The sequence below is a fragment of the Klebsiella sp. LTGPAF-6F genome (assembly GCF_001753185.1).
Lineage (GTDB): Bacteria > Pseudomonadota > Gammaproteobacteria > Enterobacterales > Enterobacteriaceae > Klebsiella > Klebsiella michiganensis.
This window is the reverse complement of the sequence record NZ_CP017450.1, coordinates 4,823,044-4,879,267: the sequence shown is the minus strand read 5'-3', so window position 1 is coordinate 4,879,267 and position 56,224 is coordinate 4,823,044. Positions and strand designations below refer to the sequence as shown.

Genomic DNA, 56,224 nt, shown 5'->3' with positions numbered 1-56,224 from the left:
GGCCGTGAAAGGAGGCCGATTTTTTGCGGAACGTGCCGCCCGGCATCAGGATGGTTTGTTCGTTATCCAGTTCGGAGAGGGCGTTGACGATATGCAGGCTGTTGGTCATCACGGTAATGTTATTGAAGCGGCTGAGCATCGGCACCATTTGCAGCACCGTACTGCCGGCGTCAAGAATGATCGAGTCGCCATCGTGAATGAAGCTGACCGCGGCTTCGGCAATCCGCTCTTTTTTATGGGTGTTGATCAGCGTTTTGTGGTCGATGGGCGGATCGGCCTCGTCTTTATTTAACACCACGCCGCCGTAAGTGCGGATAACGGTACCAGCATTCTCAAGGATCACCAGATCCTTACGGATGGTGGTGCCGGTGGTGTCGAAGTGTTGCGCCAGCTCTTCGACCGAGCATTTGCCCTGCGATTGCAGGTGCTCGAGAATGGCTGCCTGGCGCTGACGTGGTTTCATAGGCGTTGTATCCTGCGTTTAAAGTTTCGAAATGATAATTTCGCAAGATATTAACGTTCACAACGAAATTATCCATGTTTCGGATTAAGCGCTAATGATAGTGCATTCTGACAGAGCGGATCATTGGGAAAGATCACATCAGGCTGCAATTCCTTAAGATGCTTACCGGTGAGGGCGGGAATTTTTTGCGGCCTGGCGAAGACGGTGAGGCCTTTCATTAACAGCGTATCGCGAATGCGGTCGTTTTCGTCGACGGCGATGGCGACGACGGCGCGCGGCTTGAACCGCCCCGAGGAGCGGCCGACGCCGACGCGTCCCTGCTGGCACAGCCGATCGAATGCGCGATTGAACTGCCTGATCTGCCAGCCGCCAAAGGCGAGCTGGGTTATCCAGGCGATGGCGGCGATAGTGATAAGTGCGGTAACCATAAAAGTCTCCTTAAGGCGTGTGCGATATTTCCCCGGAGGCGGCGCGTTGCGCCTTACCCGGGCTACGGATCGGCGCGGGGTGCCGGTTTTGTAGCCCGGATAAGCGCAGCGCAATCCGGGACCTCTGGTTTAAAACATCACCTGCCCGCCGGTGACGTTGATGGACTGCCCGGTGCAGTATGAAGCCTGCGGACTGGCGTAAAACATCAGCACGTTAAGTACGTCCTGGTAATCGCAGCCGCGCTTCAGCGGGACTTTGTCGATGTAATACTGCTCGACCTGCTCCTCCGGGATCCCCAGCTTGGTGGCGTACTGCGGCAGCAGAGACTGGAACATCGGCGACTTCAGCAGGTTGCCGAGCATCAGGGAGTGCACGGTAATCCCGTACTCCGCGAGGTCCAGCGCCAGCGACTGCGTCAGCCCCACGCCGCCAAACTTCGCCGCGCTATAGCCGGAGTTATGCTTGCTGCCCACTTTGCCGGATTTAGAGTTGATCTGAATGATGCGTCCTTTAATGCCGTCGCGGATCATCAGGCGGGAAAACTCGCGGGCGCAGAGGAAGTAGCCCACCAGATTCACCTGCAGCGAACGGTCGAAATCTCCCAGCGCGAAGTCGCTGATAAACGCCGCTTTAGCGATCCCGGCGCTATAGACCAGCAGGTCGACGCGGGAAAATATTTCGTCTACCCCGCGGGCGAGGGCGACCACGCTGGCTTCGCTGGTGGCGTCCGCGCCGAAGCCCCACGCCGTGCCTTCGCCATGTTCTGCATTGATGGCCTGCGCGACGCGGGTCGCTTTATCGCTCTGAATATCGACCACCGCCACGCGATAGCCTTCTGCGGCAAGCCCGCGACACAGAAACTCCCCTAAGGTTTGTCCCCCACCGATGACAACAGCAACCTGATTCATAATTTTCTCCTTACAACTTAAGCAACAAATTTCAGTACGCAGCCGGCGGCGATGCCTTCCGGCACTGGCCCCGCCACGTGTACGGTTCCGGGGAATTCCGCTTCGCGGTGGCCGTCAAAGCGCAGCGTGATATGGCCCAGCTCGCGCAGGTTCTGCTCGGCGACGTCGCCGACGGCGGTGACCGGGTAGCGCAGCTCGCCGAGCTGCAGCTCAGCGCCCGGCACCAGCGCGCCGGAGAGCTCGCCGTGGTTGTGAATAAAGCAGTACTCTTCGATATCGGCCGGGGCGCCTTCGCGGAAGGTGATCAGCATCTGCTCGTCCAGCGCCATCGCCGCGCTGGCGCCGATATGCGTAATGGTGGTCTGGTAAATCACGGTCATCTTCAGGCACCTCTTATTGGTAAATAAATCCGGAAACGAACCAGGCGATCAGCACCGTTGGCGCGCCGGTCAGGAAGCGGCTCACCAGTACCGACGGTACGCCGACGCGCACGGTGTCCTGGCGCGCTTCCGCCAGCGACAGGCCAACCGGGATAAAGTCGCAGGCGGCCTGGGCGTTAATGGCGAACAGCGCGGGCAGGGCGAGATGCGGCGGAATATTGCCAAGGCCAATCTGCACGCCAATCAGCACGCCGATAACCTGGGCGATGACCGCGCCGGGGCCGAGAAACGGCGACAGCAGCGGGAAAGAGCAGATCAGCGCCAGGGTGACGAGGCCCAGCGGATGGCTGGCGAGCGGCGCCAGGCCGTGGGCAATCCAGTCGCCGATGCCGGAGGCCATGATGATGCCGATCAGCGCCGCGACGAAGGCCATAAACGGCAGAATGGTTTTCAGCACCGTATCGATGGTGTCGCGCCCGGCCTGGAACAGCACCGCCACGACCGAGCCCATCCCCATACCAACTTTGGCCAGCAGGCCGTCGCTCTGCTCGGTTATTTTCTTGCTGGTGTCATAGTCGCGGGCCGCCGGCTGGGCAGGCGCGGCCTGCGGGGCCGGGGAGGGACCCTCTTCCAGCGCGAAAATGTTCTCTTCTTTGACGCCGGAAACGTAAATGTCTTCGACGATGTACTGCGCCAGCGGACCCGATTTGCCGGTCGCGTGGATATTAATGGTCGGGATGCGGCGCTTCGGGTAGATACCGCAGCGCAGGGTGCCGCCGCAGTCGATAATCGCCACGCCGATTTCCGCTTCCGGCGGTTCGCCCTCTTTGAAGCCATCGACCGCCTGCCAGCCGGTGAGGCGGGCAATTTTATCGACGATCGCCGGGCGGGTGCCCGCGGTGATATAGACAATCTTTTTACCGGCAACGGCGTCCAGTTCGAGCGGGCCGCCCCAGCCGCCGGCGCCTTTTTCAATGCGAATACGGGTCATGATGTCGCTCCTGACAGATGCACTTTCTGCTCAAGCTGGATGGCCATTTTTTTCTCAAAAATCGACGTGGTCAGGTCGGTCACCCAGCCGCGGAAGAAGTTCGTCACCAGGCCCACCAGCAGATAGCTCACCGCCAGCGGCCCTAACGGCAGACCGAGGGTGGTTAGCCCGTTGGCGATCCCCAGATAGACGAACAGTTCGCCGGGGTTGATGTGCGGAAACAGGCCGTTCATTGAGTGGCAGCTGTAGGAGGCCGCCGCGTAGTAGCTCGGTTTGTATTTCTCGGGCATAAAGCGCCCAAGGCTCAGGGTCATCGGGTTACAGAAAACGAAGGTGCCGATGCAGGGCAGCAGCAGGTAGCGGGAGATCGGATTACCGGCGCAGCGCTGCGCCAGCTTTTCGATCCGCTGCTGACCAATAAAGTTGATCAGCGCGTTCATGATCACCAGCAGACTGATCAGCAAAGGCAGGATCCCGGTGACCATACCGGTGAACACCTCGCCTCCCTTCTGAAACAGGCCGATAAACCATTCGGCGCCGTGGGTAACGACTTCAATCATTGTTCTCTCCTTCAGCGTGTTATTTTTCTTGCTAACTGGCAGCTAATTTTAATCATTTTAAAAGGTTTAAAATTGTTATATTGATCGCAAAATGAAAGATAAATATTTTATTTTGAAAGGTTGTGGCTGGAGTGAACGAAGGATCCGGCGGGGCGAGAGGAAAAGGGTGATAAAAAAGAATTTACATTGCCGCCGCTTCCTTGTGAGCGGGCGCATGCTTTACCATAATTACCCCTTGCCGATTTGTTAAATGGATGTCCCATGTTGAAGCGTCGTTCCCTGGCTTTACTCCCCCTGTGCGTTCTCCTCGCTGCCTGCAGCAGCAAACCTCAAACTCCTGCGGAAAAGGAAATGGCGGGCGGCACGGGCGGTTTTTTACTTGAGCCACAGCATAACGTGATGGAGATGAGCGGCGATTTCGCCAATAACCCGGCGGCGGAACAGTTCATTGATAAAATGGTGAGCAAGCACGGCTTCGACCGACAGCAGCTGCATCAAATTCTCTCGCAGGCCAAACGCCTGGACTATGTGCTGCGTCTGATGGACCGTCAGGCGCCCACCGGGCTGCCGCCGTCAGGGCCAAACGGCGCCTGGCTGCGCTACAAAAAACAGTTTATTACCCCGGATAACGTGCAGAACGGCGTGGCATTCTGGAACCAGTATCAGGATGCGCTCAACCGCGCGTACCAGGTTTACGGCGTGCCGCCGGAAATTATCGTCGGGATTATTGGCGTCGAGACCCGCTGGGGCCGGGTGATGGGGAAAACCTGCATCCTCGATGCGCTGGCGACGCTGTCGTTTAACTATCCGCGCCGCGCAGAATACTTCTCCAGCGAGCTGGAAACGTTCCTGCTGATGGCGCGCAGCGAACAGGATGACCCGCTCGATCTGAAAGGCTCCTTCGCCGGCGCGATGGGCTACGGTCAGTTTATGCCCTCTTCTTACAGGCAGTACGCGGTGGACTTTAACGGCGACGGGCATATCAACCTGTGGGATCCGGTCGATGCGATCGGCAGCGTAGCGAACTACTTCAAGCAGCACGGCTGGGTGAGCGGCGATCTGGTTGCGGTACAGGCGCTGGGCCAGGCGCCTGGGCTGAACAATGGGTTCAAAACCAAATACAGCGTCTCGCAGCTGGCGGCGGCGGGACTTACCCCGACTCAGCCGCTGGGTAACCACCAGCAGGCGAGCCTGCTGCGTCTGGATATCGGCACAGGCTACCAGTACTGGTACGGTCTGCCGAACTTCTACACCATTACCCGCTATAACCACAGCACCCATTACGCGATGGCCGTCTGGCAGCTCGGTCTGGCGGTTTCTCAGGCCCGGATGCAGTAATCCCGTCTTCTGTGCTCCTCTCCGTCCGGAGAGGAGTCTGTAACATTTTGCAGCATTTCCTTTTGTTGACGCCAATTTACATTCCGCGCTTCTTTTAATATTGTTATGTTATAACGTTTTATTGAGGCGTAAACATTGACTTCTTTATTGATGACTTCAGGCATCGCCCGGCTGGCGATGGCCGGCGTGCTGCTGGCCGCCCTGTGGCTGGCAACCTGGTGGGCGGTATCGCTGCCATGATAGAGCTCGATCATCTGGTGGCTGGCTATGAAGGGCTGGCGATCGCGCCGTCCCTTAGCGGCACGATTGCAACGGGGAGTATGACGGCTATCGTCGGCCTGAACGGCTGTGGGAAATCGACGCTGTTAAAGACGCTGGCCGGATTTATCCCGCCGGTCAGCGGCCGCCTGCACTGGCGCGACGGACGGCCGGTTATCGGCTGGCTGGCGCAGCGGCATGCGCTGGAGTCGCAGTTTCCGCTTACGGTGCAGGATGTCGTCAGCCAGGGGGCCTGGCCGCAGGTATCGTTGCTGCGCGGGCTCGGGGGGGAGGTGCGCCAGCGTATCGTCGCGGCCATAGCGCGGGTGGGGCTGCTAGCGATGGCGAAAACGCCGATTGAGGCGCTCTCCGGCGGCCAGTTTCAGCGCATGCTCTTCGCGAGGGTGATGGTGCAGCGCGCGCCGCTGGTGATGCTCGACGAACCGTTTACCGGCATCGACGAAGCCACCTGCCGTGAGCTGATGGCGCTGATCCTGGAAATGCATCAGCAGGGGCAGACGATTCTGGCGGTGCTGCACGATAACCAGCGGGTCGCCGACTATTTCCCGGAAACGATGCTGCTGACGCCGCAGCGCGCCCGCTGGGGCAGTACGCCTGATGTGCTGCCCGCCTTTCACTCCGCGAGGCTGGCATGATCTGGCACACCTTCATTCAGCCCTTTATCGAGTTTGGCTTTATGCGCCGCGCGCTGGTGGTGTGCCTGGCGCTCTCCCTGAGCACGACCATGCTCGGCGTCTTCTTACTTTTACGCCGCATGAGCCTGATGGGCGATGCGCTCTCGCATGCGATTTTGCCCGGCGTGGCGGTGGGCTACCTGCTTAACGGGATGTCGCTGCTGGCGATGACCGTCGGGGGTTTTATTGCCGGCATTGCGGTGGCGCTGGTGGCGGGGTGGGTCAGCCGACGCACGCTTTTAAAAGAGGATGCCAGCTTTGCCGGATTTTATCTCGGCTCCCTGGCGCTGGGCGTCACGCTGGTCTCGCTGCGCGGCTCTAACGTCGACCTGCTGCATCTGCTGTTCGGCTCGATTCTGGCGGTAGACCGCGATTCGGCGCTGTTTGTGACCGGCGTTGCCAGCCTGACGCTGATTTGCATCGCCCTGTTTTATCGCGGCCTGGTCAGCGAAGCCTTCGACAGCGTCTGGCTTCAGGTGAATGCGCGAAGAGTGCCTGCGCTGCTGCACGGCCTGTTCCTCGCCCTGCTGGTGCTCAATCTGGTGGCCGGGTTTCAGGTGCTCGGCACGCTGATGGCGGTGGGGGTCATGATGCTGCCCGCGGTAGCGGCGCGCTGCTGGGCGCGGACGCTGCCGGGCATTCTGCTGCTGGCGGCGCTGATGGGCGGTTTTTGCGCGTGGATGGGGCTGAGCCTGTCGTGGGCGGCGAATTTGCCTGCCGGACCCGCCATTGTGCTGACCGCCAGCGGCCTCTTTTTTGTATCGGTGTTTTTTGGCTCGCGCAGCCGGCTGGTTGTCGGCTGGCGTAAATTAATGGGGTAAGGACAATGATGAAACGTACCGGGATATGGCTGGTGCTGGCGCTGGGTCTGGCATCGCACGGGGTGATGGCGAAAACGCTAAACGTGGTGAGCAGTTTTTCCGTGTTGGGCGATATGGTGCAGCAGATTGGCGGCGAACATGTGCATGTGGATACGCTAGTGGGGCCGGACGGCGATCCGCATACCTTCGAGCCCTCGCCGAAAGACAGCGCGCTGCTGAACAACGCCGATGTGGTGGTGGTCAACGGCCTGGGGCTGGAGGGCTGGCTGGACCGGCTGATTAAAGCATCCGGGTTCAAAGGCGAGCTGGTGGTGGCTTCCCGCGGAGTCAAAACCCACACGCTTGAAGAAGATGGCGCAACGGTAACCGATCCGCATGCGTGGAACAGCGCCGCGAACGGTGCGCTGTACGCGCAGAATATCCTCAACGGCCTGGTGAAAGCCGACCCGGAAGATAAGTTGGCGCTGGAGGCCTCCGGCAAGCGCTATATCAGCCAGCTTAACGAGATCGATCGCTGGGCTAAAAGCCAGTTCACCGCCATTCCACAGGCAAAGCGTAAGGTTCTGACCAGCCATGATGCTTTCGGCTATTTTGGCCGCGCCTATGGCGTGACTTTCCTCGCGCCGCAGGGGCTATCTTCGGAAAGTGAGGCCAGCGCGGCGCAGGTGGCGGCATTAATTCGACAAATTAAAGCCGACGAGGTGCATACCTGGTTTATGGAAAATCAGCTTGATCCAAGACTGGTTAAACAGATTGCCAGCGCGACGGGCGCGCAGCCGGGAGGAGAGCTCTACCCTGAAGCGCTCTCTCAACCGGGCGGCGTGGCGGACAGCTACGTGAAAATGCTGCGTCACAACGTGGAGCTGATCGCGGCGAGTATGAAATAAATAAAAACCGGCCCGCAATGGGCCGGTTATCCGCCGCTATGGTTCTGCGAGTATCTGCTTGATTTTTTTGTTCAATGTGAATCCACTGGCAATACAGCCCACGCCCAGCAGGATCTGTACGCCTTCGAACAGCGGGTTGAATGAGCGGGTGAAAATATGCAGTAGCGCGGTTAGCAGTGAAACTGTGCCGCATACAAACAGGTACAGGCGCACCTGGCGAATTTTTTTCACGTTCTGCTCTGAGGTAAGCGTTGCTTTGGCCATTCCTGGTAACCTCTCATTTAACTCTTCCTTATATGTGCGGTGAATTGTGACACCGGTGCCCCCGGGCGGCTATCCGAAAATGCGGCGTTGGCCATAGCCGATGTTTTTCGCCAGCCGACTCGTAAATTCGTTACCTCGTCCCCATATCTCCGTTGAAAGTGCTATCTTTGATGGCCTCTTTGTACAGCTTAAGTGGGGCGACGAATGACAGATTCGGAATTAATGCAGCTGAGCGAGCAGGTGGGGATGGCGCTGAAAGCGCGCGGTGCGACGGTGACCACGGCGGAGTCCTGCACCGGCGGCTGGGTCGCCAAAACCCTTACCGATATCGCCGGCAGTTCGGCATGGTTTGAGCGCGGTTTCGTCACTTACAGCAATGAAGCGAAATCGCAGATGATTGGCGTCAGCGAAGCGACGCTGCTTAGCCATGGCGCGGTGAGTGAACCGGTGGTGGTGGAGATGGCCATCGGCGCGCTGCGTGCGGCTCGCGCGGACTATGCCATTTCGGTCAGCGGCATCGCCGGGCCGGACGGTGGCAGCGCGGAAAAGCCGGTGGGAACCGTCTGGTTTGGCGTGGCCAGCGCCAGCGGACAGGGCGTAACCCGGCGCGAATGCTTTGCCGGAGACCGCGAGTCGGTACGCCGCCAGGCCACGGCCTACGCGCTAAATCTCCTCTGGCAACAATTTCTACAAAATACTTGATACTGTATGACTATACAGTATAATTGCTTCAACAGAACAGAATTCACTACCCGGTTACACCCGGCATGAGAGGAGTAATAATGGCTATCGACGAAAACAAACAGAAAGCGTTGGCGGCAGCACTGGGCCAGATCGAAAAACAATTCGGTAAAGGCTCCATCATGCGCCTGGGTGAAGACCGTTCCATGGATGTGGAAACTATCTCCACCGGCTCGCTTTCCCTTGATATCGCCCTGGGCGCAGGCGGCCTGCCGATGGGCCGTATCGTCGAGATCTACGGGCCTGAATCTTCCGGCAAAACCACGCTGACGCTGCAGGTTATCGCCGCCGCGCAGCGCGAAGGCAAAACCTGTGCGTTTATCGATGCGGAACACGCGCTGGACCCGGTTTACGCACGCAAGCTGGGCGTCGATATCGACAACCTGCTGTGCTCCCAGCCGGATACCGGCGAACAGGCTCTGGAAATCTGTGACGCGCTGGCGCGTTCCGGTGCGGTAGACGTTATCGTCGTTGACTCCGTTGCGGCGCTGACGCCGAAAGCGGAAATCGAAGGCGAAATCGGCGACTCTCATATGGGCCTCGCGGCGCGTATGATGAGCCAGGCGATGCGTAAACTGGCGGGCAACCTGAAGCAGTCCAACACCCTGCTCATCTTCATCAACCAGATTCGTATGAAAATTGGCGTGATGTTCGGTAACCCGGAAACCACCACCGGCGGTAACGCGCTGAAGTTCTACGCCTCCGTGCGTCTGGATATCCGTCGTATCGGTGCGGTGAAAGAGGGCGACAACGTTGTCGGCAGCGAAACCCGCGTTAAAGTGGTGAAAAACAAAATTGCCGCGCCGTTTAAACAGGCTGAATTCCAGATCCTCTACGGCGAAGGGATTAACTTCTTCGGTGAGCTGGTCGATCTCGGCGTGAAAGAGAAGCTGATTGAGAAAGCCGGCGCATGGTACAGCTATAACGGTGATAAAATCGGTCAGGGTAAAGCGAACGCCATCTCCTGGCTGAAAGAGAACCCGGCTGCGGCAAAAGAGATCGAGAAGAAAGTTCGTGAACTGCTGCTGAGCAATCAGGACTCCACGCCGGACTTCGCGGTTGATGGCAACAGCGAAGCGGAAACCGAACAAGATTTCTGATATCGTCTGAACAGACTAACAAGGGGCCGCTTATGCGGCCCTTTTGCTTTTTTTGATTAGCGAGGCTGACCGTGACTGAAACTTCATCCCGCCGCTCTGACTACGCCAGGCTGCTGGATCGCGCGATTCGCATTCTGGCAATGCGCGACCACAGCGAACAGGAGCTAAGGCGAAAACTGGCTGCACCGGTCATGAGCAAAAACGGCCCTGAAGCGTTAGATGTGACGCCGGAAGAGGTCGATAAAGTCGTTGAATGGTGCATTGAGAACCGCTATCTGGACGACGAACGCTTTGTCCGTCAGTTCATTGCCAGCCGCAGCCGCAAGGGGTACGGCCCGGCGCGCGTCCGCCAGGAGCTAAAGCAGAAGGGGATCTCCCGCGAGACGACAGAGGCAGCCATGCGCGAGTGCGAAATCGACTGGGCGCGGCTTGCCAAAGAGCAGGCGCAGCGAAAATATGGCGACCCCCTGCCCAGCGTATTTGCAGAAAAAGTCAAAATTCAGCGCTTTTTGCTCTACCGCGGCTATCTGATGGAGGATATTCAGGAAATCTGGCGAAATTTTGCAGATTGACCCATCCGGGATTTTACTTCCCCGTGAAGAAAACTTATCTTATTCCCACTTTATTTTCGTGAGTAGCCTGCCGGTCGATACTGGGTAGTGGCTGCCAGCGACATTTCGTTAGCTTGATTTCAGGATAATTATGAGCAAGAGCACCGCTGAGATCCGTCAGGCGTTTCTCGACTTTTTCCATAGTAAAGGACATCAGGTAGTTGCGAGCAGCTCCCTGGTGCCGCATAACGACCCGACCCTGCTGTTTACCAACGCCGGGATGAACCAGTTCAAGGATGTTTTCCTTGGTCTCGACAAACGTAATTATTCGCGCGCGACCACCGCGCAGCGTTGCGTTCGTGCGGGTGGTAAGCACAACGATCTGGAAAACGTCGGCTACACCGCGCGTCACCACACCTTCTTTGAAATGCTGGGTAACTTCAGCTTTGGCGATTACTTCAAGCAGGATGCCATCAAATACGCATGGGAGCTGCTGACCGGTGAAAACTGGTTCGCCCTGCCGAAAGAAAAACTGTGGGTGACCGTCTACGAAACCGACGATGAAGCGTTCGATATCTGGGCAAATGAAGTTGGCGTACCGCGCGAGCGTATTATCCGCATCGGCGACAATAAAGGCGCGCCGTTTGCTTCCGATAACTTCTGGCAGATGGGTGACACCGGGCCGTGCGGTCCATGCACCGAAATCTTCTTCGACCATGGCGACCATATCTGGGGCGGCCCTCCGGGAACGCCGGAAGAAGACGGCGATCGCTATATTGAGATCTGGAATATCGTCTTCATGCAGTTCAACCGTCAGGCTGACGGAACCATGGAACCGCTGCCGAAGCCGTCCGTAGATACCGGTATGGGCCTCGAGCGTATTGCCGCCGTGCTGCAGCACGTCAACTCCAACTACGATATCGACCTGTTCCGCGATCTGATTAAGAGCGTGGCGAAGGTTACCGGCGCGACCGATCTCTCGAACAAGTCGCTGCGCGTTATCGCTGACCACATTCGCTCCTGCGCATTCCTGATTGCCGATGGCGTTATCCCGTCGAATGAAAACCGCGGCTACGTGCTGCGCCGCATCATTCGTCGCGCAATTCGCCATGGCAACATGCTGGGCGCGAAGGAGACCTTCTTCTGGAAACTGGTTGCCCCGCTGATTGACGTGATGGGTTCCGCCGGCGAAGAGCTGAAACAGCAGCAGGCTCAGGTTGAGCAGGTGCTGAAGACCGAAGAAGAGCAGTTTGCCCGTACGCTGGAGCGCGGACTGGCGCTGCTGGATGAAGAGCTGGCTAAACTGCAGGGCGACACGCTGGACGGCGAAACCGCTTTCCGCCTGTACGACACCTACGGCTTCCCGGTTGACCTGACCGCGGACGTTTGCCGCGAACGCAACATCAAGGTTGACGAAGCCGGCTTTGAAGCCGCGATGGAAGAGCAGCGCCGTCGCGCGCGCGAATCCAGCGGCTTTGGCGCGGACTACAATGCGATGATCCGCGTCGACGGCGCCTCTGAGTTTAAAGGCTATGACAGCCTGGAACTGAATGGCAAAGTCACCGCGCTGTTTATCGATGGTAAAGCGGTTGACGCGGTGAACGCCGGTCAGGAAGCGGTTGTTATCCTCGACCAGACGCCGTTCTACGCCGAATCCGGCGGCCAGGTGGGTGACAAAGGCGAACTGAAGGGCGCCGGTTTCTCCTTCCAGGTCAGCGACGCGCAGAAGTACGGCCAGGCAATTGGCCATATTGGTAAACTGACCAGCGGTTCGCTTAAAGTCGGCGACGCCGTGCAGGCCGATGTCGATCAGGCTCGCCGCCAGCGTATCCGCCTGAACCACTCCGCGACGCACCTGATGCACGCGGCGCTGCGCCAGGTTCTCGGTACGCACGTTGCGCAGAAAGGCTCTCTGGTCAACGACAAAGCATTGCGCTTCGACTTCTCGCATTTTGAAGCGATGAAGCCGGAGGAGATCCGTGCGGTAGAAGATCTGGTGAACGCGCAAATTCGTCGCAACCTGCCGATCGAAACCAATATCATGGATATTGACGCTGCGCGTGAATCCGGCGCGATGGCGCTGTTTGGCGAGAAGTATGACGATCGCGTTCGCGTGCTGAGTATGGGCGATTTTTCCACCGAGCTGTGCGGCGGTACGCACGCCTCGCGCACCGGTGATATCGGCCTGTTCCGCATTACCTCTGAATCCGGTACCGCCGCTGGCGTGCGCCGTATCGAAGCGGTGACCGGCGAAGGCGCGATGGCGATGCTGCACGCGCAGAGCGATCTGCTGGGCGATATTGCACAGCTGCTGAAAGGGGATATCCACAGCCTCGGTGACAAAGTCCGCGCCGCGTTAGAACGCAGCCGTCAGCTGGAAAAAGAGCTGCAGCAGCTGAAAGAGCAGGCTGCCGTGCAGGAGAGCGCAAATCTCTCCAGCAAAGCGGAAGAGATTAACGGCGTTAAGCTGCTGGTCAGCGAGCTGGCCGGCGTTGAGCCGAAAATGCTGCGTACTATGGTTGACGATCTGAAAAATCAGCTGGGTTCAACGATTGTCGTGTTGGCCACGGTCGCAGAAGGTAAGGTTTCTCTGATTGCAGGTGTGTCTAAGGATGTGACAGACCGCGTGAAAGCCGGGGAACTGATTGGTATGGTCGCCCAGCAGGTGGGCGGTAAAGGGGGCGGTCGTCCGGATATGGCGCAAGCCGGCGGTACCGATGCGTCTGCTCTCCCTGCTGCGTTAGCCAGTGTGAAAGGCTGGGTAAGCGCAAAACTGTAATAACTATAATTGCATAGATGCTGTGATTCTCGGATTACAGCATCTTGCGCGAGAAGCACTGATAACGATAAAGTCGGGTTGAAGTTGTGTATATCGGCTAAACTTAGGTTTAACAGAATGTGATGCCGTGACTGCTTACACCGTAGGGTGTTTGTCATCGCTTACTTTTTGGCGTTATATGATGGATAATGCCGGGATACGAGAGACCCGACTCTTTTAATCTTTCAAGGAGCAAAGAATGCTGATTCTGACTCGTCGAGTTGGTGAGACCCTCATGATTGGAGATGAGGTCACTGTGACAGTTTTAGGGGTGAAGGGTAACCAGGTACGTATTGGCGTTAATGCCCCTAAAGAAGTCTCCGTGCATCGTGAAGAGATCTACCAGCGTATCCAGGCTGAAAAATCCCAGCAGTCCAGTTACTAAGGTTTTCGCGCCTCGCTATTTTGTGAGGCGCCTCCTTCCACCCGCCGTTTTTGCCAATTTTCCTCTCCGATAGCCTCTCATTTTTGTCTCTTTCTCCGCATCCGCGACAGTTATCTTTTGCGTTAGCCGCGGCGTAATCAGCAATTTCTTGTTGATAAAATACTCTTTTTGCCGTTTTCACAGGCTAATTGCGCGGGAAGTGTGCAAACGAAAAAAAGGTCTCGAAAAAAGGTTTGACTTATAAGTACCAGAAAGTAATATGTGCGCCATCGCAGCGACGAAGAGCAGAAACAAGTTCTTCGAAGCACTCGTAAGAGGCGTGTGGTGAGGTGGCCGAGAGGCTGAAGGCGCTCCCCTGCTAAGGGAGTATGCGGTCAAAAGCTGCATCCGGGGTTCGAATCCCCGCCTCACCGCCATTTTGCATCCGTAGCTCAGCTGGATAGAGTACTCGGCTACGAACCGAGCGGTCGGAGGTTCGAATCCTCCCGGATGCACCATATTCTCCACACCTTCAGCAACGAAGGTGTGAATGAGGTGGCGGTATTAGCCGCAAGCACCAGGGAGGATAACGTTGCTTCAGCAACGGCCCGAAGGGCGAGCCGCAAGGCGAGTCATCCTCCCGGATGCACCATCTTACTTGATACAGCTTTAGCAGCAGTATCAAAATCTGCAGTAAAGTAAGTTTCCCGATGCATCCGTAGCTCAGCTGGATAGAGTACTCGGCTACGAACCGAGCGGTCGGAGGTTCGAATCCTCCCGGATGCACCATCTTCTCCGAGATAGCAGCTACGCTGTTGTTTCACGGTCTGCGAGATAATCGCCAGCGCCAGGGAGGATAACGTTGCTTCAGCAACGGCCCGAAGGGCGAACCGAGTGAGTCATCCTCCCGGATGCACCATCTCTTACTTGATACGGCTTTAGCAGCGGTATCAATATCGGCAGTAAAGCAAGTTTCCCGATGCATCCGTAGCTCAGCTGGATAGAGTACTCGGCTACGAACCGAGCGGTCGGAGGTTCGAATCCTCCCGGATGCACCATATTCTCCGTACCTTCAGCAACGAAGGTGTGAATGAGGTGGCGGTATTAGCCGCAAGCACCAGGGAGGATAACGTTGCTTCAGCAACGGCCCGAAGGGCGAACCGAGTGAGTCATCCTCCCGGATGAACCATCTCTTACTTGATACGGCTTTAGCAGCGGTATCAATATCGGCAGTAAAGCAAGTTTCCCGATGCATCCGTAGCTCAGCTGGATAGAGTACTCGGCTACGAACCGAGCGGTCGGAGGTTCGAATCCTCCCGGATGCACCATATTCTCCATACCTTCAGCAACGAAGGTGTGAATGAGGTGGCGGTATTAGCCGCAAGCACCAGGGAGGATAACGTTGCTTCAGCAACGGCCCGAAGGGCGAACCCACTGTTGTTTCACGGCCAGCCACTCTCCTTGCCTCAAAACCCTTTAAGCGCAATCATTCACCTTATTCTTCAGCACTTTTTTCATTGGCAACTCCCTCTTTCCACTATAATTTATTCCTGTATATCGATCTGATTTTGGGTGAGATAAGTGCAAGGAGAGAAATCCATGAAATGGTTCAAAGCAATATCTGCGTTTTGCGCGACGCTTCTGGTCGCCGTATCGCTGGCGGGCTGCGCAGGTTCGTCCACAAAGGAAAGTACTGGTGGGTACATTGACGATACCGTCGTGACCACCAAAGTCAAAACCGCGCTCTTCAATGATAAAGAGATTAAGTCTTCGGAAATTAGCGTCCAGACCTTTAAAGGTCGTGTACAGCTGAGCGGCTTTGTCTCATCCGCCGAAAGCGCTAAACGTGCGGTAGAAGTGACGCGAAAAGTGCAGGGCGTTCGCGTGGTGGAGAACGATTTAAGAATCAAATAAACGCATCAGATTGCATCTGTATCGACAAGGGCGCCTTCGAGCGCCCTTGTCGCATCTGCCGCTGGCAGCGACAAACCTGACCTTTTGCGTTACAGTAAGACCTCCTTAACCGGTTGGTGAGAAGACGATGTACGAACGTTATGCAGGACTGATTTTTGATATGGATGGCACGATCCTCGATACCGAGCCGACGCATCGTAAGGCATGGAACGAGGTTCTCGGACGTTACGGTATGCGTTTTGATATGCAGGCTATGGTCGCGCTTAACGGCTCTCCAACCTGGCGGATTGCTCAGGCCATTATCGAATTAAACCAGGCTGATTTAGATCCTCACCTTCTGGCGCGGGAAAAGACGGACGCGGTGAAAGCGATGCTGCTTGATAGCGTCCGTCCTCTGCCGCTGATTGAAGTGGTTAAAGAGTGGCACGGTCGTCGTCCGATGTCAGTCGGTACCGGCAGCGAGAGCGCCGTTGCTGAAGCGCTGCTGGCCCATCTGGGCCTGCGTCACTACTTCTCGGCGGTGGTTGCCGCCGATCATGTCGCCAACCATAAACCCGCACCTGATACTTTCTTACTCTGCGCTGAGCGCATGGGCGTTGCGGCGGAAAAATGCGTGGTCTTTGAAGATGCGGACTTCGGTCTGCAGGCGGCGAAGCGGGCCGGAATGGATGCCGTGGACGTGCGATTGTTGTGAGCGACGCGCTGTCGCTGATATCGCTGTTTGCCAGCAGCTTTTTAAGCGCCACGCTGCTTCCCGGTAACTCGGAAGTGGTGTTGATCGCCATGCTCCTGGCGGGGGTGAGTCAGCCGTGGTTACTGGTTTTAATAGCAATAATCGGTAATAGCCTTGGAGGGGTAACTAACGTTATTCTGGGGCGCCTGTTTCCGCTGCGCAAAACATCGCGCTGGCAGGAGAAGGCGACCGGCTGGCTGAGGCGTTACGGCGCGGTCACGCTATTATTAAGCTGGGCGCCTGTTATAGGCGATTTGCTGTGTTTACTGGCGGGATGGATGCGCATTTCCTGGGGACCAGTGCTCTTTTTTTTATGCCTTGGCAAAGCATTACGCTATATCGTCATTGCGGCGATAACGCTTCAGGGCATGACGTGGTGGCACTAATTGGACTGACGGTTCAACCATTACAATTATGCTAATTCAAACGATTTCGACAGGCGGGAGGTCAAATTGATCCCGGACGTATCACAGGCGCTGGCCTGGCTGGAAAAAAATCCGCAGGCGCTGCAGGGTATTCAACGTGGTCTTGAACGCGAAACGCTGCGCGTCAACGCTGACGGCACGCTGGCCACTACCGGTCATCCGCAGGCACTGGGTTCAGCGCTGACTCATAAATGGATTACCACCGATTTTGCCGAAGCTTTGCTGGAATTTATTACGCCGGTTGATGGCGATATCCAGCATATGCTCACCCTCATGCGCGATGTTCATCGCTATACCGCACGCCATATTGGCGACGAGCGGATGTGGCCGCTGAGCATGCCTTGCTATATCGCGCCCGGCCAGGATATTGAACTGGCGCAGTACGGTTCCTCTAATATCGGCCGCCTGAAAACGCTGTATCGCGAAGGGCTGAAAAATCGCTACGGCGCGCTGATGCAAACCATCTCCGGCGTGCACTATAACTTCTCGCTGCCGATGGCTTTCTGGCAGGCTAAGTGCGGCGTTGAGGATGCTGAAAGCGGTAAAGAGGCGATTTCAGCGGGCTATTTCCGCTCCATTCGCAACTATTACCGTTTTGGTTGGGTGATTCCATACCTGTTCGGCGCCTCTCCGGCGATCTGCTCGTCGTTCCTGCAGGGCAAACCGACGGCGCTGCCGTTTGAGAAAGCCGGCAACGGCATGTACTACCTGCCTTATGCGACCTCGTTGCGTCTGAGCGATCTGGGCTATACCAATAAATCGCAAAGCAATCTCGGAATTACGTTTAACGATCTCTACGAGTATGTGGCAGGATTGAAGCGGGCGATTAAAACGCCTTACGAAGAGTATGAAAATATTGGGCTGGAGAAAGACGGCAAGCGTCTGCAAATCAACAGCAACGTGCTGCAGATCGAAAACGAGCTGTACGCGCCGATTCGCCCGAAACGCGTGACCCGCAGCGGCGAAACGCCTTCCGACGCGCTGCTGCGCGGCGGTATTGAGTACATTGAAGTTCGCTCCCTGGATATCAATCCGTTCTCACCGATTGGCGTTGATGAGCAGCAGGTGCGTTTCCTCGATCTGTTTATGGTCTGGTGCGTGCTGGCCGATGCGCCGGAGATGAGCAGCGACGAGCTGCTGTGCACGCGCACCAACTGGAATCGGGTGATTCTGGAAGGCCGTAAACCGGGCCTGACGCTGGGTATTGGCTGCGAAACCGCTCAGTTCCCGCTGGCTCAGGTCGGCAAAGATCTGTTCCGCGATTTACGCCGCGTGGCGCAAACGCTGGATAGCATCCACGGATGCCAGGCCTATCAGCAGGTCTGCGATGAGCTGGTCGCCTGCTTCGATAATCCGGAATTAACCTTCTCGGCGCGCATTCTGCGTTCTATGCTTGAAGAGGGGATTGGCGGTACCGGCAGAGAGCTGGCCGATCGGTATCGGACGATGCTGCGCGAAGAGCCGCTGGAAATTTTAAGCGAAGCGGATTTTGTCGCCGAGCGTGAAGCATCGGTACAGCGTCAGAAGAAGGTGGAGGCGGCGGATAGCGAGCCGTTTGAAGCGCTGCTGACACGGCACGCGTAGTTTTACGAGCCGTAAAAAAGAAAACGGCCACATCACTGTGGCCAAACTTTCATCTCTGATTCAGGGATGATGATGATAATAAATGCGCGTCTTTCATATACTCAGACTCGCGGCCTCAAAAAGAGTTCATTTTATTTTAAAAAAAATCACTATCGGAGGTGAAGAATGCCGTTGTTAGATAGTTTCACAGTCGACCATACCCGAATGGAAGCGCCTGCGGTGCGTGTCGCGAAGAAAATGAACACGCCTCACGGCGATGAAATCACCGTTTTCGATCTGCGATTCTGCGTGCCAAACCAGGAAGTGATGCCGGAAAGAGGCATTCACACCCTAGAGCACCTGTTTGCCGGCTTCATGCGCGATCACCTGAACGGCAACGGTGTGGAAATTATCGACATCTCTCCGATGGGCTGCCGCACCGGGTTCTATATGAGCCTGATCGGTACGCCGGACGAGCAGCGCGTCGCGGATGCCTGGAAAGCGGCGATGGCCGACGTGCTGAAGGTGAAAGATCAGAATCAGATCCCGGAGCTGAACGTTTATCAGTGCGGAACCTACACCATGCACTCGCTGGAGGAAGCTCAGGAAATCGCTCGCCATATTATTGAGCGCGATGTCCGCGTCAACAGCAACGATGAGCTGGCGCTGCCGAAAGAAAAACTGCAAGAACTGCACATCTAGTGCTTCTGCCACGGCCCGGCGAACTGCGTCGGGCCGCTACTCCCTGACGCCGCGATGTCGACGACTTTAACCTTCAATTTTCAACACCGTTCGCTGGTGCCTTTTGCCCATGATTACGCCCATGGCGATAGCGAACCCTGGCATCAGCACGATTGCGCCCAGCTGCTGCATATCCTCAGCGGCGTGGTGCGGGTGGAAACCGCGCAGGGTTATTGGGTTGTGCCGCCGGGGCGTGGCGTCTGGCTGCCCGCCGGTACGCCGCATACCCTACGGGTGACCGGCGTCGCGGCTGCGCGAACCCTGTTTATCGATCCCCTTGCCCGGGCCGATCTCCCCTCATCCTGCCAGATAGTCCAGGTGACTCCGCTGCTGCGTGAACTGATCGTCGCGTCGCTGACGCTGGCGGAATCCTACGCGCCGGGCAGCCGCGATGAACGCATTTACGAACTGATCCTCGATGAAATTCGCGGCATGGCGGTGCTGCCGTTTGGCCTGCCGGAGCCGCAAAGCGAAGCGCTGCGCCGTTTATGCCAGAAGGTAAGAGAAGCGCCCGGCGAACCCTGGAGCAGCGCCGAGGCGGCGAAGGAGAGCAGCATGAGCGAGCGCACGCTGAATCGTCATTTTCAGCAGCAGACCTCGCTCACCTGGAGCGAGTGGGTGCGCCGGGCGAAGCTGATGGAAGCGCTGGTTCGCCTGGCACAGGGGCATTCGGTACTGCGGGTGGCGCTGGATCTCGGCTACGGTAGCCATAGCGCTTTTAGCGCCATGTTTCGCCGGGTGATAGGCGTGGCCCCCAGCGACTACTTCCGCTCGCCGGCGTAATGGCCTGCGCTCATCGCATTGCACAACGCCTGCAGCGAGGCGCGCGCCACGTCGCTATCAATTCCTACCCCCCAGCGGCTGTCGCCATTCGGGAAGACGCAGCGAATATAGGCCACTGAACGGCTGTCGCTACGTTCGCCGAGAGTGTGTTCATGATAATCTTTAATCACGACCTGTTGCTTTAACAGGCCGCTCAGCCCGCTGGCGGCGGCGGACAGCAGGCCGTTGCCGCGGCTCTGCAGTCGTCGCGTTTCACCGGCGATGCGCAGGGTCGCCTGCAGAGAAAGCTGGCCGTCCTGCTGGCTATCGCTTTGGTAATCCAGCAGCGCAAGCGGCGGCTGGGGCAGAAGTCCGTAGCGGGCGCGAAACAGCTGCCACAGCGCGTTCTGGGTCATCTCTTTACCATGCGTATCGGTTTCGTGCTGAACGTGCAGGCTAAAATCCTGCTGCAGCGCGCGCGGCAGCTTCAGGCCATGATTCTGCTCAATCAGCCACGCGCTGCCGCTTTTGCCGGACTGGCTGTTGACGCGGATCACCGCTTCGTAGCTACAGCCGATATCCTGCGGGTCGATGGGCAGATAGGGCATTTCCCAGCGTTCGCCGGGCCGGCGGGCATCGAACCCTTTTTTGATCGCATCCTGATGCGAGCCGGAAAAGGCGGTATAGGCGAGGCTTCCCGCCCACGGGTGGCGCGGATGAACCGGGATCTGGTTGCAGCTTTCGACAATTTCGACCACCCGGTTCATTTCGGAGAAGCTGAGCCGGGGATCGACGCCCTGGCTGTAGAGATTCATCGCCAGCGTCACCAGACAGACGTTACCGGTGCGTTCGCCGTTGCCGAACAGGCAGCCTTCGACGCGGTCGGCGCCGGCCATCACCGCCAGCTCCGCGCTGGCGACGCCGGTTCCCCGGTCGTTATGCGGATGGACGCTGATGCACACATCGGAGCGGCGCGAGAAGTGACGACAAAAATACTCAATTTGATCGGCATAAACGTTAGGCGTGCTCACTTCTACCGTCGCGGGCAGATTGATAATCATCGGCCGTTCGGCGCAGGGCTGCCAGATTTCCGCCACCGCTTCGCAAATCTCCAGCGCGAATTCCGGCTCGGTGAAGCAGAAGGTTTCCGGGGAATACTCGTATTGCCAGCGGGTCTGCGGCTGCTGTTCGCACTGCTGGCGGATAAGCCGGGTGGCGCGGGTCGCCAGCTCGACCACCTGCGCTTTGTTCATTCCAAAAACCAGCTCGCGGAACAGCGGAGCGGTGGCGTTATAGAGGTGAACGGTGGCGCGGTGGGCATCGCGCAGCGATTCGAAGGTTCTGAGGATTAAATCTTCCCGCGCCTGGGTCAGCACCTGAATCGTCACATCCTGCGGGATACGCCGTTCTTCAATCAGTTGACGCACAAAGTTGAAATCGGTTTGCGAAGCCGAGGGAAACGCCACCTCGATCTCTTTAAATCCGCACTCCAGCAGCAAGTCCCAGAACTGCAGCTTGCGCGCGCTGTCCATCGGCTCGGCCAGCGCCTGGTTGCCGTCGCGCAGGTCGGTGGAGAGCCAGCGGGGGGCGCGGGTTATTTTTTGCTCCGGCCAGCGGCGGTCGGGCAGGGCAATCGGCGGATAGGGACGGTATTTTTCACCGGGTTGAGTCAGCATGATTTTCTCCTTCTTAGCGGATCTTCATCGTGCACGACAGAGCGAAAAGGCATCTCCAGCGAACTGGACATCAACTAGCGTAAACCGGACAACCTGCGTGTTGGGCAATAAAAAAGGGATCCGCAGATCCCTTCAGGTCAAACCTTAGTGCGCGCCGCCGCCGCCGCCCCCGGCGCTAAACGGCGGCCTGGCAAACCACACCAGCCCGAGCAGTAGGATAAATATTGCCGCCGAGAACCAGAAAATTTCGTTGGCGGAGATAATCAGCCCCTGGTTGGTTATCTGCTGCGCTATCCAGCCGGACGCCTGCTGTTGCGTCATCCCTAATCCCTGCAGCTGATCGTACATCTGCTGGGCGTTGGGATTATACGGCGTCACCGATTCGGTAAGCTGAGCATGGTGCAGCGCCTCGCGGTTCGTCCACATAGTGGTGGTAATCGAGGTGCCGATGGAGCCCGCCAGGGTACGCGTGAAGTTCGACAGGCTCGATGCCGCCGCCAGCCGTTCCGGCGGCAGGCCGGAAAGCGTAATGGTCGTCAGCGGCATAAAGAAGCAGGCCACCGCGAAGCCCTGGATAAACTGCGGCCACGCCGAGGCGCCGAAGTCCATACCCGGTTCGAAGGTCCACGCGCGCCAGTAGAAACAGACCGCGTACATAATAAAGCTGAAGGTGACCAGCCGACGCATATCCAGCTTATGCGCGAAGCGGCCGATAATCGGCGACAGGATTACCGGGATCACCCCGACCGGGGCCGAGGCCAGACCGGCCCAGGTGGCGGTATAGCCGTATACCTCCTGCAGTAGCTGCGGCAACAGCACGATAGCGCCGAAGTAGAGCATATAGGCGAGGCTGATACACAGGCAGCCGATGGTGAAGTTTCGCGACTTAAAGAGCGACAGGTCGACTATCGGGTTGTCGTCGGTTAGCTCCCAGACGATCAGGAAGCTTATCGCCACCACCGCGACAATGGTCAGGATGATGATCTCGTTTGAGGCGAACCAGTCCAGCTCTTTACCCCGGTCGAGCATCACCTGCAGGCTACCGATACCAATAATCAGCAGCGCCAGGCCAACGCCGTCAATCCGCCGCTGCTCGGTGCGGGTTTCGCGGTTGCGCAGGGTCTGTAGCGTCATGACCACCACGGCGATGCCAATCGGCACGTTGATAAAGAAGATCCAGCCCCAGTGGTAGTTGTCGCTGATATAGCCGCCGAGAATCGGGCCGCAAATCGGCGCGACGATCACCGTCATTGACCACAGCGCCAGGGCGATAGAGCGCTTGGCGGGCGGATAGTTGCTGAGCAGCAGACTTTGCGACAGCGGAATCAGCGGACCGGCGACGATCCCCTGAATCACGCGGAAGAAAATTAGCATCGTCAGGCTGTTTGACATGCCGCAGGCCCAGGAGGCGATGGCGAACGCCACCGTCGACCAGAGGAATAGCTTCACTTCACCTACGCGCTTTGCCAGCCAGCCGGTAATCGGAATGGAGATAGCGTTCGCCACCCCAAACGAGGTGATAACCCAGGTCCCCTGGCTCAACGATGAGCCAAGGTTACCGGCGATGGTGGGGATGGCCACGTTGGCGATGGTGGAGTCCAGCACCTGCATAAAGGTCGCGAGCGACAGCGCAATGGTCATAATGACCAGCTGCGCGCCTTCCAGCGGTTTTTGCTGTTGCATTACGCTCACCCCGAATTATCCGGCGTTGGCCTGGATGATGTCGTTTATCAGCTTATTGACCGGCTCAAGGCCGATTTCGCGGGCATTGCTTTCGTAAACCGGAGCGCTACGTACCTGGCTTGCCAGCATCTCGCCGCCGCGGTCGGTGGTGTTCACTTCAACCAGGGTCGAAAGGCCGATGCGCAGCGGGTGCTCTGCCAGCTGTTTTTCATCCAGCTCGATACGTACCGGCAGGCGCTGAACCACTTTGATCCAGTTGCCGGTGGCGTTCTGCGCGGGCAGCAGCGAGAAGGCGCTACCGGTGCCCATATCGAGGCCGACCACTTTACCGGTGTATTTCACATCGTCACCGTAAATATCGCTGATCACGGTGGCCGGCTGACCGATACGCATGTGCGCCAGCTGGGTTTCTTTAAAGTTGGCGTCAATCCACAGGTTGGTCGCTGGCACGACGGCCATCAGCGGGGTGGTGGTGGTGATTTGCGCGCCGGGCTGTACGGAGCGACGCGAAACGTAGCCGCTAATCGGGCTGACGATTTTCGTCCGCTGCAGGGCCAGCCAGGCGTTACGCACTTCGGTGGCCGCTTGCAGCACCGCAGGCTGCTGTTCCAGCTTCGTGCCCAGAACGATCGCCTGATTGGCGTTGTATTGCTGAATCGCCACGTCCAGTTCGGCCTGCGCGCTGGCAACCGTGTCGCGCGCGTGCTGCAGCTCTTCGCGGCCAATCAGGTTGGCGGCCCCCAGCGGAATACGACGGTTAAGGTCGGTCTGCGCCTGGGAAAGCGCGGTTTTTTTCACGTCGATGCTGGCCTGCAGCTGCTTGCTGTTGATCATCTGCTGGCGCGTTTGACGTACGCTGGCGGCCAGCTGGGTTTGCGCTTTTTCAAACGCCTGCTGGGCATCGGTCTGGTCGAGGGTGACCAGCGGATCGCCTTTTTGCACGTAGTCGGTGTTGTCGGCCCAGACTTTCGTCACGCTGCCGGACACCTGCGCCATAATTTGTACCTGATTCCCTGCCACGTACGCGTCGTCGGTCTCTTCGAAGTGACGCAGTACCAAAAACCAATAAATCCCGTATGCCACGGCAACAATAATAAAGAGCAAGGTCAGCAGCAGGAGGGCGCCTTTACGTTTCCCTTTTTTGCTGCCCGGTTGCTGCGGGGTTTGGCTCTCCGCATTTGCGCTCATGTTATTCTCCACGATCTTATTATTTCACATCGGCTGAGCCGACCTGTTTATCAGAAAGGCCAGCAGAAGATCTGCTGGCCTGTCCGTTTTCCTTGTCAATCCAGAAAAATTGTTGAGCGGTTGGTTCCGCGCTTAGCGCAGAGACTCCGCAAGCACGCCATCCTCTTCCATTTGGTCAAGGCGACCAAGCAGCTTACGGGTGATGTGCTCGAGCTGATCTTTTTCGCTGGTGCTTAAAGAAGACCAGAGTTGATGCAGGCAGTTGTGCTGCGGGGGTAACACTTCGCGCAGGAACTGATGCCCCTTTTCGGTAAGCTGTAAATGCAGGCAGCGACGATCGTTATCGCTTTCTCGGCGCTCAATCCAGCCGCGTTTTTCCAGCTCGTCGGCAATGCGCGTGGCGTTGGTACGCGAAGAGCCCAGCGCGCAGCTCAGCTCGGAAGGCTGAATGCTGTGGTTTTCCTGAGACTCGAGCGTGATCAGCGCCATAAACAATGTCTCGTTAATCCCTTGCGCTTTCAGCATCTTGTTGCGGTTTTCCAGCAATTTTCCCTGCATATGCATGCAAAGACGGGTGAGCAGAATCTCCTGAAAAGGAAAGTCTTCGTGACGGCTGGCGCGGAACTTGAGCATTTGCTCAATGGGAGTAAACGAACTATCCATTTTGGTTATGACCTCATTAATTACAGTCGATATAATAACTATTGTGACAAATAAATCAAATGAATTATTGACAGAAATTGATACTTTAAGCTTATAGCCATGTGCCGATTTTCCAGACAACACCGTAGGTTAGGGCGCTTAATAGTGTAGGCAAAATAATGCTGCGCGTTTTCCAGAAAGCCAGGCCCAGCACGGCGAAGCCAGCCAGCGTGGGCAGCAGGCGGCGGGCATCGTGGAGAATTTCCGGTACGCTGGAGACCACCAGCAGCGCGCAAATAGAGGCGATGCCGATGGTGTCCAGCAGCACGCTGACCGGCCCGCGACGCGTCGGACGCGCGTTCCCGGCGCGCAGGCGCAGCGGCAGATAGCGGAACAGATAATTTACGCAGCCGACCACGACGCCGATAATTAAAACATCACTGTTCATCGGGCATCCCCTCAATGCTGGCCTGCACCAGCGCGGTCAGACAGCCGCAGACGATCCCGGCAAGGATGGCGGCGGGAATGGAAAACAGGATGATCCCCCCCAGCGCCCCTGCCAGCGCGGCGGTTACGCTAAGCGACTGCTTGCGCTGGAAAGAAGCCAGCAAAAAGCTCATAAACAGCGCGGGAAGCATAAAGCCCAGCGCCGCTTCCACCGCCGGAAAGTCGGTCAGCAGGCCGCTGCCCGAATAAGCGCCGATCAGCGTACCGAAGACCCATGACGCCCAGGACATCAAAGCGATACCGATCATCCAGTTTTCGCTCCAGCGTCGATTGTCGCGTACCAGTTTAGCGGTGGCGGCGGCAAAGGCCTCATCGGTCAGGCCGAATGCCCATACCGCGGTTTTTTTCTTGCTCAGCGCGCGCTGGATGCGGCTGCGCAGGGAAGGGCCGTAGAGAACGTGGCGAACGTCCATCGCCATGACGGTGAGCGCGGCGACCCACAGCGAGCTTCCCGCCGCCAGCATCGCGGTGATCACGAACTGGCTGGCGCCCGCGTAAATAATGCAGGAGAAAAACAGGCTTTCCAGCGGAGTGAAGCCGAGCTTAGTGGCGTTGAGGCCGAAGGCGAAGGCCACGGGAATATAGCTGATGACGATCGGCAGGCTGTCTTTCAGGCCTTCAGCCAGCGTGGCCGCGTCAGCGGGAGGAGAGTGCGTCAATGCGTCAGGATTTTCCATAGGAATTGCTTATTAATAACTCACGTGAAAATCACATGATTAAACAGGTGGATTTACCTTAGCAGAGAGCGGTGCGGCTTAACAGTAACGAAAACGTTGATGGCTAAAGTTATGCAGTTTATTTGCATATTAATCCATCATTTAAAACAGGAGATGTCGTGTTGTGCAGGAGGCCGTCTTCCCCGGGGGCGGCGCAAAGCGCCTTGCCCGGGCTACGGGTTTTGTAGCCCGGACAGATGTGTAGCATCGCCTCCGGGAATTGGCTATAAATTGGGAGACTATTTCTGCGCGGCCAGCGCTTCTTCCACCCAGCCGTCAAACTGCTGCTGGTGGGCTTTGATCCAGCCATCGACGTGGCCCTGGATATCTGCCTCAGAACCATGTCCCGCGTGCATCATGGCATTTTCGGCGTTGATATCGGCAATCGGCAGCTTCATGATGCTGAACAGTTTCGCCGCCGCCGGGTTTTTCTCGGCCCAGGCTTTGTTGGCGACAATATGCATTGTGTTCACCGGGAAGCCATAGTTCATGCCGTTTGGCAGTTTGGTATCAATATCTTTCTGTTCGCCCGGCAGGGAAGAGAACGGCACCTGCAGCCAGACGACATCTTTACCCGGCTTCAGCACGTCGCTGACCCAGTAAGGCGTCCAGGTGTAGTAGATCACCGGTTTGCCCTCCTTATAGCGGGCGATGGTATCGGCCATCATCGCCGCATAGTTGCCCTGATTGTGCACTACCGTATTGCTCAGGCCGTAGGCATCAAGCTGATGGTTGATGACCGCTTCACAGCCCCAGCCCGGCGTACAGCCGGTCAGATCGGCTTTGCCGTCGCCGTTGGTGTCAAAAAGTTTGGCGATTTTCGGATCTTTTAGCTGGTCGATAGATTTGATGTGGTACTGCTCGGCCGTTTTCTTATCAATCAGGTAGCCCTGCGCCGCGCCGTTCACAAACACGCCTTCGCGGTAGAACTTTTTATCCCCGCCGGCGGCAGCGTACATATCGTCGTGCAGGGGCTGCCAGTTGACGGCGGTAAAAGTGGCGTCGCCGGAGGCGAGCGAAGTATAGCCAACGTTGTAATCCACTTCGCTCGGCTTATCGACGGTATAACCGAGTTTCTCCAGCGCGCGGCTGACCAGCAGGGTCTGGAAGGTCTCTTCCGAAATGGTGCTCTGAATCGGCTTAACGGTAATGCCTTTGCCAGGCAGATCCGCCGCGAAGGCGGTGGTGGAAATGAGGGCGGTTAACGCTGTGGCAAGGATCGCTGTATGTCGCATCGTTGTTCCTTTTACTTATCAGAAGGGAAGTCTATCCCCCCGGCTGCCGGGGGGATGGGCTCTTATTTACAGAAAGGGCGAGTTATCAGCCCCAGTGGGCCGGTTGCATACCAGCGGCGGTTGCCTCGGCTGCGTGAGTCCCGTCCTACGGCCTGAGTCAGACGGTCAAGAATAATGGCGAGGATAACAATCCCGACGCCGCCAACGGTGGCCAGGCCCATATCAAGGCGACCGATGCCGCGCAGTACCATCTGGCCGAGACCGCCAACGGCAATCATTGAGGCGATGACCACCATCGACAGGGCCAGCATCAGCGTCTGGTTGACCCCGGCCATAATCGTCGGCATGGCCAGCGGTAGCTGAACCTTAAACAACAGCTGACGCGGGCTGGCGCCGAAGGAGCGCGACGCTTCAATCAGATCCGCCGGCACCTGGTTAATCCCCAGAATGGTCAGACGAACAATCGGCGGCAGGGCGAAGATAATGGTGACCACCACGCCCGGAACGTTGCCGATACCGAACAGCATCACAATGGGCACCAGGTAGACAAACGCCGGCGTGGTCTGCATCGCGTCGAGCAGCGGACGGATAATTTTCGCCGCCCGCGGGCTCCGCGCCAGCCATATCCCAAGCGGCAGGCCGATCAGCATACAAAACAGCAGCGCGGTCAGCACCAGCGCCAGGGTCACCATCGCCTGCGACCAGGCGCCGATAGCGCCGATAGCGATCAGCGAAATCAGCGTCGCCGCGCCCATGCCGACGCTGGAAATCTGCCAGGCAATCAGCGAGAAAATAATAATCGCCACCGGCGCCGGCATACCCAGCAGCAGCTGCTGGAAGGCGCTCAGGATGTAATCCACCGGTACGCGTATTCCCTGGAATACCGGACGAAAATGCATCACGACCCAGTCGATACCGTGCGTGACCCAGCTGTCGAGCGGGATCAGCGTTTTATGGAACGGGTCCATAATATTGAAGTGTTCCGGCTGCGGCGCGGGCGCGCTGCTCAGCCAGTCGGCACCGCCGCCATCGGTCGGCGCCGGCGTAGAGGTGCCCCAGGCATCGGCGGATTGCGCTGCGCTATCCGCCGCCGGTGCGGTGTCCCACGGGTTAGATTGATCAGCCATTGTTTGCCCCCTCGCGATCTAAAGCCTGCAGCAGCATCCGTTTGGAAATAATGCCGATGTACTGGTGCCCCTCGTCGACAACCGGCACCGCGCACGGTGCATGGCCGACGTGAGAGAGCAGCTCGCTGAGCGGCGTTTGCGCATCCACCGCCTGCGGTGAGTCGATTAACGCCGCATCAATTCCCTGACCTTCGCTTAGCGCGGCTTTCAGGGAATCAATGGAGACAATGCCAACAAACTTATTCCCGCGTTCAATGACGTAGCCATATTCGCGGTCTTCATCCTGCAGCAATTTCAGCGCGGAGCGCGGGCCAAAGCCGGGCGTTTTGCGAATCAGCCCCACCGGGCTACGGCGGGCAATATCTTTGGCACTGAACACCTGGCTAATATCGACGCCGCGGAAGAAGGTTCGGACATAATCATTGGCCGGATTATTGAGTATTTCATCCGGCGTACCGACCTGAACCACTTCACCATTTTGCATAATGGCAATCCGATCGCCAATACGCATGGCTTCATCAAGATCGTGGGAAATAAAGACCACGGTACGCTGATGTCTGGCCTGTAATTTAGTGAGCTCATCCTGCATCTCGGTACGAATTAACGGGTCGAGCGCGGAGAAGGCTTCATCCATTAACAGAATATCGGGATTAATCGCCAGCGCGCGGGCGAGACCAACGCGCTGGCGCATGCCGCCGGAGAGTTCGTCCGGGTAGGCATGAGCGTAGTTTTCCAGGCCGACCTGGCGCAGCGCCTCCAGCGCTTTCTCCTGGCGTTCCTGAGTCGGCACGCCGGCCAGCTCCATGCCGAAAGCGGCGTTGTCGAGCACGGTCATATGCGGCATAAGCGCAAAGGATTGAAAAACCATCGCAATTTTTTTTCTGCGCACCTCCCGGAGCTCGGCGTCAGAGATTTTAGCGATATCGACGCCGTCGATCAGGACCTGGCCGCGGGTGGGTTCAATCAGGCGATTGAGAAGGCGAACCATGGTAGATTTCCCCGATCCGGAGAGCCCCATGATGACGAATATCTCGCCTTCTTCAATGGTCAGACTGGCGTTCTTTACGCCAAGCGATAACCCCGTCTTTTCCAGTATTTGTTCTTTCGATAGTCCTTTATCGATATATTTGAAAGCCCGCTGCGGGTGCTCGCCAAATATCTTATAGAGATTCTTGATTTCTAATTTAATTGCCATGCAATAGAGTGTTTCCTGTTATTTATTAATATCGATACGGTACCCGGTGATGATAATTGCTTTTTTACACCCTAACATACTGAGAATCTGTGACAACCCTTTATGTGGCGTTGCCAGGGAAATGCGCAAGGGAGAATTCCGGTGCATCCCCCGTGATGTAAGGGCTGAGCGCGAATGACTTATGGTCGATATTTTTTAGTTATGTTGCGTTAATTCAGGCGAAAATCGAGGGCATGCTGTTGAATATGACACGGTGATGACCGAAAGATATTGAGTGAGGCGAAAACAAATAATGTGAAATAAATCACCAGGAAATATGCTGATATATTCTTGGTGAAAGTAAGGCTAAAAGTCCCAATCGCCGTCGACGGTTTCTTCCGCTTTTCCCATCACATACGATGAACCTGAACCGGAAAAGAAGTCGTGGTTTTCGTCGGCATTCGGCGAAAGCGCGGCGAGGATCGCCGGATTGACGGCGGCCATTTCCGCCGGGAATAGCGCGTCGTAGCCGAGGTTCATCAGCGCCTTATTGGCGTTGTAGCAGAGAAAGGCGTTGACCTCCTCAATCCAGCCGCTATCGGCGTACAGTTCGCGGGTGTAGGCCAGTTCGTTGTCATACAGGTCCATCAACAGGTCGAGGGCGAAGTTTTTCATCTCCTCGCGCTTCTCGGCGCTGACTATTTCCAGCCCCTTCTGGAATTTGTAGCCAATGTAATAACCGTGTACCGCTTCATCGCGGATGATCAGGCGAATCAGATCGGCGGTGTTGGTCATCTTCCCCCGGCTGGAGAAGTACATCGGCAGCCAGAAGCCGGAGTAGAAGAGGAACGATTCGAGAAAGACGCTGGCGATTTTTTTCTTCAGCGGTTCATCTGCCTGATAGTACTCCAGCATCAGCTGCGCTTTGCGCTGCAGCGGCGCGTTTTGTTCGCTCCAGGCATAGGCGGCATCGACGTCTTTGGTCTGGCAGAGCGTCGAGAAAATGGAGCTGTAGGAGCGGGCGTGCACCGCCTCCATAAAGCTGACGTTCGACAGCACCGCTTCCTCATGCGGGGTGAGGGCGTCGGCCATCAGCGCCGGGGCGCCAACGGTATTCTGGATGGTATCGAGCAGCGTCAGGCCGGTGAAGACGCGAATCGTTAGCTGCTGTTCCGCCGGGGCGAGCGTTTGCCAGGCGGGGATATCGTTAGACAGCGGCACCTTCTCCGGCAGCCAGAAGTTGCTGGTCAGCCGATTCCAGACCTCCAGATCCTTATCATCTTCAATTTTGTTCCAGTTGATGGCGCTGATGCGCGATAAATGGGTCATCCTGTTCTCCTTACAGCGCGCAGGACACGCAGCCTTCGATTTCGGTACCTTCCAGCGCCAGCTGGCGCAGACGGATGTAATAGAGCGTTTTGATGCCTTTCTTCCACGCATAGATTTGCGCTTTATTGATATCGCGCGTGGTGGCGGTATCGGGGAAGAACAGGGTCAGCGACAGCCCCTGATCGACATGGCGCGTCGCCTCGGCGTAGGTGTCGATGATCTTCTGCGGGCCGATTTCGTAAGCGTCCTGATACAGCGCCAGGTTGTCGTTGGTCATAAACGGCGCCGGATAGTAAACGCGTCCGGTTTTCCCCTCCTTGCGGATCTCTATCTTCGACACGATCGGATGGATGCTGGAGGTCGCGTGGTTGATGTACGAAATAGAGCCCGTCGGCGGCACCGCCTGCAGGTTGCGGTTATAAATGCCGTAGCGCATCACGTCATCGCGCAGCTGCCGCCACATATCGCGGTCGGGCAGGACAATACCGGCACGGGCAAACAGCGCGCGGACTTTCGCCGTTTTCGGCTGCCAGTCGCCTTCCAGGTAGGGGCGGAAATAATCACCGCTGGCGTACCGCGACTGCTCGAATCCGGCAAAACGCGTGCCTTTTTCCCGCGCTATCAGCATCGAGGTACGCAGCGCGTGCCAGGTGATGGTATAGAAATAGAAATTGGTGAAATCCAGCCCCGCTTCGCTGCCGTAGGCAATACCTTCGCGCGCCAGATAGCCGTGCAGATTCATCTGCCCAAGGCCGATGGCGTGCGAGGCGGCATTGCCCGCCGCGACCGACGGTACCGAACGGATATCGCTCATTTCGGACACCGCGGTCAGACCGCGCACCGCGACCTCAACCGTGCGGGCGAAATCAGGAGAGTCCATGGTATGGGCGATATTCAGCGAGCCGAGGTTGCAGGAGATATCCTGGCCGATGCTGGCGTAATCCAGGTTTTCGTCAAAGGTAGAAGGCGCGTTAACCTGTAGGATCTCCGAGCACAGGTTGCTCATATTGATGCGCCCGGCAATCGGGTTCGCGCGATTAACCGTGTCTTCAAACATGATGTACGGATAGCCGGATTCAAACTGAATTTCCGCCAGCCGCTGGAACAGATCGCGGGCGCGGATCCAGCGCTTGCTGACCCGCGCGTCGGCCACCAGTTGTGCATACATTTCGCTTACCGCGATATCGCCGAACGGTTTACCGTACAGGCGCTCGACGTCGTAGGGCGAGAACAGCGCCATCTGCGCATCTTCTTTCGCTAGCTGAAAGGTGATATCCGGAATCACCACCCCGAGCGAGAGCGTTTTAATGCGGATTTTTTCATCGGCGTTCTCGCGTTTGGTATCAAGGAAACGCAGGATATCGGGATGATGGGCGTGCAGATAGACCGCGCCGGCCCCCTGGCGCGCGCCGAGCTGGTTGGCGTAGGAGAAGGCGTCTTCCAGCATTTTCATCACCGGCACCACGCCGGAGGACTGATTCTCGATACGCTTGATTGGCGCCCCGGCTTCGCGAAGATTGGAGAGCAGAAACGCCACGCCGCCGCCGCGCTTGGATAGCTGCAGCGCCGAGTTCACCGCCCGGCCAATGGATTCCATATTGTCTTCGATGCGCAGCAGAAAGCAGGAGACCAGCTCGCCGCGCTGCTGTTTACCCGCGTTGAGGAACGTCGGCGTGGCGGGCTGAAAACGTCCGGAGAGGATCTCATCGGTTAGCTGCCGGGCCAGCGCCTCGTTACCCTGCGCCAGGGCCAGGGCCACCATGCAGGTGCGGTCGCCAAAGTCTTCAAGGTAGCGCTTACCATCGAAGGTTTTCAGCGCGTAGCTGGTATAGAACTTCCATGCGCCGAGAAACGTCTGGAAGCGAAAACCGTAGCCCTGAGCGTACGCGAACAGCGCAAGAATAAACGAGCGATCGTAGCGGGCCAGCACCCTGGCGTCGTAATAGCCTTCGGCGACCAGCCACGTCAGCTTGTCGTCCTGGCTGGTAAAGGGCACGGTATTCGACTCAACGTGGTTGGCCATAAACGCCGCTACCGCCTGATGGTCTTTGTCAAACGGGATGCGGCCGTTGCTGTCGTAGAGATTCAGCATCGCGTTGAGGGCGTGGAAATCCGGCGCCTCGGTGGTTATACGTTCTGCGGTTGTCGTTGCCAAAATTCGCTTACTCCTTTACGCACGTTGTCGACATCTTGCGGGGTGCCCATCAGCTCAAAGCGATAGAGATACGGTACGCCGCATTTCTGCTTGATGACGTCGCCTGCCCGGCCGTAGGCCTCGCCAAAATTACGATTGCCCGCGGCGATGACGCCGCGAATGAGCTGGCGGTTATGCGGATCGTTGAGGAAACGGATCGCCTGCCGGGGGACCGCGCCCGCCGTGCCGCCGCCGCCATAGCTGGGGACGATAAGAATGTAGGGTTCGTCTACCTGGATGCGCTCGCGTTCGTTAAGCGGTATACGCACGGCGGGCAGCCCCAGACGCTGGACGAACCGGTGCGTATTTTCGGAACTGCTGGAGAAGTAGACGATCAGGCTCATACGCTGGCCGCTGACGCTGTCGGGCGCAGGCGATTGATCATATCGGGACGGAAGCCGGACCAGCGGGTCTCTCCGGCAATCACCACCGGCAGCTGACGGAAACCCTGCTCGCGCAGCATATCGACGGCTTCAGGGTGGTGGTCGATGTTGATCATGTCGAATTCAAACCCGCGGGTTTCCATGGCCCGTTTAGTGGCATGGCATTGCACGCAGTCGTTTTTAGTGTAAATAGTAATGCGCATGATTCGTATTTCCATTTAAGATAACAGTACGACGTAAAAATTGACGTCGCGTGCTATGGGTTATCGTTGAAGGAAATACTAGATGTAGTTATTTAAAAGTTCAACAACTCAATATATATGGTTTTTGTAAAGATTAGCCCCCGCAGGAGGATCCGGCGGGGGACGGGATTTCTTGCCGTGAAATTACAGGCGCATACTCACCGCCAGACGATTAAAGGCGTTCATCAGGCTGATGGCGAAGGTCAGATCGCTGATCTGGCGGGCGCTGAAATGGTCCAGCAGCGGCTGATAAACGGCATCTTCCGCATGGCTTTCGGCGATATGGGTCACCGATTCCGCCCACGCCAGCGCCGCGCGTTCCGCATCGCTGAAATGGGCGCTCACCCGCCAGCCTGCCAGCGCGTCCAGCTTGTTTTGCGCGACGCCGGATTTACGCAGGGCTTTGCTGTGCATCTCCAGGCAGAAGGCGCAGCCGTTGATTTGCGATACCCGCAAATACACCAGCTCGATCAGCGCGCCATCCAGCTCGCTTTTTTCCAGCGCAATTTTGGCCTGAACCAGGGCGTTATAGACTTCCGGGCTCAGTTCATTGTACGGCTGACGTAGTGTGTTCATTTTACTCTCCTCATTAAGACGCGAGGAAAATAGCACTATAATGGACTGCATAAGATAGCCATATTGCGATGAAAAAAGCAGACCATGATGGACGGTAAAAAAATTCCGCACTACCAGCGCATTGCCCGACAGCTTAAGCAGGCGATTGAGCGCGGCGAGCTGGCTCCGGGCAGCAGGCTGCCTGCAAGTCGGGTCTATGCTCAGGAGCTTGGCGTGTCGCGGGCGACGATTGAGAACGCGTGGGGAGATCTGGTGGCGCAGGGATGGCTGGAGCGGCGCGGACAGGCGGGGACCTTTGTCAGCGATCGGCTGCTGCCGCAGCAAAACGCGCCCGTTCAGCCCATCGCGGGCGATGAACCCGCGGCGCCGCTGCCGTTTCAGCTGGGGCTGCCCGCGCTGGATCTGTTTCCACGCGGCCTGTGGGCGCGCGTGATGGGTCGGCGTCTGCGTACGCAAACGCGTTTTGACCTCGCGCCAGGCGATCCCAGCGGTGAACCGACGCTTCGCCGGGCGATCGTCGATTATTTGCGTCTGTCGCGCAGTATTGAGTGTCGGCCTGAGCAGGTCTTGATCACCGGTTGCTACGCGGCCTCGATGCGCCTTATTTTGCGCACGCTGGCGCGGCCTGGCCAGCAAATGTGGATGGAAGATCCGGGGTTTCCGCTGATCCGACCGGTAGTGAACGACGAGGGGGTGGCGATCAATCCCGTTCCGGTCGACGACGACGGGATGGATATTCCCTGGGCGCAGCGGCATTACCCGAGTGCCCATTTCGCGCTGCTGACCCCGGCTCATCAAAGCCCGCTCGGCGTGGCGCTATCGCTGGCCAGGCGCAGACAGCTCCTGCTATGGGCGGCGCAGAATAACGCGTGGATTATCGAAGATGATTACGATAGCGAATTCCGCTATCACGGTAAGCCGCTGCCGCCGCTGAAAAGCCTCGACGCCCCGCAGCGGGTCATCTATGCCGGGGCGTTCAGCAAGTCTTTGTTCCCGGCATTACGCGCCGCCTGGCTGGTGGTGCCTGAGCCGCTGGTGGCGCAGTTTCGTGAACAGGCCGCGCTGATGTGCTGTAGCGTGCCGACGCTGTGGCAGCAGACGCTGGCGGATTTTATTCGCGAAGGCCACTTCTGGCGGCATCTGAAGAAAATGCGCGCCAGCTATGCCCAGCGCCGACTGTGGCTTGAGTCGGCGCTGCGGGCGCAGGGATTCACCGTCGTGCCTCAGGCGGGCGGGATCCAGATGGTGGTCAGGGTCGCCGGAGACGATCGGCCTCTGGCGCAGCGCGCCAGACGGGCCGGTCTGGCCGTACAGGCGCTGAGCGACTGGCGGATGGAGACTCGGGGAGAAGGGGGGCTGATAATGAGCTTCACCAACCTGACGTCGGCCGAAATGGCGAATCAGGCTGTGCGTAAGCTTTATGTCGCGCTTTACCCGCAGAGATAACAAAAACCCCTGCAGTGCAGGGGTAGACGCGTATTTGTTATCTTCATGGGTCTGGCTGTTTTATTATCGACGTAAATTCAGCAATACGCCAATAAATACCCCAACGGCAGCTGCGGCGCCAACGCTTTGCCACGGTTTATCGCGCACGTAGCTGTCAGCGCAGCCCATGGCATCGCACGCCGCCTGCTGAACGCGGTTATTGCCGTTAAGCCGCGCGCGGGTCTCTTTCAGCAGCGCCTGCGCTTTTTTACGCGCGGCCTCCGCTTCGTCCTTGGCGTCGCTGCCCCATGATTTCAGCACCTCTTCCAGCGTATCCGCTAATTGGCTGACATCATTATGGATATCTTCAGCGCTCTCTTCTACGTTGTTGCGGTTTGCTCGGTTGGCCATTGGTTTCTCCCTTAATTCCATTGAGTCTATAAGTGTAGGACAAGATTTTGAATTATGCTGTAAATAGCCCTTTATGGAATATTCCGAAAGCGTTGCCTTTAATGAATAAGGTAAGGTTAACGTGCGGTAAAAGATAATGAGGAATGAGTATGTATTTAAGACCCGATGAGGTGGCGCGTGTTCTTGAAAAAGCCGGCTTCACCATGGATGTTGTGACGCAAAAAGCGTACGGCTATCGCCGTGGCGATAATTATGTTTATGTGAACCGTGAAGCTCGTATGGGGCGTACCGCGTTAATTATTCATCCGGCTTTAAAAGAGCGCAGCACAACGCTTGCGGAGCCCGCGTCGGATATCAAAACCTGCGATCACTACGAGCAGTTCCCGCTCTATTTAGCGGGCGATGCTCAGCAGCATTATGGTATTCCACACGGGTTCAGTTCGCGCATGGCGCTTGAGCGTTTTCTGAGTGGCCTGTTTGGCGAAACGCAGTATAGCTGACAAAAAGCGGCTGGCTGAACCAGTCGCTTTTTTGTATCAACTCAGGCTTTGGCCTGCTGATAGGGGCTGACGCGAAACAGGCGGCGGCAGTAGTCGAGGAAATAGCCGTACGCTGCGCCCATCATCATCGATACCACGATGTTGGAACTTACCGCCGCGGCGATCTGATGCCAGTCGGCGCCGACAACCAGCAGAATCGCGACGTATACCGGCGACTGGAACGTCACATAGGCCACCACATCCGCAATATTCTTCATCCAGCCGGACGGGCTAATACGGCGCGCCTGGCGCATCGCGAAATCGCGATAAAAACCGTAAGGCACGGCAATAATAATGTTCACCGGAATCGCCACCAGTCTCGAAGATAACGACTGCTGGAAAGTCATTCCGGAGAGAAAAATTTCGATCATCATGTTCACAACGGTGCAGTACACCACCATCGCAAAGGTGTCTGCTACCGCATGACGCAAGCGGGACTGCGCAGAGAACATTGGTATGCTCCTCGAAAATGAAGTCGATAATGCCAAAATATTCGCGGTTATTCAGCGTTTTTGGGTGCCTGTTTTGATGTGCGTAGATTATATCTCTGCATTAAAAGAGACAACTAGCTATAAATTTTTATTTAAAGGCTTTTGGTCGATAAAATACTCTGCGTCAGGCTATTTTTTGTTCGTTACGCTACTTTTGTTCTCTTTACTGATTTTTTTATTGTTTTTCAATTGGTTGTAAAATAAATACGTCATATAGATGAGAGCCAATCCGGGTTGTAAGGGGGGATTTCGCGACAGAATCGCGTAGCGGTGTGAGTTGTGTCACTTTTGGCGTTTTTTACACGTATAAAAGATGAATGGTAGCATTATATGCTGATTTGTCTGCTGGGTGGGCATTCGGATTTTTTGCATGACTATTCTATCAACGCCCGTAGCGCCCTGCGAGGCGCAACCGTAAATATACGGATAACCTGCTGAGCATACAGGTAATAAGATAAAGACGTTGCCTGGCGAATAGTATTATTTGCAAAAGAATTTATTCAGTGTTGATAATTTCGCTTTTATCGATTTGTTTGCCTTATTAATTGCTAAACATTTCTGGTGCTATATCAGGAATTAGTGAAAGGCTGGAAATACATTATCATATCAATTAAACTAGCGCCGTAATCTTTGTTTCATTTGCTATTTGGGAATTTTTTGAATTATATGTCATTACTATTAGAGAAATTGAATAATATCCGTTCACTTCGCGCCATGTCCCGTGAATTCTCCATTGACGTGCTTGAAGATATGCTGGCAAAGCTAAGGACCGTCACTGAAGAAAAACGCGCTGAGGAGCAGGCGGCTCAGGCGCTGCGCGCAGAACATCAGGAAAAAATAAATACCTGGCTGGAATTAATGATGGCTGACGGCATTACCCCTGAACAATTAGCGGGCTACAATAGCGCTTCCCCGAAAGGGAGCAAAAAGCGCCAGCCGCGTCCGGCTAAATATCGTTTTACCGACCATACCGGCGCCGAGAAAACCTGGACCGGGCAGGGACGTATGCCGAAGCCGCTGGCTAAAGCGGTGGCTGAGGGAAAATCCCTCGATAGCTTCCTGATCTAATATTGAAAACGGTGGGGAGACCCACCGTTATCGTTAGCCGGCTTAATCAGCACACGCCAAAATCGCCGTCTTCTTTATAAGCCGTCACATCGGCGGCCTTCAGCGTATATTTCTCACCCTGCTCGTTGCTTGCCTGAACGGCAATAATGCGATCGTCCTGGACTTCAACGACTTTAAGTTTTGGCCCACCCGCGCGCGGTTGTACCAGGTCACCGACTGAAAACATACTGCTTCTCCTGTGTGCTGATGAATCTTTTCGCTGACATAACCATAGCTCAGCAAAAGCGTTACCAACAGTCTCTCAAAGAGGTAGAGGCTAGCGACGGTTCCAGGGCATCAAAGCCAAAAGACGCGCCATACCGCAAAACCCGGTAATACCGGCAAAGGTTAAGCCGGCGCCGACGAAGGCGCTAAGCAGAAAAAAGCCGCTGCTGAAAGCGTAACCTAAAGCGACGCCAAGCAAAATCAGGACGCCGGCGACGATCTGTACCTGACGCATAAGCGGCAGCGGCTGTGATTTATCCTCTTTCACCGGCAGACCGGCCGCTTTCCACGCCTGAATTCCGCCAGCCAGCAGCTTTACCTGCGCCGGTGCGGCGGCCTGCGCCAGACGGGCCGCGTTATTTTGGGTGCGCGATCCCGCCTGACAGTGAAAAATAATCGTCTCTTCTGGACTGGCGTGCAGCGCTGCGCCATTCGTCAGCGTCGCCAGCGGCACGAGCTCCGCCCCGGGAATATGCTCGCGGGCGTATTCATCGGCATCGCGGATATCGATCAGCCGGCCGCCCCGGGCGACGAGCGCCTGGGCTTCGGCAGGCGAAAGAGTAGCAATAGGCATAAAGGCTCCTTAAGGACAATAGATTGACTTCAGCGCGGCGACGATTTGCTGAACCGCTGGCCGGGTAATGAAGTAGTGAATGCGCTGCGCCTGACGTTCGCAGCCGATCAGGCCTTCATCACGCATCCGCGCCAGATGCTGGGAAGTTGCGGAGGGGCTCAGCCCGGTTATCCGCGCCAGTTCGCCGGCGCTGGTGCCCGGCGCATCGCATAGCATGCACAGAATCAATAGCCTGCTGGGATGGCTCATGGCTTTCAGCAGCGCGGCGGCTTCGCCGGCGCTGGCCTGTAGCTGTTCGGGTGTATTCATTTATTTTAGTCTTTTCTAAATTTAGTAAAGTCTAAAATAAAAAAGCGTATTACGCCAGCAATGGCTGCCGCTGTGGCTAAACAGCGTGGCCAAAACCAGGACGATTCTTGAGCGCCGGGTTAAGCGTAACTTAAGCCAGGGGGGCGATAATGACGGAAATATGACTGTCGCGAGCTACCGCCATGAACGTACTGGAAACCCTTAATCAAAGCGCCTTTTTAGCGCTGAACGCAACCCCCGGCACGCCGGAGGCGATCCTGGCATTGGCGCGTTTTTCAGCGAGCGGGATCATCTTTGTGGTTCCGGCCATTCTGCTCTGGCTGTGGTTTTCCGGCGGGCGGCAGGGTCATCGGCAGGCGCTGTTTTGTACCTTGAGTATTCTGATCGCGCTGGGATTGGGATCGATCTGCGGAATGCTGCTGTTTCATCCGCGGCCGTTTATGATCCCGCTCGGCCATACCTGGATAAATCATCCGGCGGATAACTCTTTCCCGAGCGACCACGGCACGGTGATGTTTAGCGCTGCGTTTGCACTGCTCTCGCTGCGCTCACGCGCCGCGGGGCTCTTTCTGCTGCTGGCGGCGCTGCCTGTGGCCTGGTCGCGGATCTTTCTTGGGGTTCACTTTCCGCTGGATATGGTGGGGGCGGCGTTGGTTTCAGTCTGCGGCGTCTGCGTCGCGAAGCTTATCTGGTCGGGCATTGGGCACCGCTTAACCTCCCTGTGTGAAGCGATAAGCAGACGCCTGTTCGCCTGGCTACCGCCGCGCTTCACGCCCTGAGCGAATCAGAAGGCTATGCGCTATGGCTTCCGCGACGGGCCGCACGGCGATACAGCGTACTGCGCGCGACGCCTAACGCCTGCGCGGCCTTACTGATGTTGCCGTTATAGCTTGCCAGCGTGTCGGCAATCAGCTGCGCATCGTGCTGCTGAAGCCCGCGCAGCGGGCGGGCGGCGGGCGGGCTTCGATACTCCTGGGGCAAATCATCTATCCCCAGCGTTTCACCCTCTTCGGCGAGGGCCAGCAGTACCCTCAACACACTTTGCAGCTGGCGGACGTTGCCCGGCCAGGGATGAGACGTCAGGTGTTGCACAACTTCCGGGGCCAGCGCGATACGACGCTTTTCTCCGCCCAGCTCGCGCCACAATCGTTGGATAAACCCGGACAGTTCAGGCCATTCGCGCAGGGGCGGCAGCGTTAAAGCAAACTCACGCAGGCGGTAGAGCAGGTCTTCGCGGAAGGTCCCTTCCGCGACGAGCTGCGCCAGATTGCGGTGGGTGGCGCAAATCACCGCGAAATTAACCGGCGAGCTCTGGCTGGCGCCAAGCGGCGTGACCTCTTTCTCCTGTAAGATCCTCAGCAGCCGGGTCTGAAGCGTTAACGGCATATCGCCAATTTCATCAAGAAACAGTACGCCGCCGTCGGCTTCGCGAATCTTGCCGATGTAGCCGTTTTTGTTTGCGCCGGTAAACGCCCCGGGCTGGTAGCCAAACAGCTCGGATTCAATCAGTGATTCCGGCAGCGCGGCGCAGTTGATGGCGACGAATTTGCCGCCGCTCCAGCGGCTGTGCCGGTGCAGGGTACGGCTGACGTACTCTTTGCCGCAGCCAGTTTCGCCTTCGATACACAACCCAATCCCGGCGTTAAGCAGGCGCAGCAGCTTTTCGCCTTCGCGCTGGCTGGAGAAAGGCAGCTCGAGGGTGGGGCGCGCGGTCACCGCCACGCCAGCGGTCACGGGAGCGCGTAGACGGTAATAGTAGTTTCGATCTCCGGCGACGAGCGGCAGCGGTACGCTGACGGCGGTTTGCCGCAGCTGCGGAAAAAGCTGCTGGAACGTGAGGTGGCCGAACCGATCTGCGTTAAGTGAGAACTCGCGCATCGCCAGCCGGTTAGCCGCCATCAGCACATTGTCGGTAAAGACCAGCAGACATTCGTCGACGCCGTCGAGCTTTTCCAGTTGAGGATGCAGGCTCATCAGCCACTGTTGCGGATGCAGACTCTGTTTAACCCACAGATATTCTATCTGCTTCGCGGCGCCTTTTACCCACGCCAGCGTGCGGTCGTGCGGGTACCGGGCCGGGCCGGAGATATCCAGTACCCCGGCTATTTTGCCATCGGGACTTTGCAGCGGCACGGCGGCGCAATAAAGACCCTGGTTACTGGTCAGAAAATGCTGGCGGCCATCGATTTCGCAGCTGTCGTCAATCGCCAGCGCGGTGCCAATGGCGTTGGTTCCGCGTCCGCTTTCGCTCCACAGGTTGCCCGGCGCTAAAGCGAAGCGCTGCGCTTTCTGCATGGCGTGCGTATCGCCAAAGGTTTGCAAAACCAGACCGCTGGCGTCAGAGAGAACCACGACGGATTGCAGAGCGTTGACTTTGCGGGATAGCTCATTAACGACCGGCTGGGCCAGCGTTTGCAGGCGGCTGTGTCTGGCGAGCCTGTCGGCCAGTTCGCTGGCGTGCAGGCGAGGGAAGTCATCCGTGGCGGGGTCGAGGCCATAGCGCTGGCTACGGCACCAGGAGTCGCTGAGCAGCGGGTTCGCTTCGATCTCTGGCGTCAGGGCAAACGGATTTCCTGGCACGGGACACCTCATCGTTTAATTTGTGTTGCAATATTGTAGCTATATGGTTTTCGTGGTGTTGCGATTTGCGACACATAAGAGAGATTCTGTGCGACAGAAAGTGACGTGACCTATCTAATTTATTGAAAATTAATTTCTTTTTTAAAATATAAAAAATGGCATAACCCCTGCAATAGACGAGAGACGCAGCGAGCCGCCGTACAAAACTAATATGCCGCTGCCCTCAACCCTACATGAAGGAGATTCGCGATGCGTTATGCTCATCCTGGCACACCGGGCGCTTTGGTTTCACTGAAGTCAGCCTACGGTAACTTTATTGACGGTAAATTTGTTGAACCCATCGGTGGAGAATTCTTTATGAATACCTCCCCGGTCGACGGTAGCAACATCGGGCAGTTTCCGCGTTCTGATGCCAAAGATATCGACTTCGCCCTTGATGCGGCGCACCGGGCCGCCGACGCCTGGGGCAAAACGTCGGCTCAGCACCGCGCTAATCTGCTGCTGCAGGTTGCCGACCGTATTGAGGCCAATCTGGAATATCTGGCGGTAGCGGAGAGCTGGGATAACGGTAAGCCGATCCGCGAAACCCTCAACGCCGACCTGCCGCTGGCGGTCGATCACTTCCGCTATTTCGCCGGCTGCCTGCGCGCGCAGGAGGGAAGCACGGCGGAGATTGATGAAACGACGGTGGCTTATCACTTCCATGAGCCTCTCGGCGTGGTCGGACAAATTATTCCGTGGAACTTCCCGCTGCTGATGGCCGCCTGGAAGCTCGCTCCGGCGCTGGCTGCGGGCAACTGCGTGGTGCTGAAACCGGCAGAGCAGACGCCGCTCAGCATTACATTGCTGCTGGAGATTATTGGCGATCTGTTCCCGGCGGGCGTCCTTAACGTGGTTCAGGGATTTGGCAAAGAGGCGGGCGAAGCGCTGGCAACCAGTAAACGCATCGCCAAAATCGCCTTTACCGGCTCAACGCCGGTAGGCCGCCATATCATGGCCTGCGCGGCGGAAAACATTATCCCCTGTACCGTTGAGCTGGGCGGTAAATCGCCGAATATATACTTTGCCGACGTGATGGAAGGCGAAGAAGAGTATATCGAGAAGGCGGTTGAAGGCCTGGTTCTGGGCTTCTTTAATCAGGGTGAGGTCTGTACCTGCCCGTCCCGCGCGCTGATTCAGGAGTCTATTTACGAGCCCTTTATGGCGCGGGTCATGGAGAAGGTGGCGCAAATTCGCCGCGGCGACCCCTTTGATACCGATACGATGATCGGCGCGCAGGCGTCGCGTCAGCAGTTCGATAAGATCCTTTCCTATATTAAGATCGCTCGCGATGAAGGCGGAAAGATCCTGACCGGCGGCGAACGCGCCAGCATCTCTGCCGAACTGGATAACGGTTTCTATATTCAGCCGACGCTGATTCAGGGCCGCAACGATATGCGCAGCTTCCAGGAGGAGATCTTTGGCCCGGTTATCGGCGTCACCACTTTTAAAGATGAAGCCGAGGCGCTGGCTATTGCAAACCAAACCCAGTTTGGCCTTGGGGCCGGGGTGTGGACGCGGGATACCAACCTGGCTTATCGCATGGGGCGCGGCATTAAGGCCGGTCGGGTGTGGACCAACTGCTATCACATCTACCCTGCGCACGCCGCGTTCGGCGGCTACAAACAGTCCGGCGTAGGGCGCGAAACCCATAAGATGGCGCTCAATGCCTATCAGCAGACGAAGAACCTGCTGGTGAGCTACGGTACCGCGCCGCTGGGCCTGTTCTGATCGTCCCTGTCAGCTATTTATTTTAGGATAACCCGCAATCTTCAGCATCGATTGCGGGTTTATTATTCCATAATGAAAGTGTTGTTATTCATCTTTCCTCTCCGGCTTTCAGATGAAATACACTTGTCATCAATATCTCCTGCTTATAATGACTCGCGTGATTATTGTTTATTCGATAACGAAAATAAGATAAAAGCCAATCTAAGATTTATCCTAATATTCTATAAAAACCCAGTCCGCTCACAGAATTATTGCCGAAAAATCGCGGTGAAATTAGAGGGGATTGTTAAATTACGCCGCCTGATGTTGCTTTTTGATGTTATTGCATCGTGATTTTTGGTTGCATTAATTAACAATGCGCATAATGTTTTTAATATTATCTTTATATGTAAAATAAAACAGCATTTCATTAACATAACAAAATATTGCGATTTGTAATCGGTAGGGATAGTATTTATTTGTTACCTTAATAAAGGGTTTATGAATTTCGCCGAAGAACTTCTTTTTATCAAAATAGCCAATTAAGCAGCTTATTTTTGCTGCCTGATGTCCTGCGGACGGAACGCGAATATTATTAACATGGAGGATCTGCACGCAGATTTGCCCGGGGCTTAAGCCCTCGCGCGCAATCTGTCGAAAATATAAGTTAGAGATGAGATGAATAATGAAAACGCAATTTCGTATTATGGCAATGTTTGTCGGTGCTCTGGTGTCCGCTAGCGCATTATCCTCGCCTTCACAACCCGCCAGATCGGCAATGACCGTTAATCCCGGTTCTAATGCGGGCACGCAGGGGACGGGTGGGCAGGTAGAATTTACCGGATCGATTACCGATTCCTCCTGTAATGTTGATAGCACCAGCGCAAATCAGAGCGTCGATCTGGGGAAATGGGCGAGCAGCTATTTTACCGGCGCAGGTTCTGAAACGACCAAAACCGCCTTCCATATCAAAGTGAAAGATTGTCCTTCTACCGTTACCACCGTCTCGGTGCTATTTGACGGTACCCGCGATACCAACAATAGCGATCTGCTGGCGATAAACGGTACCGCAAGTGGGGTAGCGATAAAGCTGTATGAAGATGATAAGTCGACGCCGGTTGATCTCGGCGCCGTCTCACGCGGCCACAGCGTTACCGCTGGCGCGAGCGGCGCGGCAACGGGTACCGCCGATCTGGAATTCTTTGCTGACTATGTCTCAACCAGCGCGGTTTCCGCCGGTTCTGCCAACGGTACGGCCAACTTCAATATGGTTTACAACTAATACCCTGGAAGCGGGTAAAGCTGCGGTTATTCATGGCTTCCCACGCCGGGTAAGCCGCCAGCCGCCGCCCGGCTGAAATAGGGTCGGCATAATTAATGCAGATTATTTATCAGCTTCAGGCAGTGATACCCGCTTTTATTATTCCCGGACGGTAGTCATTATGAAACGAACGATCGCCGCGATAGCCTTTTTATTGCTATCAACTGCGGCACAGGCCGGTATTGTCATGGGAGGAACCCGTGTTGTTTATCAGGAAGGGAAACGTGAAGCCGCAATATCGGTCACCAACGCTGATACTCATTCACCTTATCTGGTGCAATCGTGGGTGGAAAACTATGCGGAAAACAATAAAAGCCGGGTGCCTTTTATTGTGACGCCGCCGCTTTTCCGTCTCGATCCTGAACAGCAGAACGTATTGCGTATTAACTATATTGGTGGAACGCTGCCCACCGATCGCGAATCCGTTTTTTGGCTCAATGTGAAAAGTATTGCTCCAACGAAACAAGATGAAGTGAACAAGCTTCAGGTCAATATTAAATCAAAGTTTAAGATCTTCTATCGCCCGAATGGTCTGGCGGGCGAGCCTGACGATGCATGGCGCAAGCTGACGTTTAACATTGAAGGTTCCAGGCTGGTTGCCCAAAACCCGACGCCCTATTTTGTCTCCTTTTTTGTTATTTCGGTTGGCGGTACAGATATTCCGCAACCCGGCATGATTGGCCCCTTTGATCATAAAGCGTGGCCGATTACTCATTCCGGGGTAGTTAAATGGCGCGCCATTAATGACTTCGGTGGTATTACGGATTACGCGCAACAGTAATTAATTTGCTTCGCCTGGTCAGGATATTGTGAAAAATAACACTTCGGATATGACTTCCGTTTATTCGGCGATCGCGGCGCCAACCGGCGGGATTTTATTATTGCCGACGGCGCTTTTTCTGCTGTACCAAAGCGGTATCGCGCGGGCGGAGGACTACTTTGATCCGGCGGCATTAGAATTTGCCAATCCGCAGCAAAAGACCGCTGATTTACACTATTTTGCTAAAGCAGGCGGCCAGCAGCCCGGGACATACCCGGTCAGCATTTGGGTGAATAACCAGGAGATAGCCCAGGGCGAGGTGACATTTGTCGACAGCAACGGCGAACTGCGGCCGCAGTTAACCCCGGCGCAGCTGGCGGAATATGGCGTCAACGTCAGCGCTTTCCCGGCGTTTAATACCCTGCATGAGGGAGAAACGTTTACTCGCATCGAGCGCTACATCCCCGATGCCAGCAGCCGTTTTGATTTCGCCACTCAGCGTCTGAACTTAAGTATTCCCCAGGCGGCCATGAACGCCCAAAGCCGCGGATACGTGGATCCGACGCGCTGGGATGATGGTATCCCGGCGGCGTTTGTTAACTATAACCTGACCGGGTCGCAAACCCGGCAGACGGATGACAGCCGCCGCTCCAGCTACCTGAATCTACGCAGCGGGGTTAACCTCGGCGCCTGGCGCCTTCGTAACGTCTCGTCGATGGAGTATGACCGGACCCGGCGCTGGAATTCACAGAGTACCTGGCTACAGCGCGACCTGAAGTCACTCAAAAGCCTGCTGCGGATGGGCGATACCTTTACGACCGGCGACGTTTTCGACAGCGTGCAGTTTCGCGGCGTTCAGCTGATGTCCGATGATGAAATGCTGCCGGATAGCCAGCGCGGCTTCGCCCCGACGATCCGCGGAATGGCGCACAGCAACGCCAAAGTCACCATCTCCCAGCATGGCTACGTTATCTATGAAACGTTCGTCTCGCCGGGGGCGTTTGCGATAAACGACCTCTATCCAACGGCGCAAAGCGGCGATCTCGAGGTGCAGGTAAAAGAGAGCGATGGTTCGGTGCGGACCTTTACCCAGCCTTTTTCAGCCGTCCCGTTTATGCTGCGGGAAGGACGCGTGAAATTCAGCCTGAGCGCCGGACGCTACCATTCGGAGCAGAGCCAGGCGCGTTCGCCGACGTTTTTGCAGGGTACGCTCTTTTATGGGCTACCGGCTGAATTCACGCTCTACGGCGGTAGCCAGCTGGCGCAGGATTACCAGTCGTGGGCGCTCGGCGTCGGGCGCGGTTTTGGCGAGCTCGGATCGCTTGGAGGCGATGCGACATGGGCGAACACCACGACGCCGTCGGGAAAGCGCTCGGCCGGCCATTCGGTACGGGTGCAGTACCAGAAGGATTTTGCCGGCACCGGCACCTCATTTAGCCTCGCCAGCTATCGCTACTCCTCCGGCGGTTATTACGACTTCAGCGAAGCCAGCGCGCTTGAGAGCCGCAATGGTCTGCTGGATAACAAGCGCAGCCGCGAAGAGGTCTCCCTTTCTCAGGCATTTGGCGGTATGAGCAGCCTGGCGATTTCCGCCTGGTCGCAGGAGTACTGGCACCGCCAGAGCCGCGATGAAACGATCCATCTCGGTTTTTACAGCGCCTGGCGAGGCGTTTCGTGGGGCGTGGGTTATTACTACACCCAGTCATCCGATCGCCAAAAAGACGATCGCTCGTGGTCCTTGAACCTGAGCATTCCGCTTGGCGGCCCGCTGTCCGAGAGCGCGGTTAGCTACAGCACTACCTCCGACAGTAACGGACGCACCTCGCAGCAGGCGTCGCTGTACGGTTCGCTTCCGCGCAATCCCAATCTCTACTACTCCCTTCAGCAGGGCTACGTTAACGGCGGCCAGGGCAGCAACAGCAGCGCATCGCTCGATTACCACGGCGGCTATGGAACCGCGCAGCTCGGCTATCGCCGCGATAGCGCAAGCCATCAGCTGACCTGGGGCGCATCGGGGTCCATCGTCGCCCATCCTCATGGCGTGACGCTGGGTCAGACCGTCGGCGAAAGCTTTGCCATCGTACGCGCTCCGGGAGCCGCCGACGTGGCGATTCAGAACGGCAGCAACGTGCATACCGACTGGCGGGGCTATGCGGTGGTGCCCTCGCTGACGGCGTATCGCAAAAACACCATTACGCTCGATACCGAATCGCTGGCCGACGATGCCGATGTTGAACTTGAAGGGCAGACGGTGATCCCCGGCGGCGGGGCGGTGGTGCAGGCAAACTATCAGACCCACATCGGCAGCCGCGTGCTGTTTACCCTCAGCGATAGCCACGGCCCGCTGCCGTTCGGCGCCAGCGTTCGCTTGCGTAAAGCAAAAGACGATCGGGGCGCGGCGCCGGGCGGCATGGTGGCGGATGGCGGGCAGGTCTATCTGAGCGGTATTCCGCAAGAAGGGACGCTCGATGCCGCCTGGAACGCCGACAATCTCTCACGGAGATGCGCGCTGCATTTCCATCTTACCGATACCGTACAGCAGGGGCAGAGTCCGGTTAAAACCGTCTCAGGCCTCTGCCAGTAGGTCTGCACAGAGGTGATTTTGCGCATAGTATCGTTTTTATTCCTGCTGATGGCGGGGATTTATAGCCACAGCGGCTGGGCGGAAACCTGCAGAGGAGATATCGGTCAGATGACCGTGAACGTCCAGAATATCAAGTACCTGCCCACGCTGCCGTTGAATACCCAGATGACCGGCATGATGGCGGATAACGGCAGCGGGATTCATTTCTCCTGCGATCTTCAGGTGCCGAAAGCGGTGGCAAAGCGTCTGGTTTATCGGCAGCTAAAAACGGCCTCAACGCCGCTGTCAATCGGCGGTCAGCACGTGTTCCCCTCAGCGCTGGACGGCATAGGATACTCGCTGGGCTTCCAGTGCAGCGGCGGCGCCGTTCGCTTTATTGATGGCAGCCATGCGGCCGGTAATGGGGAATCCGTGACGGTTTGCGACAGCAATGAGATGGCTAATCTGCTGAACCAGCAGCAGATTGTGGTGAAAGTCTTTGTGACGTTTTATAAGACCGGCAATGTCGCCCTGGTCAGCGGCAACCACGCAAACGTTCCGGTGCAGCCGCAGATTGGCGAACTCACTATCCAGCAGCAGGCCGACAGCCGCAGCGGTTTTGTCGCCAGCTCGCCGGTCACGCTCGATATGGCGGCGCTGAATGTCGATATCGGCAGCAGCGGCAGCTGTCAGGTTTCAACCGCGAATATTCACGTTAGCCTCGGCACGGTAAATAAAGCGGAGTTTAAGGGCAAAAACACCACCGGCGGCGTCGCGAAGCGCTTCTCCATACCGGTCTTCTGCTCCACGCCAACCGATATCCGCATCGGCTTTTTTGGCGTCACCTCGCCATCCGGGGGGACGGATACACTGGCGCTAAGTAAAGCAAACGCCTCCGCGAGCGGTGTGGGCGTCAGGCTCACCTACGGCAATAACAGTGCCCCAGCGCCCGCCGCCGGAACCGGCGCCAAAATCAATGAGGCCAGTAACTTACCTGTACTCAAGCGGATTACCGCCAGCAGCGCGGGTGCGGCGGAAAATATCAACTTTAACGCCCAGTACGTACAGACGGATGACGTGGTAACCGCCGGTACCGCCAATAGCATGGTGACGTTTGCGCTGGAGTATAACTGACCGTCGCTTTCGCGCTGTCGCTCACAAAAAAGAGAAGTCATAACGATTTTTCGCACGGCGAGCGGATCGGTACGCTATCAATGATCGAGAGATTAAGCGGCTGTCCGGGAATACTTTTGTGCGGGAAAATCGATAATGAAAATCGCCTTTGGGGAGCTTAAGCCACTATTGCAGGCGCAGCGGATTTTTGTCGGCGGGCAGACGCTGGCCTGTAGCCACGTCTTTTACCGTGACGACCTGTCGATTGAGATACCGGAAAACTTAGCCACCGAGGCTTATACCACCTACTGGGGGCGCTGCGGCGAACGGCTGGCCTCGCTGGGCGCCTTTAGCTATACGCGAACCCTGCTGCCGGCGCTGATTAACGTGGGGCGCTACACGTCGATTGCCGATCGGTTACAGGTGCTCGGCGACCGACATCCCCTGGAGTGGGCCAGCGCCAGCCCGGTGTTTTATGCCCATCATTCCGGCGTGATGGCGACGCTGGCTGCCGATAGCGGCAGGACCAACCAGTTTTATCCTTTTGCGAAAACGCCCCGGCCGATAACCATCGGCAACGATGTGTGGATTGGCCAGAATGTCACCCTGGCGCAGGGGATCACTATTGGCGATGGGGCTGTCATTGCCGCCAACGCGCTGGTGGTCAAAGACGTCGCACCGTACGCCATCGTCGGCGGTAATCCCGCGAAGATCATCCGCATGCGCTTTAGCGAGGCGATTATTGAGCAGCTGATGGCGCTACGATGGTGGCGTTACTCCGCCCAGGATATTGCCGGGTATCCGGTTAATCAGGTTGAGCGCTTTTGCGAGCAGCTCGCCGGGCGGGTGGCCGAAGGAACGATGCCGCCTTTCTCGCCGCCGGTATTGACGGTATCCATGATTAAAGATTTTATAAACAATAAACAGCATCCGCTGCGCAGCGCGGTGTAATCATAAACGGTTCACATTTGAACAAGGATATAACGATGAAGTTGAAGTCAGGTCTTGTTTTCGTCATCGCTGCCGTCGCCTTTGGCGCCCAGGCGCGCGACATGAACAGCATTCAACAAAGCGGCGAACTTAAAGTCGGCGTCCCGGGCGATTACGCGCCGCTGGCGTTTCATAATAAAGCCGGGGAGCTGGTGGGCTACGATGTTGATATGGCGAAAGATCTCGTCAAGCGGCTTGGGCTAAAGGTGAGCTTTGTGACGACCAGCTGGCCCACGCTCTCCGCCGACCTGAAGGCCGATAAGTTTGATATCGCCATGGGCGGGGTGACGGAAACCGCAGCGCGGGCGAAAGATTTCGCGTTAAGCCAGCCGGTGGTGCCGAACGGCAAGATTGCGCTGGCTAACTGCGCGGCGGCGCCGGCGCTCGGTAGCCTGGAAAAAATCGACCAGCCAAACGTGAAGGTGGTGGTGAATCCGGGCGGCACCAACCAAAGCTTTGTCGATGAACATATCAAGCAGGCGCAGATTATTCGGGTGAAAAACAATATCGATAATCTTGAAGCGCTGCGGCAGAAAACGGCGGATATGATGGTGACCGACCTGATTGAGGGCGTCTATTACCAGAGCAATGAGCCGGGCGTGTTTTGCGTGGCCAATGAGCAGCCGTTCCCGGGCACCGCCAGCTTCAAAGTCTATATGATGAATAAAGATAACCCGCAGCTGCTGTACAAGGTTAACCAGTGGCTGGCCAGCCAGGACAAAAACGTGCTGAAACAGAAGTGGCGCATTCATGACCAGCTAAAACCATAAAGCAATAAAGGTTTTCTATGCGGGTGTGGCGGAAGATATTCAGCGCATCGGGTTTTCCGCCAGCACATCGTGAAGCAGCCAGTCATAAAACACCTTCACTTCCGGGCGCATGACCGCATGCTGGGGAGTCACAATATAGTAGGACCAGGTGAGCGGCCAGCGGCGGGCCGGGTGTAGCTGAACGAGCTGGCCGGTGGCGAGGAGCTGTTGTACCAGCGCCCGGCGAACAATAGCGACGCCGCGCCCGCTGAGCGCGGCCAGGATGACCGCCGACGTTGAGTTAATGTGCAACCCGCTATCGCGCGCCGTTGGCGCCTGAGCGGCCTCCAGCACTTCCGCCCATGATGGAAAACTGGCGCCGGGATAGGGCGTATCATCATGAATCAGCTTTTGCGCCGCCAGCCACTCGCCGCAGGCGGTTTTGTCTGCCGGGACGATTAGCGGGCTGCACACCAGCACCGCTTCTTCATCCATCAGCCAGGTTTTATTGACCCCGGGCCAGTCGCCGCGACCGCAGCGTACCGCCAAATCCGCTTCGCCGTGGGCCACGTCCATCAGCTTTTCCGTAACGTTGAGGCGCAGGTCGATATTATCATGGACTTCAGAGAAGCGGTTTAAGCGCTCCATCAGCCAGTTCATCATCAGCACCTGCGAGGCGGTAATCACCACCACGGAACGCGCCCGGCGGCCGCGAAGCTTATTCAGTCCGCTCTCCAGCTTATCCAGCCCCTGAGTAATATCCTGCAGCGCCGCCTGCGCCTCGCTCACCAGGGTGAGACGCTCTTTACCGCTACGGGTACGGTGCAGCAGCGGATGGCCGACCCACTCTTCCAGCGCTCTGACCAGCTGCCCGACGGCGGCGGGCGTCACGCCCAGCTCGCGCGCCGCGCCGGTAAAGCTGCCGTGGCGGGCGGTGGCTTCAAATGCGTGAAGCCATTTCAGTCGGTTAAGCGAACGCATGGTGAATATCCCTCAGTGAATTTGCGTCTCAGTATAGGTCATCAAGATAGATTTTCTTTGTCGTTGGGCTATTTCTTCTCATTCGTCAGCGCGCTGCAGGAAAGGCATGCTTAGGCCACACAAATCAAGCGTGAAGAGGTGAATGATGAATACGGCGTTTATGGGGAAAAAACTGTTAGTGGTTGGCGGGACCAGCGGTATGGGGCTGGCGACGGCCAAACGGGTGGTGGAGAATGGCGGCAGCGTGGTGCTGGTGGGCAATCGTCGGCAGAAGGCCGAACAGGCGCGTCAGGCGCTGGCGGCAGCGGGGAAGGTGGATGTTATCGTCGCTGATCTGACGAGCGAAAGCGGTATGCAGCAGGTTATGGCCGCTATTAACGCGGAACATCAGGATATCAGCCTGCTGGTCAACGCCGCCGGCGTTTTCTTCCCGAAGCCGTTTATCGAACATGAAATGGCTGACTACGATCGGTATATGCATCTCAACCGCGCGACGTTTTTTATCACCCGTGAGGTGGTGCGCAATATGCTGGCTAATGGCATCAAAGGTTCGATTGTGAATATCGGCTCGATGTGGGCGCAGCAGGCCATCGGCGCAACGCCGTCGTCAGCCTACTCCATGGCGAAAGCGGGTCTGCATGCGCTGACCAAAAATCTGGCGATTGAGCTGGGCGGCAGCGGGATTCGGGTCAATGCGGTATCGCCGGCGGTGGTGCATACGCCGATATATGAAGGGTTTATCCCTAAAGAGGATGTGAAGGATGTGATGAACAGCTTTGACGGCTTCCATCCCATTGGCCGCGTCGGCACGCCTGATGATATCGCGCAAACCGTGGCGTTTCTGCTCAGCGATAGCACCCGCTGGGTGACCGGCGCGGTTTGGGATATTGATGGCGGCGTGATGGCTGGTCGTCATGTCTGATTACGTTCATTATGTCAGTCAGGGTATTGGCATAACGCAAACGAATTCAGGATAAAGAGAGTCATGAGCGCTGAGATAACGCTGCCCGTCGGACAGCAAAACCAAAATATTGTTCGCCTGGCGACGGCGCAGGCGCTCGCAGGAGCAAACTCGGTGGTGTTTTACGCCACAGGGGCGATTGTGGGCAACGCCATCGCGCCCTCGCCGACGCTGGCCACGCTGCCCATCACCATTTTTGTGCTGGGGATGGCGGCCTGTATTTTGCCGTTTGGCGCGCTGGCCAGAAGACGCGGGCGCAAAACGGTCTTTATGGTCGGTACCGGCGCCGGCGTGTTGACGGGAGCGCTGGCGGCGCTGGCGGTCGCGATCGCTTCGTTCGGACTGTTCTGTCTCGCGGCCTTTTTCGGCGGCGCCTATGCGGCGGTGGCGGTGTCCTTTCGCTTTGCCGCTACCGACGGCGTCAGCGGCGAGCGGCGCGCGCGGGCGCTCTCGCTGGTCATGGGCGGCGGCGTGGCGGCGGGGATCATCGGCCCGATGCTGGTTACCGCGACCATGAATTTGTGGCCGCCGCACACCTTTGCGATGACCTTTATCGCTCAGGGGCTGGTGGCGGCGGTATCCGCGCTGGTCTTGCTGGGAGTAAAAACCCCCGAGCCGGCGGCGCAGGCCAAATCGGGCGGGCGCCCGCTGGGCGAAATCGTGCGCCAGCCGGGGTTTTCCCGGACGGTTTTTAGCGGCGCAATATCCTATATGGTGATGAACTTCCTGATGACCGCGGCGCCGCTTTCCATGCATATGCACGGGATCTCCCAGCAGGCGTCGAATCTGGGCATTCAGTGGCACGTGATCGCCATGTACGGTCCCGGATTTTTTACCGGCAAGCTGATTAATCGCTTCGGCGCCCGGCGTATTAACGCGGCCGGTTTAGTTCTGCTGCTGCTGTCGGTGATGGTTGGCCTCGCCGGTATCGACGTGATGCACTACTGGCTGTCGCTGATCCTGCTGGGTATCGGCTGGAACTTCGGCTTTACCGGCGCGTCGGCGCAGATTATGGATTTCCACCGGCCGGAAGAGAAAACTCAGGTGCAATCGCTGAATGATTTTATTGTCTTCGGCGTCATGATGATTGGCTCATTTTCCTCGGGCGCGTTGATGAACCTCTTCGGCTGGAATGCCGTGCTGTGGGGTTCGCTGGTGCCGGTTGCGGTTGCGCTGATCGCATTGTTGGCAGGCCGACGCCCAACGCTAAGGGGTTAATCCTCTTAGCTTTTCAAACGCAGGCGGAATTATTTTTCCGCTTTTTATTTCTGCCGCGAGAGCAAATTTAAAATATGAATTGGTAGGGTGAGATAAAATTCATCTCTCTTTTTTACTGCTTAATGGAAACACGCTAATGTGAATCCTCTTATTAATGTTTTACCCGTTTATATAATAAGAATGAATACATGGAGGATTGAGCAAGGGAGTGAGGTTTTTCGCCGCCGCGCGCAGCGCAGAATAATATAGTGATGATAGGGTGTGTTTATTATATCTATAGGTCCTGCCTGTCATCGGCTTTGACGTTAATCAATATCCACGGCGCCGTCACCGCTATGATGTTACGTGAAACTATAAATATAAAACGTCATTATCTCAGCTGCAATGCCTCAAAGGAATGATCTTATGAAGAAAATTGCGACCATTACAGCCTCGGTCATTACCGCAGGCGTGTTATGTTATTTAGGGTTGTCAGGCTATATCTGGTATTACGACAGTCAGCGTATTAAAAAAAACGACGTCCGGCTCTCGGCGGTTGCCGAGAATAATAAAGTTCTCTCTTTTTTTAGTGAAAAAGGTTGCGACTATTGCCATACGCCCTCGGCGGAGTTGCCCTTTTACGCCGTTTTTCCCGTTGCCAAACAGCTGATGGAGTATGACGTACAGCTGGGATACAAATCCTTTAACCTTCAATCCGTGCGTACGTCACTGATTGACGATAAACCCGTTTCACAAAGTGAATTAAACAAGATTGAGTGGGTTATGCAGCATCAAACGATGCCGCCTACGCGATACGTCGCGCTGCACTGGGCCGGCGGCGTTAGCGACAGCGAACGTATTGAGATACTCAACTGGATTAAGCACCAGCGCGAGCGCTACTACGCCAGCGCTGATACCGCCGCGCAGCATCGCAATGAACCTCTCCAGCCGATCCCTAAAAAGCTGCCCGTTGATGAGCGGAAAGCTGCGCTGGGTTTTCGGCTTTATCACGACGCGCGAATGTCCGGGGATAGCACCATTTCTTGCGCACACTGCCATGCGTTAAACGCGGGTGGGGTCGATGGCAGAAAAACGTCTATCGGCGTGGGGGGCGCTGTTGGGCCAATTAACGCGCCAACGGTATTTAACTCCGTCTTTAATATTGAGCAATTCTGGGACGGACGGGCATCAACGCTGCAAGAACAGGCCGGTGGCCCGCCGTTAAACCCCATTGAGATGGCATCAAAATCCTGGGAAGACATTATTAATAAACTGGATAAAGATCCCGTATTGAAAAAGGATTTTTTAGCCGTTTATCCGCAAGGTTTTAGCGGTGAACGCATTACTGACGCTATCGCTGAATTTGAAAAAACATTAATTACCCCCGACGCGCCATTTGATAATTGGCTGCGCGGTGATGAAGACGCGCTGACCGCGCAACAAAAACATGGCTATCAGCTATTTAAAGATAATAAATGTGCTACCTGTCACGGCGGTATTATTCTCGGCGGCCGCTCTTTTGAACCGCTGGGGCTGAAGCGTGATTTTAATTTTGGTGAAATCACGGCTGCTGATATTGGCCGAATGAATGTGACGAAAGAGGTACGGGATAAATTACGCCAAAAAGTGCCGGGTCTGCGCAACGTGGCGCTCACCGCGCCCTATTTTCATCGCGGTGATGTTCCGACGCTTGATGGCGCAGTAAAACTGATGCTGCGCTATCAGGTCGGTACGGATTTAGCGCAAAAAGATATCGATGATATTGTCGCTTTTCTGCATAGCCTGACCGGTGTTTATACGC

General features: G+C 56.6%; 57 protein-coding genes and 5 tRNA genes (2 of these 62 running past the window's edge). 34 read left to right on the top strand and 28 right to left on the bottom strand.

The window, feature by feature from the left end:
* From srlR to srlA, 6 genes are all read right to left on the bottom strand, one after another.
* Window positions 1–463: the 5' portion of a glucitol operon DNA-binding transcriptional repressor SrlR gene (gene srlR, locus BJF97_RS22795; protein WP_004104826.1), read on the bottom strand. It extends 311 nt beyond the left edge of the window; the window shows 463 of its 774 coding nt (coding positions 1–463); the start codon lies at window positions 461–463; the stop codon falls past the left edge of the window.
* A 68-nt stretch (window positions 464–531) separates the two neighbouring features.
* On the bottom strand, window positions 532–891 hold the full coding sequence (gene gutM, locus BJF97_RS22790; RefSeq protein ID WP_014839303.1) for a transcriptional regulator GutM: 360 nt from the start codon (window positions 889–891) through the stop codon (window positions 532–534).
* A gap of 129 nt (window positions 892–1,020) precedes the next feature.
* On the bottom strand, window positions 1,021–1,800 hold the full coding sequence (srlD, locus tag BJF97_RS22785; protein WP_014226518.1) for a sorbitol-6-phosphate dehydrogenase: 780 nt from the start codon (window positions 1,798–1,800) through the stop codon (window positions 1,021–1,023).
* A 17-nt stretch (window positions 1,801–1,817) separates the two neighbouring features.
* Complete coding sequence (gene srlB, locus BJF97_RS22780; protein ID WP_004132227.1) at window positions 1,818–2,180, bottom strand: PTS glucitol/sorbitol transporter subunit IIA; 363 nt, start codon at window positions 2,178–2,180, stop codon at window positions 1,818–1,820.
* A gap of 13 nt (window positions 2,181–2,193) precedes the next feature.
* Window positions 2,194–3,171: a PTS glucitol/sorbitol transporter subunit IIB gene (gene srlE, locus BJF97_RS22775; RefSeq protein ID WP_014226517.1), complete on the bottom strand. Its 978-nt coding sequence runs from the start codon at window positions 3,169–3,171 to the stop codon at window positions 2,194–2,196.
* A complete protein-coding gene (srlA, locus tag BJF97_RS22770; RefSeq protein WP_004104818.1) occupies window positions 3,168–3,731 on the bottom strand; it encodes a PTS glucitol/sorbitol transporter subunit IIC in 564 nt (187 codons plus the stop codon). The genes srlE and srlA overlap by 4 nt, the downstream gene beginning before the upstream one ends.
* Window positions 3,732–3,992: 261 nt before the next feature.
* On the opposite strand from srlA, the gene mltB reads away from it, so the two are divergent.
* The 4 genes from mltB (at window position 3,993) to BJF97_RS22750 (ending at window position 7,730) form a co-directional block, all read left to right on the top strand.
* Window positions 3,993–5,069 (top strand): lytic murein transglycosylase B, encoded by a 1,077-nt coding sequence (gene mltB, locus BJF97_RS22765; protein WP_032694769.1) that lies wholly within the window; start codon window positions 3,993–3,995, stop codon window positions 5,067–5,069.
* A 203-nt stretch (window positions 5,070–5,272) separates the two neighbouring features.
* The gene (locus BJF97_RS22760) at window positions 5,273–5,983 is read left to right on the top strand and encodes a metal ABC transporter ATP-binding protein (protein WP_162557671.1); all 711 of its coding nucleotides are present in this window, start codon (window positions 5,273–5,275) and stop codon (window positions 5,981–5,983) included.
* A complete protein-coding gene (locus tag BJF97_RS22755) occupies window positions 5,980–6,843 on the top strand; it encodes a metal ABC transporter permease (RefSeq protein ID WP_014226515.1) in 864 nt (287 codons plus the stop codon). The genes BJF97_RS22760 and BJF97_RS22755 overlap by 4 nt, the downstream gene beginning before the upstream one ends.
* A gap of 8 nt (window positions 6,844–6,851) precedes the next feature.
* Window positions 6,852–7,730, top strand: a complete 879-nt coding sequence (locus tag BJF97_RS22750) for a metal ABC transporter substrate-binding protein (protein ID WP_032694771.1) — start codon at window positions 6,852–6,854, stop codon at window positions 7,728–7,730.
* A 36-nt stretch (window positions 7,731–7,766) separates the two neighbouring features.
* Here BJF97_RS22750 and BJF97_RS22745 read toward each other — a convergent pair whose 3' ends face one another.
* Window positions 7,767–7,994: a hypothetical protein gene (locus tag BJF97_RS22745; RefSeq protein WP_014226513.1), complete on the bottom strand. Its 228-nt coding sequence runs from the start codon at window positions 7,992–7,994 to the stop codon at window positions 7,767–7,769.
* A gap of 204 nt (window positions 7,995–8,198) precedes the next feature.
* Here BJF97_RS22745 and pncC point away from each other — a divergent pair, with 204 nt between their 5' ends.
* The 16 genes from pncC (at window position 8,199) to BJF97_RS22665 (ending at window position 19,727) form a co-directional block, all read left to right on the top strand.
* Window positions 8,199–8,696, top strand: a complete 498-nt coding sequence (pncC, locus tag BJF97_RS22740) for a nicotinamide-nucleotide amidase (protein ID WP_014226512.1) — start codon at window positions 8,199–8,201, stop codon at window positions 8,694–8,696.
* Between the two features lie 80 nt (window positions 8,697–8,776).
* The gene (recA, locus tag BJF97_RS22735) at window positions 8,777–9,835 is read left to right on the top strand and encodes a recombinase RecA (RefSeq protein ID WP_004104808.1); all 1,059 of its coding nucleotides are present in this window, start codon (window positions 8,777–8,779) and stop codon (window positions 9,833–9,835) included.
* Window positions 9,836–9,906: 71 nt separating this feature from the next.
* Window positions 9,907–10,407, top strand: a complete 501-nt coding sequence (gene recX / locus BJF97_RS22730; RefSeq protein ID WP_014226510.1) for a recombination regulator RecX — start codon at window positions 9,907–9,909, stop codon at window positions 10,405–10,407.
* A gap of 130 nt (window positions 10,408–10,537) precedes the next feature.
* Complete coding sequence (gene alaS, locus BJF97_RS22725; protein WP_032694773.1) at window positions 10,538–13,165, top strand: alanine--tRNA ligase; 2,628 nt, start codon at window positions 10,538–10,540, stop codon at window positions 13,163–13,165.
* Between the two features lie 238 nt (window positions 13,166–13,403).
* Window positions 13,404–13,589 carry a carbon storage regulator CsrA gene (csrA, locus tag BJF97_RS22720; protein ID WP_000906486.1) on the top strand — a complete coding sequence of 62 codons (186 nt, stop codon included), beginning with the start codon at window positions 13,404–13,406 and terminating at the stop codon, window positions 13,587–13,589.
* Between the two features lie 323 nt (window positions 13,590–13,912).
* Window positions 13,913–14,005, top strand: a tRNA-Ser gene (locus tag BJF97_RS22715).
* A gap of 4 nt (window positions 14,006–14,009) precedes the next feature.
* Window positions 14,010–14,086, top strand: a tRNA-Arg gene (locus BJF97_RS22710).
* A gap of 194 nt (window positions 14,087–14,280) precedes the next feature.
* A tRNA-Arg gene (locus tag BJF97_RS22705) sits at window positions 14,281–14,357 on the top strand.
* 192 nt (window positions 14,358–14,549) lie between these two features.
* A tRNA-Arg gene (locus BJF97_RS22700) sits at window positions 14,550–14,626 on the top strand.
* 193 nt (window positions 14,627–14,819) lie between these two features.
* Window positions 14,820–14,896: transfer RNA gene (locus BJF97_RS22695), tRNA-Arg, on the top strand.
* Between the two features lie 271 nt (window positions 14,897–15,167).
* Window positions 15,168–15,482, top strand: a complete 315-nt coding sequence (locus BJF97_RS22690) for a BON domain-containing protein (protein WP_004853477.1) — start codon at window positions 15,168–15,170, stop codon at window positions 15,480–15,482.
* Between the two features lie 127 nt (window positions 15,483–15,609).
* Window positions 15,610–16,176 (top strand): fructose-1-phosphate/6-phosphogluconate phosphatase, encoded by a 567-nt coding sequence (gene yqaB, locus BJF97_RS22685; protein ID WP_014226508.1) that lies wholly within the window; start codon window positions 15,610–15,612, stop codon window positions 16,174–16,176.
* A complete protein-coding gene (locus BJF97_RS22680; protein ID WP_025107289.1) occupies window positions 16,173–16,601 on the top strand; it encodes a YqaA family protein in 429 nt (142 codons plus the stop codon). Before yqaB ends, BJF97_RS22680 begins: the two co-directional genes overlap by 4 nt.
* A 66-nt stretch (window positions 16,602–16,667) precedes the next feature.
* Complete coding sequence (gene gshA / locus BJF97_RS22675) at window positions 16,668–18,224, top strand: glutamate--cysteine ligase (protein WP_032694775.1); 1,557 nt, start codon at window positions 16,668–16,670, stop codon at window positions 18,222–18,224.
* A gap of 165 nt (window positions 18,225–18,389) precedes the next feature.
* Window positions 18,390–18,905: an S-ribosylhomocysteine lyase gene (luxS, locus tag BJF97_RS22670; protein WP_004104795.1), complete on the top strand. Its 516-nt coding sequence runs from the start codon at window positions 18,390–18,392 to the stop codon at window positions 18,903–18,905.
* A 54-nt stretch (window positions 18,906–18,959) separates the two neighbouring features.
* On the top strand, window positions 18,960–19,727 hold the full coding sequence (locus tag BJF97_RS22665) for an AraC family transcriptional regulator (RefSeq protein WP_014839297.1): 768 nt from the start codon (window positions 18,960–18,962) through the stop codon (window positions 19,725–19,727).
* On the opposite strand, the gene leuA is transcribed toward BJF97_RS22665, so the two are convergent.
* From leuA to BJF97_RS22595, 14 genes are all read right to left on the bottom strand, one after another.
* Complete coding sequence (gene leuA / locus BJF97_RS22660) at window positions 19,706–21,382, bottom strand: 2-isopropylmalate synthase (RefSeq protein ID WP_064388549.1); 1,677 nt, start codon at window positions 21,380–21,382, stop codon at window positions 19,706–19,708. The two genes, BJF97_RS22665 and leuA, sit on opposite strands and share 22 nt — an antisense overlap.
* Window positions 21,383–21,526: 144 nt before the next feature.
* Entirely contained in the window at window positions 21,527–23,065 is a 1,539-nt protein-coding gene (gene emrB / locus BJF97_RS22655) for a multidrug efflux MFS transporter permease subunit EmrB (RefSeq protein WP_004123984.1), read from the bottom strand.
* Window positions 23,066–23,080: 15 nt separating this feature from the next.
* Entirely contained in the window at window positions 23,081–24,253 is a 1,173-nt protein-coding gene (gene emrA / locus BJF97_RS22650; protein WP_014839295.1) for a multidrug efflux MFS transporter periplasmic adaptor subunit EmrA, read from the bottom strand.
* Window positions 24,254–24,385: 132 nt separating this feature from the next.
* A complete protein-coding gene (gene mprA / locus BJF97_RS22645) occupies window positions 24,386–24,916 on the bottom strand; it encodes a transcriptional repressor MprA (RefSeq protein WP_004104785.1) in 531 nt (176 codons plus the stop codon).
* Between the two features lie 91 nt (window positions 24,917–25,007).
* Window positions 25,008–25,343 carry an L-valine transporter subunit YgaH gene (gene ygaH, locus BJF97_RS22640; protein WP_009652550.1) on the bottom strand — a complete coding sequence of 112 codons (336 nt, stop codon included), beginning with the start codon at window positions 25,341–25,343 and terminating at the stop codon, window positions 25,008–25,010.
* The gene (locus BJF97_RS22635) at window positions 25,333–26,079 is read right to left on the bottom strand and encodes an AzlC family ABC transporter permease (RefSeq protein ID WP_032694778.1); all 747 of its coding nucleotides are present in this window, start codon (window positions 26,077–26,079) and stop codon (window positions 25,333–25,335) included. Before BJF97_RS22635 ends, ygaH begins: the two co-directional genes overlap by 11 nt.
* 278 nt (window positions 26,080–26,357) lie before the next feature.
* A complete protein-coding gene (gene proX / locus BJF97_RS22630) occupies window positions 26,358–27,353 on the bottom strand; it encodes a glycine betaine/L-proline ABC transporter substrate-binding protein ProX (protein WP_032694779.1) in 996 nt (331 codons plus the stop codon).
* 62 nt (window positions 27,354–27,415) lie between these two features.
* Window positions 27,416–28,480, bottom strand: coding sequence for a glycine betaine/L-proline ABC transporter permease ProW (gene proW, locus BJF97_RS22625; protein WP_004853456.1), 1,065 nt, complete (start codon window positions 28,478–28,480; stop codon window positions 27,416–27,418).
* The gene (proV, locus tag BJF97_RS22620; protein ID WP_014226499.1) at window positions 28,473–29,675 is read right to left on the bottom strand and encodes a glycine betaine/L-proline ABC transporter ATP-binding protein ProV; all 1,203 of its coding nucleotides are present in this window, start codon (window positions 29,673–29,675) and stop codon (window positions 28,473–28,475) included. Before proV ends, proW begins: the two co-directional genes overlap by 8 nt.
* 345 nt (window positions 29,676–30,020) lie before the next feature.
* Window positions 30,021–30,983: a class 1b ribonucleoside-diphosphate reductase subunit beta gene (gene nrdF / locus BJF97_RS22615; protein ID WP_014839293.1), complete on the bottom strand. Its 963-nt coding sequence runs from the start codon at window positions 30,981–30,983 to the stop codon at window positions 30,021–30,023.
* A gap of 10 nt (window positions 30,984–30,993) precedes the next feature.
* Window positions 30,994–33,138, bottom strand: a complete 2,145-nt coding sequence (nrdE, locus tag BJF97_RS22610; RefSeq protein ID WP_032694780.1) for a class 1b ribonucleoside-diphosphate reductase subunit alpha — start codon at window positions 33,136–33,138, stop codon at window positions 30,994–30,996.
* Window positions 33,111–33,521, bottom strand: a complete 411-nt coding sequence (nrdI, locus tag BJF97_RS22605; protein WP_004104769.1) for a class Ib ribonucleoside-diphosphate reductase assembly flavoprotein NrdI — start codon at window positions 33,519–33,521, stop codon at window positions 33,111–33,113. The genes nrdE and nrdI overlap by 28 nt, the downstream gene beginning before the upstream one ends.
* Complete coding sequence (gene nrdH, locus BJF97_RS22600; RefSeq protein WP_004853449.1) at window positions 33,518–33,763, bottom strand: glutaredoxin-like protein NrdH; 246 nt, start codon at window positions 33,761–33,763, stop codon at window positions 33,518–33,520. Before nrdH ends, nrdI begins: the two co-directional genes overlap by 4 nt.
* A gap of 183 nt (window positions 33,764–33,946) precedes the next feature.
* Window positions 33,947–34,378 (bottom strand): carboxymuconolactone decarboxylase family protein, encoded by a 432-nt coding sequence (locus BJF97_RS22595; RefSeq protein ID WP_004853446.1) that lies wholly within the window; start codon window positions 34,376–34,378, stop codon window positions 33,947–33,949.
* Window positions 34,379–34,465: 87 nt separating this feature from the next.
* Between BJF97_RS22595 and pdxR the strand changes: the two genes are divergently transcribed.
* Window positions 34,466–35,824, top strand: a complete 1,359-nt coding sequence (gene pdxR, locus BJF97_RS22590; protein WP_032694781.1) for a MocR-like pyridoxine biosynthesis transcription factor PdxR — start codon at window positions 34,466–34,468, stop codon at window positions 35,822–35,824.
* Between the two features lie 63 nt (window positions 35,825–35,887).
* Here pdxR and BJF97_RS22585 read toward each other — a convergent pair whose 3' ends face one another.
* A complete protein-coding gene (locus BJF97_RS22585; protein WP_004123945.1) occupies window positions 35,888–36,214 on the bottom strand; it encodes a DUF883 family protein in 327 nt (108 codons plus the stop codon).
* A gap of 149 nt (window positions 36,215–36,363) precedes the next feature.
* Between BJF97_RS22585 and BJF97_RS22580 the strand changes: the two genes are divergently transcribed.
* Window positions 36,364–36,714 carry a DUF2002 family protein gene (locus BJF97_RS22580; protein ID WP_004123942.1) on the top strand — a complete coding sequence of 117 codons (351 nt, stop codon included), beginning with the start codon at window positions 36,364–36,366 and terminating at the stop codon, window positions 36,712–36,714.
* Between the two features lie 41 nt (window positions 36,715–36,755).
* On the opposite strand, the gene alaE is transcribed toward BJF97_RS22580, so the two are convergent.
* Window positions 36,756–37,205 carry an L-alanine exporter AlaE gene (gene alaE, locus BJF97_RS22575; RefSeq protein ID WP_014839290.1) on the bottom strand — a complete coding sequence of 150 codons (450 nt, stop codon included), beginning with the start codon at window positions 37,203–37,205 and terminating at the stop codon, window positions 36,756–36,758.
* Window positions 37,206–37,910: 705 nt separating this feature from the next.
* Between alaE and stpA the strand changes: the two genes are divergently transcribed.
* Window positions 37,911–38,312 (top strand): DNA-binding protein StpA, encoded by a 402-nt coding sequence (stpA, locus tag BJF97_RS22565; protein WP_014839288.1) that lies wholly within the window; start codon window positions 37,911–37,913, stop codon window positions 38,310–38,312.
* 46 nt (window positions 38,313–38,358) lie between these two features.
* Here the strand turns inward: stpA and BJF97_RS22560 are convergent, their stop codons facing one another.
* The 3 genes from BJF97_RS22560 to BJF97_RS22550 form a co-directional block, all read right to left on the bottom strand.
* A complete protein-coding gene (locus tag BJF97_RS22560) occupies window positions 38,359–38,538 on the bottom strand; it encodes a hypothetical protein (protein ID WP_014226493.1) in 180 nt (59 codons plus the stop codon).
* 90 nt (window positions 38,539–38,628) lie between these two features.
* Entirely contained in the window at window positions 38,629–39,150 is a 522-nt protein-coding gene (locus tag BJF97_RS22555) for a rhodanese family protein (protein ID WP_014839287.1), read from the bottom strand.
* A 9-nt stretch (window positions 39,151–39,159) separates the two neighbouring features.
* On the bottom strand, window positions 39,160–39,459 hold the full coding sequence (locus BJF97_RS22550) for an ArsR/SmtB family transcription factor (RefSeq protein WP_014226491.1): 300 nt from the start codon (window positions 39,457–39,459) through the stop codon (window positions 39,160–39,162).
* Between the two features lie 182 nt (window positions 39,460–39,641).
* Between BJF97_RS22550 and BJF97_RS22545 the strand changes: the two genes are divergently transcribed.
* Window positions 39,642–40,238 (top strand): phosphatase PAP2 family protein, encoded by a 597-nt coding sequence (locus tag BJF97_RS22545; RefSeq protein WP_032694783.1) that lies wholly within the window; start codon window positions 39,642–39,644, stop codon window positions 40,236–40,238.
* A gap of 13 nt (window positions 40,239–40,251) precedes the next feature.
* Here the strand turns inward: BJF97_RS22545 and BJF97_RS22540 are convergent, their stop codons facing one another.
* Window positions 40,252–42,039 (bottom strand): sigma-54-dependent Fis family transcriptional regulator, encoded by a 1,788-nt coding sequence (locus BJF97_RS22540; RefSeq protein ID WP_032694784.1) that lies wholly within the window; start codon window positions 42,037–42,039, stop codon window positions 40,252–40,254.
* 249 nt (window positions 42,040–42,288) lie between these two features.
* Between BJF97_RS22540 and exaC the strand changes: the two genes are divergently transcribed.
* The 7 genes from exaC to BJF97_RS22500 all read left to right on the top strand — a co-directional run bounded on the left by exaC (window position 42,289) and on the right by BJF97_RS22500 (window position 51,305).
* Window positions 42,289–43,809: an acetaldehyde dehydrogenase ExaC gene (gene exaC, locus BJF97_RS22535; protein WP_004853428.1), complete on the top strand. Its 1,521-nt coding sequence runs from the start codon at window positions 42,289–42,291 to the stop codon at window positions 43,807–43,809.
* 664 nt (window positions 43,810–44,473) lie between these two features.
* Window positions 44,474–45,070, top strand: a complete 597-nt coding sequence (locus tag BJF97_RS22525) for a fimbrial protein (RefSeq protein ID WP_014226488.1) — start codon at window positions 44,474–44,476, stop codon at window positions 45,068–45,070.
* A gap of 160 nt (window positions 45,071–45,230) precedes the next feature.
* Window positions 45,231–45,890, top strand: coding sequence for a fimbrial biogenesis chaperone (locus tag BJF97_RS22520; RefSeq protein ID WP_032694785.1), 660 nt, complete (start codon window positions 45,231–45,233; stop codon window positions 45,888–45,890).
* 28 nt (window positions 45,891–45,918) lie between these two features.
* Window positions 45,919–48,453 (top strand): fimbria/pilus outer membrane usher protein, encoded by a 2,535-nt coding sequence (locus BJF97_RS22515; RefSeq protein ID WP_032694786.1) that lies wholly within the window; start codon window positions 45,919–45,921, stop codon window positions 48,451–48,453.
* A gap of 48 nt (window positions 48,454–48,501) precedes the next feature.
* Window positions 48,502–49,566 carry a fimbrial protein gene (locus tag BJF97_RS22510; protein ID WP_050595154.1) on the top strand — a complete coding sequence of 355 codons (1,065 nt, stop codon included), beginning with the start codon at window positions 48,502–48,504 and terminating at the stop codon, window positions 49,564–49,566.
* 135 nt (window positions 49,567–49,701) lie between these two features.
* Window positions 49,702–50,496, top strand: coding sequence for a CatB-related O-acetyltransferase (locus tag BJF97_RS22505; RefSeq protein ID WP_032694788.1), 795 nt, complete (start codon window positions 49,702–49,704; stop codon window positions 50,494–50,496).
* A gap of 35 nt (window positions 50,497–50,531) precedes the next feature.
* A complete protein-coding gene (locus BJF97_RS22500; RefSeq protein ID WP_032694789.1) occupies window positions 50,532–51,305 on the top strand; it encodes a transporter substrate-binding domain-containing protein in 774 nt (257 codons plus the stop codon).
* A 39-nt stretch (window positions 51,306–51,344) separates the two neighbouring features.
* Here BJF97_RS22500 and BJF97_RS22495 read toward each other — a convergent pair whose 3' ends face one another.
* The gene (locus tag BJF97_RS22495) at window positions 51,345–52,265 is read right to left on the bottom strand and encodes a LysR substrate-binding domain-containing protein (RefSeq protein WP_014839277.1); all 921 of its coding nucleotides are present in this window, start codon (window positions 52,263–52,265) and stop codon (window positions 51,345–51,347) included.
* A 145-nt stretch (window positions 52,266–52,410) separates the two neighbouring features.
* On the opposite strand from BJF97_RS22495, the gene BJF97_RS22490 reads away from it, so the two are divergent.
* The 3 genes from BJF97_RS22490 to BJF97_RS22480 all read left to right on the top strand — a co-directional run.
* Complete coding sequence (locus BJF97_RS22490; protein ID WP_014839276.1) at window positions 52,411–53,187, top strand: SDR family NAD(P)-dependent oxidoreductase; 777 nt, start codon at window positions 52,411–52,413, stop codon at window positions 53,185–53,187.
* 63 nt (window positions 53,188–53,250) lie between these two features.
* Complete coding sequence (locus BJF97_RS22485) at window positions 53,251–54,444, top strand: MFS transporter (protein WP_014839275.1); 1,194 nt, start codon at window positions 53,251–53,253, stop codon at window positions 54,442–54,444.
* Window positions 54,445–54,849: 405 nt separating this feature from the next.
* Window positions 54,850–56,224 carry the 5' portion of a cytochrome c peroxidase gene (locus BJF97_RS22480; protein WP_032694790.1) on the top strand. The gene runs 20 nt beyond the window's last position, so only the first 1,375 of its 1,395 coding nucleotides appear in the window; it begins with the start codon at window positions 54,850–54,852; its stop codon lies beyond the right edge, outside the window.

Coding starts and splice junctions, on each gene's coding strand:
- proV (WP_014226499.1), bottom strand. CDS start 29,675: ATGGCAATTAAATTAGAAATCAAGAATCTCTATAAGATATTTGGCGAG.
- stpA (WP_014839288.1), top strand. CDS start 37,911: ATGTCATTACTATTAGAGAAATTGAATAATATCCGTTCACTTCGCGCC.
- csrA (WP_000906486.1), top strand. CDS start 13,404: ATGCTGATTCTGACTCGTCGAGTTGGTGAGACCCTCATGATTGGAGAT.
- BJF97_RS22520 (WP_032694785.1), top strand. CDS start 45,231: ATGAAACGAACGATCGCCGCGATAGCCTTTTTATTGCTATCAACTGCG.
- BJF97_RS22585 (WP_004123945.1), bottom strand. CDS start 36,214: ATGGCCAACCGAGCAAACCGCAACAACGTAGAAGAGAGCGCTGAAGAT.
- ygaH (WP_009652550.1), bottom strand. CDS start 25,343: ATGAACAGTGATGTTTTAATTATCGGCGTCGTGGTCGGCTGCGTAAAT.
- BJF97_RS22690 (WP_004853477.1), top strand. CDS start 15,168: ATGAAATGGTTCAAAGCAATATCTGCGTTTTGCGCGACGCTTCTGGTC.
- emrA (WP_014839295.1), bottom strand. CDS start 24,253: ATGAGCGCAAATGCGGAGAGCCAAACCCCGCAGCAACCGGGCAGCAAA.
- BJF97_RS22500 (WP_032694789.1), top strand. CDS start 50,532: ATGAAGTTGAAGTCAGGTCTTGTTTTCGTCATCGCTGCCGTCGCCTTT.
- srlB (WP_004132227.1), bottom strand. CDS start 2,180: ATGACCGTGATTTACCAGACCACCATTACGCATATCGGCGCCAGCGCG.
- BJF97_RS22550 (WP_014226491.1), bottom strand. CDS start 39,459: ATGAATACACCCGAACAGCTACAGGCCAGCGCCGGCGAAGCCGCCGCG.
- BJF97_RS22665 (WP_014839297.1), top strand. CDS start 18,960: ATGTCGACGACTTTAACCTTCAATTTTCAACACCGTTCGCTGGTGCCT.
- BJF97_RS22595 (WP_004853446.1), bottom strand. CDS start 34,378: ATGAACACACTACGTCAGCCGTACAATGAACTGAGCCCGGAAGTCTAT.
- leuA (WP_064388549.1), bottom strand. CDS start 21,382: ATGCTGACTCAACCCGGTGAAAAATACCGTCCCTATCCGCCGATTGCC.
- BJF97_RS22750 (WP_032694771.1), top strand. CDS start 6,852: ATGAAACGTACCGGGATATGGCTGGTGCTGGCGCTGGGTCTGGCATCG.
- pncC (WP_014226512.1), top strand. CDS start 8,199: ATGACAGATTCGGAATTAATGCAGCTGAGCGAGCAGGTGGGGATGGCG.
- BJF97_RS22755 (WP_014226515.1), top strand. CDS start 5,980: ATGATCTGGCACACCTTCATTCAGCCCTTTATCGAGTTTGGCTTTATG.
- gutM (WP_014839303.1), bottom strand. CDS start 891: ATGGTTACCGCACTTATCACTATCGCCGCCATCGCCTGGATAACCCAG.
- BJF97_RS22495 (WP_014839277.1), bottom strand. CDS start 52,265: ATGCGTTCGCTTAACCGACTGAAATGGCTTCACGCATTTGAAGCCACC.
- emrB (WP_004123984.1), bottom strand. CDS start 23,065: ATGCAACAGCAAAAACCGCTGGAAGGCGCGCAGCTGGTCATTATGACC.
- proW (WP_004853456.1), bottom strand. CDS start 28,480: ATGGCTGATCAATCTAACCCGTGGGACACCGCACCGGCGGCGGATAGC.
- proX (WP_032694779.1), bottom strand. CDS start 27,353: ATGCGACATACAGCGATCCTTGCCACAGCGTTAACCGCCCTCATTTCC.
- BJF97_RS22490 (WP_014839276.1), top strand. CDS start 52,411: ATGAATACGGCGTTTATGGGGAAAAAACTGTTAGTGGTTGGCGGGACC.
- luxS (WP_004104795.1), top strand. CDS start 18,390: ATGCCGTTGTTAGATAGTTTCACAGTCGACCATACCCGAATGGAAGCG.
- srlE (WP_014226517.1), bottom strand. CDS start 3,171: ATGACCCGTATTCGCATTGAAAAAGGCGCCGGCGGCTGGGGCGGCCCG.
- alaS (WP_032694773.1), top strand. CDS start 10,538: ATGAGCAAGAGCACCGCTGAGATCCGTCAGGCGTTTCTCGACTTTTTC.
- BJF97_RS22560 (WP_014226493.1), bottom strand. CDS start 38,538: ATGTTTTCAGTCGGTGACCTGGTACAACCGCGCGCGGGTGGGCCAAAA.
- BJF97_RS22505 (WP_032694788.1), top strand. CDS start 49,702: ATGAAAATCGCCTTTGGGGAGCTTAAGCCACTATTGCAGGCGCAGCGG.
- nrdF (WP_014839293.1), bottom strand. CDS start 30,983: ATGACCCATTTATCGCGCATCAGCGCCATCAACTGGAACAAAATTGAA.
- nrdH (WP_004853449.1), bottom strand. CDS start 33,763: ATGCGCATTACTATTTACACTAAAAACGACTGCGTGCAATGCCATGCC.
- srlA (WP_004104818.1), bottom strand. CDS start 3,731: ATGATTGAAGTCGTTACCCACGGCGCCGAATGGTTTATCGGCCTGTTT.
- pdxR (WP_032694781.1), top strand. CDS start 34,466: ATGGACGGTAAAAAAATTCCGCACTACCAGCGCATTGCCCGACAGCTT.
- mprA (WP_004104785.1), bottom strand. CDS start 24,916: ATGGATAGTTCGTTTACTCCCATTGAGCAAATGCTCAAGTTCCGCGCC.
- BJF97_RS22545 (WP_032694783.1), top strand. CDS start 39,642: ATGAACGTACTGGAAACCCTTAATCAAAGCGCCTTTTTAGCGCTGAAC.
- nrdI (WP_004104769.1), bottom strand. CDS start 33,521: ATGAGCCTGATCGTCTACTTCTCCAGCAGTTCCGAAAATACGCACCGG.
- alaE (WP_014839290.1), bottom strand. CDS start 37,205: ATGTTCTCTGCGCAGTCCCGCTTGCGTCATGCGGTAGCAGACACCTTT.
- yqaB (WP_014226508.1), top strand. CDS start 15,610: ATGTACGAACGTTATGCAGGACTGATTTTTGATATGGATGGCACGATC.
- exaC (WP_004853428.1), top strand. CDS start 42,289: ATGCGTTATGCTCATCCTGGCACACCGGGCGCTTTGGTTTCACTGAAG.
- BJF97_RS22485 (WP_014839275.1), top strand. CDS start 53,251: ATGAGCGCTGAGATAACGCTGCCCGTCGGACAGCAAAACCAAAATATT.
- srlD (WP_014226518.1), bottom strand. CDS start 1,800: ATGAATCAGGTTGCTGTTGTCATCGGTGGGGGACAAACCTTAGGGGAG.
- BJF97_RS22745 (WP_014226513.1), bottom strand. CDS start 7,994: ATGGCCAAAGCAACGCTTACCTCAGAGCAGAACGTGAAAAAAATTCGC.
- mltB (WP_032694769.1), top strand. CDS start 3,993: ATGTTGAAGCGTCGTTCCCTGGCTTTACTCCCCCTGTGCGTTCTCCTC.
- BJF97_RS22635 (WP_032694778.1), bottom strand. CDS start 26,079: ATGGAAAATCCTGACGCATTGACGCACTCTCCTCCCGCTGACGCGGCC.
- recA (WP_004104808.1), top strand. CDS start 8,777: ATGGCTATCGACGAAAACAAACAGAAAGCGTTGGCGGCAGCACTGGGC.
- BJF97_RS22580 (WP_004123942.1), top strand. CDS start 36,364: ATGTATTTAAGACCCGATGAGGTGGCGCGTGTTCTTGAAAAAGCCGGC.
- BJF97_RS22555 (WP_014839287.1), bottom strand. CDS start 39,150: ATGCCTATTGCTACTCTTTCGCCTGCCGAAGCCCAGGCGCTCGTCGCC.
- BJF97_RS22510 (WP_050595154.1), top strand. CDS start 48,502: ATGGCGGGGATTTATAGCCACAGCGGCTGGGCGGAAACCTGCAGAGGA.
- BJF97_RS22525 (WP_014226488.1), top strand. CDS start 44,474: ATGAAAACGCAATTTCGTATTATGGCAATGTTTGTCGGTGCTCTGGTG.